This window comes from Pedobacter ginsenosidimutans (genome assembly GCF_001442625.1).
In the GTDB taxonomy this organism is placed as follows: domain Bacteria; phylum Bacteroidota; class Bacteroidia; order Sphingobacteriales; family Sphingobacteriaceae; genus Pedobacter; species Pedobacter ginsenosidimutans.
This window is the reverse complement of record NZ_LMZQ01000043.1, coordinates 1-56,706: the sequence shown is the minus strand read 5'-3', so window position 1 is coordinate 56,706 and position 56,706 is coordinate 1. Positions and strand designations below refer to the sequence as shown.

Genomic DNA, 56,706 nt, shown 5'->3' with positions numbered 1-56,706 from the left:
GAATGACAATTGTAGGTTTTACCCCAGGCTCGGTCTTGCCTCGGCTCGCCGCCGCCGAAGGGGCTCTTACCTTTTTCTTGATAAAAAGGTAACCAAAAATCAAGGCTTGCATCTTTTCTTGTAAAAACCTACGGAAATCTTTATCGCGACAGTATCTAGGCTCTTACCCTGGCTTATCCCTACGCACCCGCTTGATCCTGCCTTAGGCTGTGGGGTAATGATGAGGAGTGCACAGATTTCCGTGCTTTTTCCAGCGAAAATCTGCCAGGCCGGATGAGCAGGGAGCAGATAGCATAGTGGAGCGGATTTATCGCGATCAATTCATCCTCCTTGTATTTTTCTCCGGTTTTTTGTCATCCTGAGCGTAGTCGAAGGATCTCCTTCCATCATTTCCTAGGCCGGATAGCAGGGTGCAGATAGCGAGGGGCATCTTGCAGGGTGCGGTAATTTGTTTTTTAGCCCTTTCCCTTTCAGGGGAAAGGTGCCAATAGGCGGATAGGGGTTTAAGGCGCTCGCTATAGTACGGTCGTCATCCGATAGCTATCGGATCTAGCGCATGCGGGGACCTTAATGCGGTTGCTATTTTCTTGCCCTTCGCGCAGTCTTGCCTCGGTTGGCCACCGAATGGCTCTTACTTTTGGCTTGATCCAAAAGTAACAAACCTGAGCGCAGCGAAAGCATGCCTGCCGTTGAAAACAACAAACACTAAGGCATAACTGAAAGGCTTGGATCTGATGTCGGATAAATTCGTCAAAGCTTTTTTGGTCGCCAGCACAAGCCCCGATGAAGGATCGGGGAGGGCGTGCTGCCTCTGGGTAGTGTTAGGTTGAAAGGAAGTGCAAAAGCTTTAACGTCCTGAGCGTAGTCGAAGGGTCTCCTTCCATCATTTCCTAGGCCGGATAGCAGGGAGCAGATACAGGCATGAGTAGATTGATTCCTCTGGAGATTTGAGGGGGGCGTTGTATCGTCATTGCGAGGAGGAACGACGAAGCAATCTATCATGCTAGTGATCCTTGCTATATAGATTGCTTCGTCGGCTGAAAAAGCCTTCTCGCAATGACGAAATTTTTATACGAGACTTCTTATCGGTATTAACCTGCTCTGAACGACACCAAAATGAATTCGAGATAGATTTCAGTCATTTTCACTTCGCGTTCTTTGCGGTTAAATATTAGCTTAATCTTTACAACGAATCTAAAAAATCTAAATACAAAGGGACACTTTGTTCTACCCATTTTTCCGACGTGTTATACTCCATTCCATAATAAGCAAACAGGGGTTGGTAATCGGCTTTTACATATTCAAAAGAAAGTTCGAACGGACGGGTTAATTCTGCTAATGTATATTTATACTTTTCTGATGGGCGCAGTTCATGTTCTTCAACGCCTAATGAAATGGCCAGGGCGATTTTTTTGCCAGACAATTTATAACCGCTTTTGCTCCCATAGGCCCATCCATGAGTGAGTACTTCATCCATCCATTTTTTTAAAAGTGAGGGACAATTGAACCAATAATAGGGAAACTGGAATACAATTTTATCATGTAGTTCAACCAGCTTTTGTTCTGCTGTTACATCAATTTTTTCATCTGGATAGGCCTCATACAGTTGATGAACTACATATTTCTCGGGGTATTTATTTAATTCTTCAATCCACCGTTTGTTGATTACGGAGCTTTTAATATCGGGATGGGTTACAACGACTAATGTTTTCATTTTTACGGATTTTGATGATTATAAAGCGCAAAAATAGATGCATAACCGCTTATTTTGTAAATTAGCGACCAATTGTAAGGTACTATAAAAAATGTAAGTATGTCTAAGATCAAGGAAACCTCAACCAACTATGCTAACAAACAAGCTTTAGCTGATGAGTGTTTAGAGGTTTATTCTGCAAACATTATCGGCGGGCAATGGGCTTTAGTGATCTGTTCGTGGCTAATGAACGGTAAACTCAGATTCGGAGAGTTAAAACAACGTTTGCCAAATATTACCGAGCGAATGTTAACCTTACAGCTACGTAAATTAGAAGCGGATAAAATTGTTAAGCGAACCATCTACGCCGAAGTTCCGCTAAGGGTGGAATATGAACTAACCGCAATTGGTCTCGAATTGAGGCCAATTATTAATGAACTCGAAAGGTGGGGCGTAAAACATAAAAATCTGTTAGGGGAATAGTTTACCTGGTTGATTTAGACGCTCGCTATAATACGGTCGTCATCCGATAGCTATCGGATCCCGCGCAGGCGGGAAGCGGTATTGTTGCCTTTGAGGACTTTGCATCGTTGGGTTTTAAAGCTATGGGTGGGAACTCCCCTCCTTCAGGAGGGGTTGGGGGAGGTTTTGCCCTTCGCGCAGTCTTGCCTCGGCTACCGATGAAAAATCGGTACAGGTCTACCGTCGCCGAAGGGGCTCTTACTTTTGGCTTGGCCCAAAAGTAACAAAAACCCAAGGCTTGGAACTGATGTCGGATAAGCTAGTCGAAACTTTATTTGCAACAGCGGCTAGGAACGAAGAAAAATCGTTCTTGCCTCTGTTTTGGTTCTTTGGGTTAGGGAAAGATTGTGCACAAGTTTCAACTGCTTCTCCTTCCATCAGTTCCGAGGCCGGATAGCATGGTGCAGATAGCATGGAGCATACTGCAGGGTGCGTTGATTTGTTTTTTAGCCCTTTCCCTTTCAGGGGAAAGGTGCCGATAGGCGGATAGGGGCTCTACGCCCCTCTGTGTTTTACTTTGTGTCCTCTGTGGTTAATTCTTGAGTTTTAACCGATTTCAAAAACACAAAACCCACCACACCCGATAAAACTGATGCGGTTAAAATTGCAAACTTCGCTTCCGAAACATGTAGCACCTCGCTAAAAGAAAGCAGCGCAATAAAGATCGACATGGTAAAACCGATCCCGGCGAGCATGCCCAAACCTAAGATGTGTTTCCAACCTGCTCCGGTGGGTAAATCGGCCCATTTTAATTTCACGGCGAGCCAACTGAAAAAGGTAACACCAATGGTTTTACCCACGAATAAACCTACAATAATGCCGAGGCCTAAGGGAGAAACCAAGCCGGCCAGCATTTCTTTCTGGAAAGTGATATTGGTATTCGCCAAAGCAAAAATGGGCATAATGATGTAGTTGACTGGGGTGGTTAAAAAATGCTCCAGTTTTTCTAGTGGCGATTCTTCATCCGTTTCATTGGTCGGGATGGTAAAAGCCAGCAGTACCCCTGCAATGGTGGCATGTATGCCTGAGTGGTGGATGAAATACCACAGGAATATGCCTGGGATGAGGTAAAACACGAGTTTCTTTACGCCGAAATAATTCATCAGTCCTAAAAGAACAAGGATGCCCCCAGCCATGGCCAGGTATTCGAAATGAATCTGGTGGGTATAAAAAATCGCGATCACGAGAATGGCGCCGAGATCATCTACTATGGCTAAAGCAGCCAGGAATATTTTTAAACTAGTGGGTACGCTTTTACCGAGCATAGCGATAATGGCGAGGGCAAAGGCAATGTCGGTTGCCATGGGGATACCCCAGCCGCCGGCAGTTTCTGTGTCTTTATTAAACAGGCTATAAATTAAAGCGGGCACGAGCATGCCGCCTAAAGCTGCAATTACGGGTAGGGCTGCACTTTTAAGCGAGGAGAGTTCGCCTTCTACGAGTTCGCGTTTGATTTCGAGTCCTACGAGCAGAAAAAATATAGCCATTAAAGCATCGTTTATCCAGGCTAAAATGCTGTAGTTTACCGGGCCGAAGCCCAGTTTAATTTCGAGGAAACTGATGAAAGTATCTTTAGCAGATGAGTTGGCAATAATTAGGGAAATGGCAACGCAGATCAATAATATAAATCCGCCGATCTGTTCTGAGCGGAAAAATCTTTTAAAAGTATCCAGGTTGATGAGTTTGGCCATGAAGGTAAAAGTAGTGAAATGAAGGGGGAAAGGGGAAGTTTTTGTGAGGAAATGTAAGGTGCTAATGCAGTCGTCATTCTACTACAACAATAAATCCGTCATTGCGATGAGGCTTTTTCAGCCGATAGCCTGTCCCGAACTTTCGGGAAAGCAATCTTACTACTATGGGTTATCTGCGATTGATACGGCAGTGACTCCATCGTTTTTGCTTCTAACAATTTTCTGTCATCCTGAGGCACGAAGGATCTTTTACTGAAAGATTCTTCACTGCGTTCAGAATGACAATTGTAGGTTTTACCCCAGGCTCGGTCTTGCCTCGGCTCGCCGCCGCCGAAGGGGCTCTTACCTTTTTCTTGATAAAAAGGTAACCAAAAATCAAGGCTTGCATCTTTTCTTGTAAAAACCTACGGAAATCTTAATCGCGGCAGTATCGAGGCTCTTACCCCTTGCTTATCCCCTCGCACCCGCTTGATCCTGCCTTGGGCTGTGGGGTAATGATGGGGAGTGCACAGATTTCCGTGCTTTTTCCTGCGAAAATCTGCCAGGCCGATAGTAGGGTGCAGATAGCATGGAGCATATTGCAGGGTGCAGTAATTTGTTTTTTAGCCCTTTCCCTTTCAGGGGGAAGGTGGCGATAGGCGGATAGGGGTTTAAGGAAAGTAAGCAAAAAACACAGTTTAAAGATTTCTCCATTCCGCTGCGCTCCAGTCGAAATGACGATAATGCTTCTAAGATAAAAAAAGCCGCAGGTCCTTCGATCTGCGGCTTTTGTGTTGTTGCATTAAGATCCCCGCCTGCGCGGGATCCGATAGCTATCGGATGACGACCCTTCTTTTAAAATAAAAACTAAGGCTTCTTACCAATATTCACCCTGATATTTACTTCAAAATCACCATCGGTGTAACCACTAATGGCCGAGGTTGCCGTGTTGTAATAAGCCATAAAATATAAGGTCGATTTGTAATTCATGCCAAAACCAAACGTAGCGTTTTGTGTATTGTGGTACATGGCCATTACATATAATTTATCGTTGGCAAAATTTGCATTTAAACCGGCATCCCATAGGTTATCGTAATTTTTAATGCCCCTAAAAACACCTTTGGGTTCGAGGCTGATTCCGTTAATGCCTGATCCCAACATGAATTTATAACTCACCGCCGAATAAAACGTGGGTTTGTCGGCAAAGTTTAAATCATCTTTTCTGAAAACGGAACGCATATTCGGTACGGCACCTTCAACGGTTAATCCTTTCGAAGTATAAGAGATCCCGAAATCGCCATCTACATAATAACCCCTGTCGTTAAAACGGGCGATGGATGGGTCGTTAATGTCGCTGTTTCTTACACTGCTTAAATCCAGTTTATCCTGACTTGCGCCAAAAGAGATCCCGAAGTTTAATTTCTGATCGTCGCTGTTTAGCGGAAGGTGGTAGGCAAAGGTTCCAACGGCTTTGGTGCGTTGGATACCGCCCGATTTCTCGTTGTACACATTCACACCCCAGCCTACTTTGTTCACCTGCTGATCTAAGGTTACGCTTTGTGTAATAGGTGCACCTGGAATGTTCGACCATTGTTTGCGGAAACTTCCGTTGATGTTAAAACCTTCGTTAATACCCGCCATTGAGGGATTAACCAGGTAACGGTTCTGAAAATATTGCGCATTTAACGGAAGGATCTGTGCTTTAACCGAACCTAAAAATAATGTGCCTGCAGCAAATAGAAACGTTACGCGACGCATTTGCTTTATGTTTTTTGTAATTGCTCTCATGTCTGTAATTAGTCTCTAATGATGTTGATAAAACCTTTGAATGTACCGATGCCGCTACCTAAATCGATGATGTAATAATAGGTTCCTTCATTCAGCGGACTACCGTTTATGGTTCCGTCCCAATCGTTGGCATAGGTATGTTTGGTGTATAAAATCCGCCCGGCCTTATCGAATATTTTTAAGGTGTTGTTTGGATAATAATCGATGTTTTTTACGATGAATTTATCGTTATAACCATCGCCATTAGGTGTAACCACAGTGCTGGCTTCGAGTTTATAATCTTCTACTACGGTAATGGCAATGCTTTGATCGCTCACACAACCACTTGCATTGGTTACGGTAGCACGGTAAGTACCGCTCTGTTTCGGTCGGATGGTTAAGGCAGCAGTACTTTGTCCGCTAACGATATCCGAGCCTGTCCAGCTGTATTGTGTGCCGCCGGTAGCCGTTAAAATGATGGCATCGCCTTTAGAAATCGATAAACCTTTATTGCTGCTGATGGAAACCACTGGCAGGGCATTTACCGTTACCGTAGCTAATCCGGTTTGCGTTTGGGTAGCATAAACATCGGTCACGCTTACTAAATTGTAGGTAAATGTACCTGTTAAATTGGTTGGTACGCTAACTGTTGCAGTGGTTGAGCTTGTGCTTACCGTACGGTTGCTACCTCCATTAATGCTGTAAGTAAAGGTATAAGGTGCTGTACCAACCGAGCCTGTGAAAGTAATGTTTGGTGATGAACCGAAATTACATACGGATGTATTACCTGCAATGGTGGCTACCGGTAAAGGACGAACCGTTACCGTGGTTGAAACATTTTGTGCTTGTGCACTAAAAGCATCGGCAATGTTGGTGACGGTGTAAACGAATGTGCCCACCACATTGGTTGGTGCCGTTACTGTTGCGGTATTGCTTGTTGCCTTTAACGTTTGGCTGCTGCCGCCATTGATGTTATAAGTAAATGTAAACGGTGCTGTACCTGCGGTTGCCCTAAAAGTAATTACCGGAGCAGTGGCGTTTTGTGGAACAGCAACACTGGCACTTAGTGCGGCAACCGGTTTGGCGTTAATATGAAGATTGGCAGAATTGTAGTTGATGGTGTAATTACTACTCAAAGCCAGCGTTCCCTGCTGAATGGCGTAATCGCCTGCGGTTTCGCCCGTCACACGGCTTAATGCGCCTGTAAAAGCATCGGTACCAATTAATGCAGGACTGGAAACGTAGGTGAATGCGGGATCAGCTGTTCCTTCTAGCTTGGTTTTGGCATCTGCCATTACCGTAATGGCTTTAGGGGCAATGGTTAATACCTGTTGTTTGGCAACTGCCGGGTTAAAGAAAGTATCGCCCGGTTGATTGGCCGTAATGGTTACGGTACCTGCTTTTACAATGTGGATATCGTTATTGCTGATGGTGGCAATATTGGTATCGCTACTGGTATAAGTAATGTTGATGGCGGTATTATCACTCGTGGCCCCTGCAACTAAATCAGGATCGCCGTAAGTAGCCGTTCTTGTAGGCGCAAAGGTAATATTCTGGTCTTTTTTAACGGTAGCATCATCCCTGGTATACCAGATGGGAGAGGTAATGATCCGGCTTCCGTCGGCTTCCACAATATCAGCATAATAATAGCCTGTTGCCAGGTTGGCCAGGGCATTATCGGTATAGGTTAAACTTGCGGTTGGGCTGGTGGTTAATTCTACCGGGTTGGTACCGCTGCCTGGTGTTCCGTATAAAATTTTAATGCTGGTTACCGGACTTGTGGTAATCGAACTTACCGAGATTTGTGGCGCACCGGCTGTTTTAAATACACTGCCTACCGGTTGTTTGTTGATGGTGAAAACCACTTTGGCTGCCGAATCTTGTGATGCATAAAAACGCATCTTTTTAATGGCATCCAATAAATCGTTCTCGGTAAGGGCAGGAGCCAATACCACTAACCTGGCACGGGTGTGCTTACCAAAGGTTAAATTGTGGTTATCATGATCAATACTTGCACCAAGGTGATAACCCTTAGCCAGCATGCGGTTATAATAGCTCAAATAACTCATTGAGCTGGCGGGATCGGAATAGGTAACATTGGTTGAAAACGCAGGACCACTTTCTAAGGCCGAGCCTACAATGGCACTATCTGCACTTAAATCGTAAGTGGCCGAGATGTTGTTAAAATCGGTTGTATTAGGGTGAGCCAAAGTAGCTACGGCATTTAAACCATGGCGGTTAATAATCCTGAATAAACCCGCTGGCCCGGTATAAGTGCTTTTAGGTACATAAATCTGGTTTTCGCCGGGCTCCCAGCCGATCAGTGAATCGATCCCGTACACAATTACGTGTCCGCCGCCACTGATTACACCCCATTCCATACCGTGCAGCGCAACAAAAGTAGAAGTGGTTGCATTTTTGGCTGCAATGATACCTGGTTGCCAGTTGGCCAATGACATGCCTGCCTGGGTATGGTTATGCTCTGATATCCCAAGGAAATCGAGGTTCATCGCTGTTTTAGCAAAAGCATAATCATCTTCTGGTTTTTTAGTTAAATCGTCTTTATTTCCGTCAGAATAACTGCTGTGACTGTGTAAGTTACCGTAATAGAAGTTGAGTTTGTTTACATCAAGGATACCGGTTTTAAAGTTTCCTAAAAGCGGCTGTGCGGTTAAATATAAAGGGCCACCGCTGCAGGCACTGTTTACCGCATAGGTGAAAAAGTAATAATTGGTGTTCTGGGTTAAACCATTTCTGATAAATGAAGTGCCCGTTCCTCTTTTCACCACAATACCACCACCTAAAGCATCGCCTACATTATAAACCGTTTGGTTTACCGGTGCTGCGGTTAAGGTACTGCTGGTACTCATCACTACCAGGTATTCATCAGCTGCACTGGCGGCGGTGAAAGAAGCCTGGATAAAGTTATAGTTAGCAGAAGTAATGGTAAAACCTGTGGGCTGCGCCGTTGGAGTGGCACAAGGCAATAAGGTTTTAGTGCTTTGTGCTGCGGTTAAAATATTGGTGGTTAAATATTTCGGTCCGCCGGTACAAGAAAGGTTGTTTAACGGAACAATAAAATAGTTGTAAGTAGTAGAACTGTTTAAATTGTTATCGGTAAAGGTATTGTTTACAATTTTGTTAATTACCGTACCCCCACCAAAAGAAGAACCAATGGCATAAGCAGTACCATCAACCGGAAGCGCACTCAAAGTGGCATTTAAACTTCTGATGATCAGGTATTCGTTGGCATCGGCCGATTTAGTGAAAGCAGCGGTGATGCTGCCTGTAGTTACGGCACTGAAGGTTAATGCTGTTGCCGGACTGGTTGGCGCGGCGCAGGCAGGTAAGTTAGGTGGGAAATGTACGCCCAATCTATTGGCATCGTCATCGTCAATGGCATTTTGAACGGTAGCCAGTGGTGTTCTGGTCCAATCGTCGTCTACGTAAGTAGGACTAGGTGCGGTTACATTCAAACTTCTTACATAAGAAACATCTTTGGCGTTAACACCCTGCCCGAAAGCATCGATAATATTGTTATTGGCATCTAAAAGGGCTACACCATCGTTACCGTTAAAGTTGATTACGGTATTGCTGTTTAATACGGCACTGGCAGGACTTAGGTAGGGTACTTCGGTATTGCTGTTGCCCGTATTGCCCAAAAGTACGGAGCCATGGGCCGGAATGGTAAAGTTTAAGTTTACCGTTTGCGAAGGTGTACCAGTGATATTAATGTTACCCGCATCGCCCGAAATATTGTATAAAGCTAATTTTAACTGTGGTGATGCAGTATTGATCGGTGCATTGCTCAGGTTGGTTAACTCGATCCATTTGTTTACAGAAGTGCCCTCGTAATATTGACTGATGATTACCGGGGCGCTTACCAAAGGAGGATTAGCAGTGGTAGCATCTACCGGGGCAACTGTAGTTTGTAAATTGCCTGCTGCATCCTGTGCCACAACATATAAGGTATAACCGGTACCGATTGTTAAACCGGTGATGGATGCACTGGCATCGGTGTTGGCGGTGTTGGCAAATGATCCCGATTTTAAAGCTGCAGCACCCGTTCCATCCTGTGCGGCTTTCACCTGTGCAGGTGTTGGGGCAGTACCGCCAGTAAGGGCTAGCACATAATAAGTGGTACCTGCTTCGTTAATGTTGTTCACAAAATCGACTGAGGTAGTGGTAACCGTTGTTGTTTTGGGATAGGTTGCTGCCGTTACCGGTGGGGTAACATCTGCCAAACCCAATGTTGTTACATTTAAGAATGTAACTGAAGTTTGTAAATTAGGCGTGCTGGCACCATCTTCTGCCACCACATACACGGCATAATTTGTAGTTGCAGTTAATCCGGTAATGGATGTACTAACATCTGTATTGGCTGCATTGATCAAAGTGCCAGATTTAATTGCTGCAGTACCACTTCCGTTTAATCCAGCCTTTACCTGTGCAGGTGTTGGAGCTTGACTGCCTGATGCGGTAACAACATAATAAGTTTTACCCGGCTCATCGATATTATGGGTAAGGTTAAAAGAGGTTGAGGTAATATTTGATGTTTTTGGGTATAAGGCCGTATTTACAGGCGGGGTATTGTCTGTACCAGAAACTGAAGATCCGGAAATAACTACATCATCTATACTAAACGTACCTCCGGCAGCTTCGGCATTGTAACCATAAAAACGGAAGGTAGTTGCTGTAGAAATGCTGGTAAAGCCTGTTAAGGTAATGGTACTGCCAACCTCAGCAGTTGTTGCTGCATCCAGTACCTGAAATATGTTTCCCGTTACAACCTGAAGATCTGTATTGGCGGGCGATACTGTGGCTGGTAAGTTAGCTGCATAGCTGTCTTTACTCGATCGTACACTGTATTGCCTGATCCCGGTTCCTGAACGTTGCAGGGTGAATTTAATCCCTGTAATGTTTAGGGTGTAACCTGCAACAGGTGTAATGGTTACTTCGTAATACTTGGTTAAATCTATTGTGCCGGTAAAAACATCACTGGCATTGGTTGCCCCTGTAGGCTGACTGGTGAAAGAAAACCTTCCGCCTGCGTTAGGGTTTGCAGAAACAGCGCCATTAGCTGTAAAAGAACCAAAAGTAACTCCGGTTGCAGTTGGAGCCGGGGTAGGGTCCGTTTTACCTGTAGTGGTAGAAACGCTACCGAAACTGTAGGTTCCGTTAAAACTTTGGGCAAACAACGAAGTTGCCAAAAGCATTGTAGAACATAATAGTAAAAGTTTTTTCATATAAGTTTTTTAGGGATATGAAACGATGATTAATCTTTTTGAATAAGTTAGCGAAGTGGATTAAGCGTAATTGCTTTATTTTTCGGGAACGGCCCCGCGAGGATTTGAATGATTAGATAAACGTTTTGCCATACAGAATAATAAGGATTGTAATTAGAAGATTTTTGATCATTCAGCGCAAACCATCGTCACTACAGGGAAATATCTATAGCAATTGTGCGAAAATCATTGCCTGACAACGATTTTTTTTAGCTGGAAAGTTTTATTGGAGTAATTGTAGCGCCATATAGAATGATTAGGTTACGAAAATAAGCGTAGAATATTAATTCAGTATTAGAATGAGGTTAATTTTAGTTGTTTGTTTTGTTAAAAGCTTGTGGAGTACGGTATTAAAATATAAATTTATATATTTCTTTGGTATTTAGGTTGGATGTTGATAAATTTTAGGCTCCTATGCTGCTGGGAATTTAGTCTTTTCCCTTTCAGGGGAAAGGTTCGGATAGGGGTTTAAGGCGCTCGCTATAATACGGTCGTCATCCGATAGCTATCGGATCCCGCGCAGGCGGGAAGCGGTATTGTTGTCTTTGAGGAACTTTGTATCGTTGGGTTTTAGAGCTATGGGTGGGAACTCCCCTCCTTTAGGAGGGGTTGGGGGAGGTTTTGCTTTAGGCTCGGTCTTGCCTCGGCTACCGATGAAAAATCGGTACAGGTCTACCGCCGCCGAGGGGGCTCTTACTTTTTTCAGTTGTGCATATGTTTTTATAGGCCTTCAAGCTTGCTTTGCAGGTTGGCTTGGCCCAAAAGTAACAAAAACCCAAGGCTTGGAACTGATGTCGGATAAGCTAGTCGAAACTTTATTTGCAACAGCGGCTAGGAACGAAGAAAAATCGTTCTTGCCTCTGTTTTGGTTCTTTGGGTTAGGGAAAGATTGTGCACAAGTTTCAACTGCTTCTCCTTCCATCATTTCCTAGGCCGATAGCAGGGGGCAGATAAACATGGAGCGTATTGCAGGGTGCAGTAATTTGTTGCTTTAACCCTTTCCCTTTCAGGGGAAAGGTGCCGATAGGCGGATAGGGGTTTATGGGGTATGTTCTAGGTATCCCTAGATTGATCCTTTTGAAACTGTGAGGGAAACTCCCCTCCTTTAGGAGGGGCTGGGGGAGGTTTTGACCGATCGCTACAAATACTCTTCTATATTTCCTTTACCCTCACGGATCACTTCAAACTCGCCCGTAGTACAATCGATTACGGTGGAGGCATCATTATCGCCGTAGCCGCCATCAATTACCAGGTCAACCAGGTCTTCGTATTTTTCGTGGATCAATTCCGGGTCGGTGGAATATTCGATTACATCATCATCATCCTTTATCGAAGTAGATAGGATAGGGTTACCCAGTTCTTTTACAATACAACGGGCAATGTTGTTATCGGGCACACGGATACCCACCGTTTTTTTATTGGAACTTAATAGCTTAGGTACGTTGTTGTTCGCATTAAAAATAAAGGTAAATGGTCCTGGTAAAGCTTTTTTTAACACCCTGAACGTGGTATTATCAATCGGTTTAATGTAATCGGAAATATGTTTTAAATCGTGACAGATGAAAGAGAAATTGGCCTTTTCGGGCTTTATGCCACGTATTCTGCAGATTTTTTCGATCGCTTTTGGATTGGTAATATCGCAGCCCAAACCATAAATGGTATCGGTTGGATAGATGATCAAACCACCTTTCTTCAACACTTCAACAACTTGTTCAATGGCTCTTTCATTCGGGTTTTCTGGATATATCTTAATAAGCATAGCGTAAAAATAACAAATTAATGGTGTCAGTTGTTTAATAATCCTAATCTTTGTACCAACAAAACATACGCTAATCTATTATTATGAGAAAAGCTTTCGTCGCAATTGCCGCATTTTTAATTGCCCTAACCATTATGCTGGGCCTTTACCATCCTTTTTTGTGGTGGACATTCATCTTCACCGGTCCTTTTGTAATTCTTGGTATTTACGATTTATATCAGCCCAAGCATAGTATTGTAAGAAATTATCCGGTTTTTGGCCGTTTAAGGTATTTTATGGAAGAATTGAGGCCGAAAGTTTACCAGTATTTTGTAGAGAGCGATACGAACGGTACGCCTTACAGCAGGTTAAACCGCTCATTAATCTATCAACGCGCTAAAAAAGATAACGATACCATTCCATTCGGAACGCAGTTAAATGTTTACGATAATGGCTACGAATGGTTAAGCCACAGTATTGCGGCCATTTCTCACCACGAATTAAACTTAGATCCACGTGTTACTGTCGGTGGCCCAGATTGCAAAAAACCTTACTCTGCGAGTATTTATAATATATCGGCCATGAGCTTTGGCTCATTAAGTCAGAATGCAATTCTGGCTTTAAACGGCGGTGCTAAAATGGGCAACTTTGCACACAATACGGGCGAAGGTGGAATCAGCGATTATCACCGTCAGCCCGGAGGCGATTTGATCTGGCAGATTGGTACCGGTTATTTCGGTTGCCGAAATGCCGATGGTACCTTTAATTACGATGCTTACGCCGAAAGGGCAAAAACCGACCAGGTAAAAATGATCGAGATTAAACTTTCACAAGGCGCTAAACCTGGTCACGGTGGTATGCTGCCTGCCAAAAAGGTAACGCCAGAGGTAGCCAGGATCCGTTTAGTACCCGAAGGTAAAGATGTATTATCGCCACCTGCACACTCGGCATTTAATACGCCTATCGGTTTGTTGGAGTTTGTGAAGAAACTCCGCGATTTATCGGAAGGTAAACCAGTAGGATTTAAACTTTGTATCGGTCGTAAAAGCGAATTTTATGCCATTTGTAAAGCCATGGTAGAAACCGGAATTTATCCTGATTTTATTACTGTTGATGGTGGCGAAGGCGGAACAGGTGCTGCCCCACAGGAATTTTCGAATTCGGTAGGTATGCCTTTGCGCGAAGGTGTGGCTTTTGTATACGATGTTTTGAATGGTTTTGATCTGAAAAAACACATTAAAATTATCGCCTCGGGTAAAGTGGCAACAGGTTTCGATCTGGTTAAAAATATTGCCCTTGGTGCCGATATGTGTAATGCTGCCCGCGGAATGATGTTCGCTTTAGGCTGTATTCAGGCTTTAGAATGTAACAGCAATACCTGCCCAACAGGCGTGGCTACTCAAGATCAGAGTTTAATGAAAGGCCTTGTGGTAGAAGATAAAACCGTTCGGGTTAAAAACTTCCATAACTTAACTGTGGCCAGTGCTGTAGAATTATTGGGGGCTGCGGGTTTAAGAGAAACGCATCAGCTAAGCAGGGCATATATCAATAGGCGGGTTAGTCCGAGTGTAATGCAGAGTTATTTAGAGAGTTTTCCATATATCCCGGCAGGTAGCTTATTAAAAACACCTTACCCAACGCGTTACGAACTGGGTATGGCGCTGAGCACTTCGGCCAGTTTTGCTCCAACCGATTATAAGGTTTCGGCGGTAGATTATGCACATGCCAATCCGTATGGAGATAGCATGCATGATGATGGACGATAAATTTGCGGATGACTTTGCGAAGTTTAAAAAGAAGTTAAGCGTAGGCAGAACTTCGGAAGTCTAGCATATGGCAACTCATTAGTTTTTTTGGAAAGCAGGGGCAGTGGTGTTTAGGTTTATTCAGTCCTGCTTTTTGCTTCTGCCGATGAAAAATCGGCATCCGCGTCAATCAGGTTTAAGTGGACAGTAATGAAGAGGTATTAATGGATTAATCAGCAAATGTCCGTACGGAACGATTCCTGATTTTAAACCAATTTTAATCCCCTTGGACAATGTTATATCATTAATTAAACTTAAACAGTGTCAGTCTGAGCTTGTCGAAGACCCTTACCTGTTTCAACTCTAATAGTAATATTGCTAAACCATATAATTGTTATTTTAAATCATTTCCAATCCCGTCTGGAAACGGCCGGGAGAAAAAAAATAATATATTGTTTTCGATTAATCAGTTAAAATGAAAATTGAGCATTTAAAGCCTTTTGATGGACAACATTGCGAAACCACTGCAACGGGAACCTTGTTGCTGCAACTGGGGATTGAACTTTCCGAACCCATGCTTTTTGGACTTGGTGAAGGGCTTGGTTTTATCTATTGGAATATGAAAACAATGGATTTTCCATTTATAGGAGGAAGAATAAAAACCGATCTGTTGACACAAAACATTGCTAAAAATTTAAATCTAGAATTAACTGTTGAGGAAACTTCTTCAAAACAAAAAGCCTGGGATAATGTAAAGCAGCTTCTCGATAAAGGACAGGCTGTAGGACTGAAATTAGACTGTTACCATTTGGAATATTTTTCGAACCCTTTTCATTTTGCAGGCCACTATGCTGCAATTTATGGCTATGACCATGAAAATGCTTTTTTAGTGGATACAAAACAGCAAGGCGGGGAGGTAAAAACTTCTTTAGAAAGTTTAACATTGGCGAGGGCTGAAAAAGGACCTATGGCTTCGAAAAATCTGTATTATACACTTAAACAGACTAGCAAAAGGAATAATCAAGATCTAAAAGAGATCATACCGATAGCGATTAAAAATAACGCCATCGAATACCTGAACCCACCCATTACGAATATTGCCTACAAAGGGATTTTGAAAACAAGTGCTGAAATTGTGAAATGGTTTAATGCGGGTAACAACATAGCGCATGAGTTTAAACTATCTGCTATGATTATGGAAAAAGCAGGTACAGGTGGCGCATTGTTCAGGAATTTGTATCGTGATTTCTTAAAAGAAAGTTATGAATTGCTGAAGCTTGATGAGCTAAAGACAGGATGGGAGGCATTTTCAGAAATTGCAACACTCTGGACAACTGTATCACAGCTATTCGAAAAGGTAAGTGAAACAAAAGATTTTAAATACATCGAACAAGCATCCAATATCTTAAAAACTATTTCGGAAAAAGAAAAAAAGACAATGGAGGTGTTGGCCACCATATAGTTAAGCAGCTAACAACAGATTAAATACACCAAGCAATAAATCTCAAACTTTAATGTAGAAATTTTAGGCAAAAAAAGGAGTCAAGTTTTAAAAAAACTTGACTCCTTTGATAATTGGTTTTCCCTAAACCCTAAACCCTTCCTAAAATTCTGCGTTTTTCGGGAACCTTGGGAAAGCAATTACATCGCGGATGTTGGTCATTCCGGTTACAAACAATACCAAACGTTCGAAACCTAAGCCAAAACCCGAGTGCGGAGCTGATCCAAAGCGGCGGGTATCTAAATACCACCAAAGTTCTTCCTGCGGAATGTTTAAATCTTCCATGCGTTTGGTTAAACGGTCTAAACGTTCCTCACGTTGTGATCCGCCAATCATTTCGCCAATACCAGGGAATAAGATGTCCATCGCTGCAACAGTTTGTCTGCCTTCAGCATCTGGCTCATTCTGGCGCATGTAGAACGATTTAATATCGGCAGGATAATCCGTTAAGATTACCGGTTTTTTAAAGTGTTTTTCTACCAGGTAACGTTCGTGCTCACTTTGTAAATCGGCACCCCACTCATCAATCAGGTATTTAAATTGTTTCTTCTGGTTTGGTTTAGAAGATTTTAAAATCCTGATTGCCTCCGTATAGGTTAAACGTTCAAACTCGTTGGCTAAACAGAAATCGAGTTTTTCTAACAAGCTAAATTCGCTGCGCTCGTTCTGCGGTTTTTGTTTGTCCTCTTCGGCTAAACGGGTATTTAAAAATTCTAATTCATCCTTGCAGTTATCTAAAGCATATTTAATCACATACTTCATCATATCTTCTGCAAGCTGCATATTGTCTTCTAAATCGGCAAAAGCTACTTCTGGCTCAATCATCCAGAACTCGGCAAGGTGGCGTGTTGTATTTGAGTTTTCTGCCCTAAAAGTAGGTCCGAAAGTATAAATCTGTCCGAAAGCCATTGCCGCTAACTCACCTTCCAATTGACCCGATACGGTTAAGTTGGTTGCGCGGGCAAAGAAATCCTGCGAGAAATCTACCTTACCGTCATCTGTACGTGGTGTATTGTCGAAATCTAAAGTAGTTACCTTAAACATCTCACCAGCACCTTCTGCATCACTTGCGGTAATTACAGGCGTGTGCATGTACACAAAACCACGTTCGTTGTAGAATTGGTGAATGGCAAAAGCCAAAGCATGACGTACTTTAAAAACGGCATTAAAAGTATTGGTACGGAAACGCAGGTGTGCGATTTCACGTAAAAACTCTAAGCTGTGTTTTTTTGGTTGCAATGGGAATTTTTCAGGATCGCTATCACCCAAAATTTCTACAGTCGTTGCCTTAATCTCAACGGTTTGCCCTTTACCAAGCGATTCGATCAATTTACCTGTTGCAGAAATGGCCGCACCAGTTGTTATTCTTTTTAACAGCTCATCGGGTAAATTATTAAAATCGATCACCACCTGGATATTGCTCATGCAAGACCCGTCATTTAATGCAATAAACTGATTATTACGGAAAGTTCTAACCCATCCCATAACCGTTACCTCTGTGTCAAATGCTGTCGACTTTAATAAATCTTTAATTTGCTGTCTCTTAATCATATTGTTATTTGTAAAAGGCGCAAATTTAGAAAAAAAAGTTTATCAGTTGGCAGTTTGCGGGTTTCGGTTGGCAGTTTTTTTAGCATTAGGCAAAATCAGACTGTTAATTGCCAATTGAAAACGACTAACTCTCATGGTAAATTCTTATCTTGAAAAGATTTATAGATAAAAACAATTTTAGGATATCCATCTACAGCGCCTCATGAATAAGTTTGATATAGATAAACAAACCTTAGCTGATTTAAACATATTTGAGGCTTATGGTTTAAATAAAAGTGTGTTTTCACTATTCAATTTTACTTCAACGATTAAGGGCAGGGATAAACTAATCGATATTTTTAGAACACCATCTACAGATATTCAGGTCATTAACGAACGGCAGCATGTAATAAAATATCTTTCAGGTTATTCAGGTAATTTAAATTTTGACCGCACCAATATCGATTTTGTTGAAAGCTATCTGATGCAATTTGCTAAAATCAAGTCTTATTCCAGGATATCAGCATTAACGAAGTCTGTCAATTATTTCTTTTATCCAAACCAGGGCTATTATTTAAAAGAGAAAGGCATAAAAGAAATAATTTTTTTGCTTAAAAAGCTGGGCGAAGTTTTTGCCGGATTGAATGATAAAGATAAACCTGAACTGGCTAAAGAATTTGATGATGTTGTGTTCTCCTTATTTAAGCAGGTATTAGTTAAAAACATAGTTGAACGTAAAGAAAAGAAGATCAGCATATTCGAATTAGAGGAACTTGATTTTATTTTTAAGAAAACTGAAATGAAAACGATCAAGAAGTTTTTAGATATCATCTATCAGGTAGATGCTTATTTTTCTATTGTTCAGGCTGCCAGAAAGTTTAATTTAACCCTGCCAAATGTAAATCTAAAAGCGCGCCATTTTCGTATCAATGGCGTTTTTCATCCTTTTTTAAGTAACCCTGTTGCTAATGACATTGAATTCGAAACGGAGAAGAATGTCTGCTTTCTTACTGGGAGTAATATGGCTGGAAAATCTACTTTTTTAAAGTCTGTTGGTATATCTGTTTATTTAGCGCATTTAGGGCTTCCAGTTCCTGCAAAATACATGGAAACGGGTATTTGGCAAGGGCTAATATCGACTATAAATTTACCCGATAATTTAAATCAAGGCTATAGCCATTTTTACAATGAGGTTTTAAGGGTAAAACATGTTGCTGAGAAGATTAAAATCGCTAAAAATATTTTCGTGATTTTTGATGAGTTGTTTAGGGGTACAAATGTAAAAGACGCTTTTGATGGGTCTTTATCTGTAATTAAATCATTTTCTAAAATAGAAGATTGTTGTTTCATGATTTCGACTCATATTATTGAGGTTGCCGAAATACTGAAAGATAATAAAAACATCATGTTCAAATATCTTTTTACTAAAATGAAAGATAACAAACCTACATTTACTTATAACCTGATGGATGGGATTACCGATGAACGGATAGGGATGTGGATTATTGAAAATGAGAAGATCGATGAAATTTTAAACAGCAGAGATTTGAAATAGATCTCCACTGCTTTTATTCCTGATGATGTTGAAACTGCCAGCTGCAAATTGCAAACTGAAAACTGCCTACTGTTGTTGCTGTTGCTGCATCGCTTCCATATATTGTTGATAACTGTTTTGTGTTCTTGCGGTGGTTATTGTTCCGGATGGCTTAGTGTAATTCACTTCTTTTGGCTGAAAATAAGTTTCGTTATCATTAAAGTCTTCATCGTTATAACCTACTGATACGTTAACTTCCATAATATGTTCGAAACCACCTTTGTAAACACCTTTTACTGGTGAGCAATCGGCAAAATTTCGGCCCACTGCCAGGCGCACATGGTTTTCGTTGGCAATACAGTTATTGGTGGGGTCTAAGCCCAGCCAACCATATTCTGGTAAATATGCCTCGGCCCAGGCATGGGTGGCGCCTTCACCCCGCATACCATCTCTATTGGGGCAGATGTAACCGCTCACATATCTGGCAGGGATACCTGTTAAACGCAACATAGCGGTTAGTACATGGGCAAAATCCTGACAAACACCTGCTCTAAGTTTTAAAATTTCATCTATGGTGGTGTCAACCGCGGTTACACCTTTAATGTATTCGAAATTATTGAAAACATCGGCACAGTATTTTATTGCGGTTTGATAGGGTGTATCTTCCGCATCTTTAATCTTCAGCGCTGTTTCTTTCAGTTGGCTAATGCCCTCGAAACTTTCTTGGCGCAAGTAATCGATATACGGCACTTCGAATTTTAAGGCGCTTAAACTGTTCCACTGCTCGCTGCTAAACATATCGTCTTGCGGCAATGGCTTCGGGAAGGTTTCTACACTTACTTTGGAAAAAATTTTCAGCTGGGTATGAGGCTCATTTTGGGTAAATGTGCCTACTTCATTGCCATAATAATCAATAAAGATTTCAATTTCCGGGCTTCCGGAGATATTCAGGTCGTGTTTAACCACTTTTTGAAAATCATCCTTAATCGGAAATAAAATAATCTGATTTGCGCTATCGCGAACAGGCAATTCATATTTGTAATTGGTGATATGTTTGATTTTGAAAATTGGCATATTGGCTTTTATTATTATAGGTTACCACAGCTATAAAGGATAAACACAGATGAAAAATGAATAAAGGAAATAGTAACTGTGTTAATCATATCTATCTATGGTTAAAAATTATGAATTTGCGAAATAATATTCATTTAGCTGGTTTCCGATGCCGAAAAGTTCAGCTCTGATCTCTGTAAGGTAATGATGCAACTGCTCTTCGTTCATGGTATTTACCGAGCTATAGGTAATCATACTTTTTAAACGCCCTATTTTAAAAGATAAGTTGTTGTAATGTTCGATATTGCTTTCGCTCTTTAGCCGGTTAAAATATCTTTCAATATTGTTCATGGCGTACAGTACCGACCGTGGAAAATCATTGTTGAGCATCACTAATTCGATGATGTTTTTTGCATCGAAACCTTGCCTGTAAGTTTTTAGGTAAAGTTCATAGCCACCTAATGATAGCAATAAATGTTTCCAGTAGGATATATCCGTCAGCAGATCCGGATTACTGCTTATCGAGCTGAATTTAATGTCGAGAATATCGACTGACTGTATGCTTCTCTCCAGGTGTTTGCCAATATTCATAAAACTTCTGCTTTCCCCGCGTTCCATCGCACTGTCGGCAGTTCCGTTATATAACATGACCTGTTTAATCAAAACATCCAGGGCTGTAACAGGATCATCCTTCTGTACGTGCCACAATAATTTTTCGTCTTTTACCGCATGGTAATATTCGTTTAAACTCTGCCATAAATCTTTAGGTATATGTTCCTGAACACTCCGAGCATTTTCCCGGGCCAGGGTAACGATGTTTAAAATAGAATTTTGATTCTCGCGGTTTAACAAGAGGTATTCTATCACGGCACGGCTATCGTGCTGGATATTCAATAGTTCATTTTCGTCATCTGATGAAAAAATCCTGATTACGGGCTTCCAGGTAAATTCCTGTATGGTATCTTGTGAGGAAGCATAATTTGTTTTTAACATGCGCAGCATACCATCGCTGCGCTCAACATATCTGCTTAGCCAATATAAGCTTGATGCAACTCTACTTAACATATTCTGTATTCTAAGAAGTTAAAACCCATGTATCTTTACTGCCGCCACCTTGCGAGCTGTTTACGACCAGCGAACCTTCTTTTAAGGCTACCCTGGTTAAGCCACCTGGCACAATTGAAATGCCATCTGGTCCGTTTAAAGCGAAAGGACGAAGATCGATTCTGCGTGGAGCCAGTTTTCCGTTAATAAAACACGGGGCAGAAGAAAGGCTTATGGTAGGTTGGGCAATAAAATTGCGTGGATCTTTCAATACTTCGATTTTGTATTCTTCGGTTTCCTGCTCGCTGGCCGCGTGTCCCATTAACATGCCATATCCGCCACTTCCATTGGTTTTTTTTATGACCATCGTATTGATGTTTGCAAAAACATAATCGAGCTCATCTTTATTGCTGAGCTGGTAGGTAGGTACATTCTTTAGTATGGGTTCTTCGTTCAGGTAGTACCTGATCATATCTGGTACATAAGTATAAACGGCTTTGTCGTCGGCTACACCATTGCCTATTGCATTAATAATGGCTACATTACCTTTGCGATAGGCGCCCATTAGGCCTGCAACGCCCAGTACGCTGTTCGGATTAAAAACCAGTGGATCAAGATAGTCGTCATCTACACGGCGATAAATCACATCAACCTGTTGCAGGCCAGTGGTGGTTTTCATAAATACCTTTTGGTTTTTAACCACCAGATCACGTCCTTCTACCAGTTCTACCCCCATTAGGCGGGCCAGGGTGGTATGTTCGTAATATGCAGAATTATACATGCCGGGACTTAACAGTACAATTGTTGGGTTTGAAACGGCCCTGGGAGAGAGGCTCATTAAATTTTTATATAATATGGCAGGGTATTCGGTTACACTTCTTACGCCGCATTGCGGAATAAGGTCGGGGAATAATCTTTTGGTGATTTCTCTATTCTCGAGCATATAGCTTACGCCCGAAGGTGTGCGCAGGTTGTCTTCTAATACATAAAATGTTCCGTCATGATCTCTTATCAGGTCTATCCCGGCAATATGGATATAGATATCGTGTAATACATTTACATTGTGCATCTCTCTTAAAAAATGCGGACAAGAATAAATTACATTTATAGGTACAATCTGATCTTTTAAGATAAATTGATTGCTATAAATGTCTTTTAAGAAAAGATTCAGCGCTTTTAGGCGTTGTTTTATTCCTTTTTCTATAAAACTCCACTCTGTTGACGTAATAATTCTCGGGATAATATCAAAAGGAAAGATTTTTTCGATCCCTTCGCCGCTATCGTATACCGTAAAGGTAATACCCTGGCTCATGAACAGCTTTTTAGCCAATTCTTCCTTTTTGTTCAGGTTCTCGAGCGATTCTTTAGAGAAATTGTTGATGAAGTTTGAATAATGATCTCTGTAATGATCGCCATTTAGGAACATTTCATCATAAATTTTAGGATGATTAAAGTAATTTTTTATAAAATCTTCTATCATTTTGCTTAAATATTTCCTTAAATTATGATTTTGTAAGTAAAAAACTAATGTTTTTGTATAAAAAATTAATTTTTATATGATTTATATCTATTTAGTTTATTTTTTGTATCTGTATTTTAGTGTTTTATATGTTTTTTATTAAAATATTTAAATTTTTTAATAAAAATACTTGCTAATATGAATAAAGTTTGTACTTTTGTAATGCTCGTTAATTATTATTATATATTTGGTTTAAAAAAAGCGCTGGTAACGGCGCTTTTTTTACAAAAACATCAAGACTTATTCATAATCAACATAAACCAAACATCCTAAACCAAGAAAGCTCCAGTTTTACTGGAGCTTTTCTTTTTATTATCGGTTGTTATCTGAAACTTAACTGGTTGGAATCCATCAGTATAAATTAGATGGAGTTCTATTAATAATCTTCGATGCGTCACCCTGAATTTATTTCAGGGGCTATTTTGTCAGAAAGATGCTGACCACGTAGTAGCTACAAGGCAATTGAAAACACTATTCTACTTGTAAAATAAATTCAGCATGACGATCGCTTGAGATAAAGGGTTGCCAATAGATTCTTGACTATGCGCCACTGCAATTGAAAAGAACAATGTCTTATCAAAAAAACTGGATATAAAAAAAGCTATCCTGATTTTGATCGGGATAGCTTTCAATATATGTTTTGTTGTTGTTATTCTTCTGAATAAGTGATTTTGTTCACGTGTTTATCAATTTCCCATCTTCCTGTGCCTTCTTCGCCAATTACCTCGAATAATTCTAATGCCCTGCGTGCTTTGTATTCTTCTTCGCGTTGCTCTTTCAAGAACCAGTTTAAGAATTCCATGGTTACAAAATCCTGTTCTTTATGGCATTTAGAAGCCAGGTTTTTAAAGCTTTGGGTAATGGCGATCTCCGCTTCTAAAGCATCTTCGAAAACCTCTCTAAATCCGGCAAATTCGGTTTTGATGCCTGAAACTTCCGGAGATATTGCGTTTCCACCCATATCCAAAACATATTTGAACAATTTAAGCTGGTGTACTCTTTCTTCTTCAGATTGCTTTAAGAAATAATCTGCTGAAAAGTCGAATCCGTTTTGGTCACACCAAGATGACATTGATAAATATAGTGATGAAGAGTGGGCTTCTTTTTTGATCTGCTGATTTAATAATGTTTCGATATCCTGTGATATTAAACATTTGATGCGCATTAAGTCTTTCATAATTTTCTTTGCTTAACTAATGATACAAAGGTAACATCAAATTAACCATATTGTGTGATTTATTTGCTATATGAAATTAGTCTAAATTGCTGATAATTAGTTATTTGTAATCAGTTTAAATAAGGGGCGGGGATGGGAATGGATAGCAGAATAACGCGAAACGGATAGTGCTTGAGGATCAGAAGGATAAAGGTCAGTTTTCGGCTGGCAATTTTCAGTTAACAGTTTTCAGCTGGCAATTTTCGAGGACGAAGTATTTTATTAGTCCTAGCCGGACAGGCTTCTTTTTTTTTGGCGTCAAAAAGAAACAAAAAACACCGGCTGAAAATTTTTCTTTTGAAGCTAGTGGATTGGCTTGGGCAGTGCGGACCGAAAAATTTGTTAGGCCGGATTTAAGTAGAACGGGGGATACGGTGCTACGGCCTAGTTGGGCTGAAATACAAAATCGGCATAAACCGTTCATATTTAAATGATTTATAAAATAAAGTCAATGGTAGTTTATCCCAGGATCTTTCCAAATATAATAGATACTGAAGCCAGTTCAGTATGACGCACCGAATGGAATGAAAAATGGATGTAATTAATACAGTACAATTTTCAGTTGGCAATTAACAGTTGACAGTTTCATGTAAGCAGCTATCCATTATAGACAATTAACCGATTAACCAATTTATACAGTTAAGCTATTAACCAGTTTGAACTTACCAATAAACTAATGAACCACTGAACTAACGACTAATAAACCAATCTATACAGGCAGTCGCTGATGAGGTGATTTAGTTTGAACATGGTAAAAGTACCGTGTAACAGATCTTTTAAAGCGATAATTTCTAAAGCACTTAATAAATAGATGTGTTCACAGCCATTAAAGGTAACCAGTTCGAAATCAGCTTTGTGGGTGTTTAAAAGGAGTGCTTCAATATCAATATCTTCTACAACCTTTTTTAATTTTTGAAGCGACAGGCAATTAAAGCGCGCAAATTTGCCGCCAAAATCTACATAAAAGCAGTTTAATTTATCTGATTGATAAATAGAACCATGGGTATTTGAGAATACGTTAACCAGTTCATTAATATCGATACACGCTTTTTCCATCGGGTACAAAAATTGGCATTATTTAGATTAAATACAAATAAAAACGAAAATAAATTTGAGAAGCGTGCTGGGCGTGGAGCGTTTAGCGGCGCAAAAGCTATGTGGGGGAGGGTATTATTTGAGCTTAAAGACCATGTGGTGATACAAGCCACCCATAAATTGTTTTTCATTTTGAATAACAAAGCCCATATTCTGGTAAAGCTTTAATGCCCGGTCGTTGTTTTCTTCTACCAATAAGCCGACGTGATGGTGGCCAAGTTGTTTAGCCCAATCAATCCCTGCTTTAATGAGCTGTTTTCCTATTCCCTTTCCCTGGGCCAGTGGATTAACACTAATGGTATCGAGGTAAAATTCCCCGCTTTGGGTCTCGGTGCCTTGATCGGTGTGATTGGCCTGGTAATGCTCAGTCAGGTATGCTAAAAAGGGCTGGCGAAGCTTTAGGAGTTTTCCGCCATCATAGGCATTTAAAGATCCCAGGATTTTGCCCTCATCTTCAAAAAGCAAGGTGTTTTCGTAACTGTATTGGTTGTCCTTTTGTTGAAAGAAGTGTTTAAAGATCTGATTAATTATTTCATCATCTTCAACGTTGGTTAATTTCTTAGCCAGCTTGCCCATCGCCTGAATAATCAGTGGTACAACTTCTCCTGTATCTGCGGGGCTGGCTGGTCTGATCATTTAAATATCGCTTAGGTTAAAGGTTTCGGCAACGCGGATTCCTTTTTCTGTTCTTTGTAAAGTGCAGCATTCGTTAACCGGATCGTGCTCAAGATATAAAATGTAGTTGTTGTTTACGGCTTCTTCTAAAAATGCCTGTTTCTCGGTCAAGGTTTTTAACGGGAACATATCATAAGCCATTACATAAGGTAGGGGAAGGTGCCCAACTGAAGGTAAAAGATCGGCCATATACACAATGGTTCTGCCTTTGTAACTGATTTTAGGTAACATCATGGCATCAGTATGGCCGTAAGCGAAACTGATATTGATATTTTTCTGCCATTCGATATTTTCTTTTTCATCAATAAAATTAAGCTGTCCGCTTTCCTGGATCGGCAGAATGTTTTCTTTTAAGAAAGAAGCTTTTTCCCTCGCATTTGGCTCGACCGCCCATTGCCAATGTTTTTCATTACTCCAATAATGTGCATTTTTAAAGGCTGGTATCAGTTTCCCGTTTTCTCTTATTATTGCCCCGCCAACATGATCAAAATGAAGGTGTGTGAGGAAAACATCAGTAATATCTGCCATACTGAAGCCCAATTGCGCCAGCGATTTTTCCATCGAGTCGTCCCCATGCAGGTAATAATGACTGAAAAACTTTTCGTCCTGTTTGTTCCCAATTCCGGTATCCACTAAAATCAATTGATTAGCTTCTTCAATTAAAAGGCAACGCATGGCCCAGGTGCAAAGGTTGTTTGCGTCAGCTGGGTTTGTCTTTTGCCAGATGGCCTTGGGTACAACGCCGAACATAGCGCCACCATCTAATTTAAATAAGCCTGTGTTTATGGTATGGAGTTTCATTTTTATAGTATCGAGTAATTAGTGCCAAATAATTAGTATCAAGTAGTTAGTATCGGGTATCAAGATTAGAATTGGTTAAAAATACAAAAACCCTTCAGCTTTAACTAAAGGGTTTTTGTAAATGATATTGGTTTTACTTATCGATGTGGCACCTTATGCCTTCCACCTTCAAACCTTCTACCTTATAAGTGTATTACTTCTCCGTATGCATCAGCTGCAGCTTCCATAATGGCTTCGCTCATGGTAGGGTGAGGGTGAACAGATTTAATCATTTCGTGGCCAGTGGTTTCTAATTTACGGGCAACTACGATTTCAGCGATCATTTCGGTAACGTTGGCACCGATCATGTGTGCGCCTAATAATTCGCCGTATTTAGCATCGAAAATTAATTTTACAAAACCATCTTTAGCACCGGCAGCACTTGCTTTACCTGAAGCAGAGAATGGGAACTTACCGATTTTCAATTCATAACCAGCTGCTTTAGCTGCTTTTTCGGTGTAACCTACTGAAGCAATTTCTGGCGTGCAATAAGTACATCCCGGGATGTTGTTGTAATCTAATGGTTCGGCGTGCTGACCAGCAATTTTTTCTACGCAGATAATGCCTTCTGCAGAAGCCACGTGGGCAAGTGCCTGACCGCCTACTACATCGCCAATTGCATAATAACCTTTAACTGAAGTATTGTAGAATTCGTCGGTAACGATTTTGCCTTTCTCCGTTTTGATACCGGTTTCTTCTAAACCAATGTTTTCGATGTTGGCTACAATACCAGCTGCCGAAAGCACGATGTCGGCCTCGATAGTCTGCATGCCTGATGCTGTTTTAACCGAAACTTTGCAGCCTGCACCGCTGGTATCAACAGATTCTACGCTTGCTGATGTCATGATATCGATACCTACTTTTTTCAGGCTGCGTAACAATTGTTTAGAAACGTCTTCGTCTTCAACCGGAACAACGTTATCCATAAATTCTACGATAGTTACTTTTGTGCCCATGGTAGCATAGAAATAAGCAAACTCTACACCAATAGCACCAGAACCTACTACTACCATGCTTTTTGGTAGTTCAGGAAGTACCATTGCCTGGCGGTAGCCAATAATTTTTTTGCCATCTTGTTTCAGGTTAGGCAATTCTCTTGAACGGGCACCTGTAGCAATGATGATATTTTTAGCACTTAGCTCTTGTTGAGAACCATCTGCACCTTTAACTTCTAATTTGTTTCCTGGTTTTACTTTACCAGTTCCCATAATGACGTCAATTTTATTTTTTTTCATTAAAAATTGAACGCCTTTACTCATGCCATCGGCTACACCACGGCTGCGTTTTACCACAGCAGCAAAATCTGCGGTTGCACCGGCAGTAGTAATTCCGTAATCAGCAGCATGATTAATATATTCGAAAACCTGAGCACTTTTTAAAAGTGCTTTAGTAGGGATACAGCCCCAGTTTAAACAAATACCACCTAATGATTCACGCTCAACAATTGCAACTTTTAGTCCCAATTGAGAAGCTCTGATTGCAGCTACGTAACCACCTGGGCCGCTGCCTAAAACAATAACGTCGTAATTCATCTGTTTTTAATCTATTTTAAAGAGATTTGTTTTTAATTGTTTTGTATTATCTGTATTCGTCTGGCTTCATCCCATAATCGTGGTTGCCTACATCCGGATTACAAAAAGTTAAAGGATCTTCATCCTGCAACAATCGCTCAAAACTAAAAAAAAAATGTCAATTGGCTAGATCAATGTTGAGATAACAGTTAAAATTTACAATGATTGAATATTGTTTTAAGCATTCTGTTTAAAAATGACAACTACAATGAGGTGGATTTGCCGAATAATATATGGATAAGCTAGCAAAAAGTTAAATAACAGCGATGTTTAGGGTTTAAAAAATGTTGTTAACATGTATTATTTGAAAAATACCAATGTTAACTTAGGTTTACTGCCTAAATTATAATCAACTGTTGATTTCGTTATTAAAAATTTAGTTTTATAAACAATGTATTGATAAACTGAAAGTTATAATCACTTCAATATGTGTTAAATGTTGAAAAGTTTTGCCTGACTTAATAATTATTTAACATTGGATGTTAAAATGTGTTAAATTTTATTGGGTACATTTGCGGCATAATATCCCTATTAGATTTATTATTCAACAACAAAAAACATTTAAAAAACAAAGTATGAAGAAATCTTTACTTTTAAGATTAGTACTGGTTATTGTTGCATTCGTTGGTATTACTTATAGTGCAATTGCACAGGTAACCACGTCATCAATGACAGGTTCTGTAAAGGATGCCAAAGGCATTCTCCCAGGTGCAACTGTTAAAGCAACACACACACCATCTGGAACAACCTATACTGTTTCTACAAACAATGATGGCCGCTTCGCAATAAACAATATGCGTGTAGGAGGTCCTTATTCTGTTGAAATAAGTTACATCGGATTTAAACCGGGAAAAGCTAATGACATTTTTTTAAAACTAGGTGAAGCTTATAATTTAGATTATAAGTTAGATGATTCTGGAAATACCTTAGGTGAAGTAACGGTTCAAGCAGCTAAAAAAGTTACAGCTCAAAAAACTGGGGCGAGTACCAATATTTCTAGTAGAGATTTGGCTAGTTTACCTACAATAACTAGAAGTATAACTGATTTTACAAGATTGACCCCACAGGCAAGTGGGAATAGTTTTGGAGGTCGTGATGCCCGTTACAATAATATCCAAGTGGATGGTGCAAACTTAAATAATAATTTTGGACTAAGTAACGATCCACTGCCTGGTGGTGGATCTCAGCCAATTTCTTTAGATTCTTACGATCAAATTTCAGTAAATATTGCACCTTACGATGTTAGACAAGCTGGCTTTACCGGGGCAAATATTAGTGCGGTAACAAAAAGCGGGACTAACACTTTTCATGGTTCAGCTTACGGGTTTTACAGAGATCAAAGTTTTTTAGGGAAACATGTGGGTGATAACGATATTAGCTCAACAATTGTTAGCTCAAAATCTCAAACTTATGGTTTTACTTTGGGCGGTCCAATTATTAAGAATAAATTATTCTTCTTTGTTAATGCAGAAAAGGAAGAAAATACTAAACCAGGTATCAACTATTACGCTGCCGGATCTGGTGGCTCAGGTTTACCATCATCAACTAGTGTTACAGACTTAAAATCCGTTTCAGATTACTTAAAAACGAAATTTGGCTATGATCCCGGATCTTATACAGATTTCCCTTCATTTGCAACTGATAACCATAAAATCCTTGCAAAATTAGATTGGAACATTAATAATAGTAATAAATTAACATTAAAATTTAGTGATTTTAAAGGTAATGACGATCAGCAGTTAAATTTGACAAGTACGCCAAACGGTGCCGGTTTCAGAGTAACATCTGGTACAAATCCTACTACTGGTGCGCCGATATTATCTACTATATCAAGAGCTCCTAACAATCGTTTTGGACCAAAATCGTTCGCTTTTTCTAATTCTAATTATGCTTTTGAAAACACGACTAGAACAGGTACTCTTGAGCTAAATAGTAAATTAAGTAATAAAGCTTCAAATCAATTATTACTTGCTTTAACTAAAAATCAGGCTACTAGAACTTATAACGGAGGCATTTTTCCAACTATAGATATATATGATGGGAACGGTGGTAACTTCATTACCGCTGGAATGGACCCATATACATTAAATAACGATGTTATCAATGATGTATATAGTGTGACTGATAACTTTACTTATTATGCAGGAAAACATACATTAACTGCTGGATTAACCTATGAGTATCAGAAAACAGGTAACATGTTCATGGCTCCTGCAAATAGTTATTATGCATACAACTCATTGAGTGATTTTTTAACTGACAAGGCTCCAGTATATTATGCTTATACCTATTCATTAATCCCAGGTCAAAGCTCAATATATTCAGCTGAATTAAAAATTGGACAAGCAGGAGCATATATTCAAGACGAATATAATGTGAACGATAACTGGAAATTAACACTAGGTTTACGTGCTGATATGCCTATTTATCACGAAGATCCATTAAATAACCCGGCAACTTCTGCTTTGAATTTTTACTCAAGCGATAATACTACATTAAGGCATTATTATACTGATAAGTGGGCTAAGAGTAGAGTGCTATTGTCTCCAAGAGTTGGAATTAGATATACTTCTGATGATAAATCATTGGTATTCCGTGGAGGTTTAGGTGTATTTACTGGTAAAATTCCTTTTGTTTTCTTAACGAATATTCCAACTAACACCGGTATGTACCAGTTTGGTGGAGCTATTAGTAATGCAACTACTGCTGGAGCAGCACAATTGGCAAACATTAAATTTAGCAGCAATCCTGCGGCATATGCAAATTTATTTCCAACTGCTGCGGGAACATCTAGTCCTCCTGCTGTTGTTTTTATGGATGATGATTTTAAGTTTCCAAAAGTTTTAAGAGCTAATTTAGGAATTGATAAAAACCTAGGTAGTGGTTATATGTTTACTTTTGACGGACTATATACTAAAGACATCAATGCAGTTCGCATGCGTAATGCAAACTTGCCTAATGCTAACGGTATCATTAATGAAGGCGGACTTACACGTCCACGTATTATTGGTAGTAATCGTTTAAACGCTGGAACAACCTCTGCTATTGTTCTTGAAAATACAATTAAAGGTTTTGCATCTTCATTGACAGCTCAATTGAGCAAATCGTATTCTAATGGTTTCTCTGGATCGATTGCTTATACTTATTCTATCGCTAAAGAAGTTACTGCTAACCCAGGAAGTACAGCAAGTTCTGTATGGAATTCAAATCCTAATGTTGGTACGTCAAATAATCAAGAACTAGGTAATTCAGCTTATGCTGTTCCTCATCGTGTAGTTGGTAATTTGTCTTACCGTTTAGAATATGCTAACCATTTTGCTACAACTATCTCTCTATTCTATCAAGGAATGACTCAGGGCGTTTATAGCTATGTAGTAAATGGAGATTTAAATGGTGATGGAAATAGTAGTGCAGATTTAATGTATATTCCTCGTGCTGGTGAAACGAACTTTGCAGCTTATACTGTGGGCACAGGTGCAACGGCAGTGACTTATTCGGTTGCTCAACAAACTGCAGCTTTCGAAGAGTTTATAAATAATTCTAAATATTTAAGTAAACATAGAGGTGAATACGCTAAAAGAAATGCAGCGACATTACCTTGGTTTAACAAATTTGATGTTAGATTCTTACAGGATATCTTCGTGAAGACTGGAAAAAGTGGTAGACAAACTTTACAGTTTAGTGCAGATATTATCAACTTTAGTAATTTGTTAAATAAAAAGTGGGGTACTTACCAGAGATATGTGATCAATAACCCATTAACTTTTAGAAGTATTGGTACAAACAACCAACCAGTTTATAACCTTCAAAATGTTGCAGGTAAACTAATTACTGATCCATTGCAAGATGATATTAGTGTTAATAGTACTTATAGCATTCAGTTAGGTTTAAGATATTCTTTTTAATTAAACGGATTCAGCTTTATAACAAAAAATCCCCGATCATTCGATCGGGGATTTTTTATTTATATCAACTTCTGAAGTGTTTATTAATTCAGATTGCTTAATCTATTGTTTTCTTAACCTTTGCAGGTACACCCGCAACCATCACATGCGGCGGAACATCTTTTGTTACACAAGCTCCTGCGGCTATATAGGCTCCCTCTCCAATCGTTATGCCTGGGATTATTGTTGCGCCAGATCCGATAAAAACACCTTCATTAACTTGCACATTTCCGGCAATGGTTACGCCCGGAGAAATGGTCACATAGTTTTCTAGTATGCAATCGTGACTGATATTGCAGTTTGAATTAACAATACAATGGTTCCCGATATGCACATTTGCATTGATTACACAGCCTGGGGCAATACAGTTGCCATAACCAATTTTAATAGCAGGACTGATGTAATTGTGTTGATGGATGATATTGATGAATTGATAGCCTTTGTTTTCTAATAGCTCAATGATCGATTTTCTTTCATAAGTGCCTATTGCACCAATTAATGCAATATCTAAAGCAATAGGATGTTTTTCTAAAAAGGATGGTAAAGAAATAACAGGCTTGGCTATATTTGGATGATTAATGGCATTATCCAAGTTTATTACATATCCTGCTAACTGATATTCGTTATTGCCGTTTAAATATTCGCTAAGCTCTGTAGCATGTTTGCCTGCACCAAGAAGGTATACATTGATCATAACGTTATTCCTATTTGGAGTAATTCATTTAAATCCAATATACATTTATATCAGCAAAATTAAATGATGTATCGATAAAACTTAAAAATGTATCGATAAAGATATAATAGGGTTTTGTGAAAATATTGCAATAAAAAAGCCGTGAAGAGAATCTCAACACAGCTTTTTGTTACTTTTTATTTCTTAATTATAAACGAAAGTTCCTTTTTCGCTTTCGATAGTCACCTGTTTCTGATCGCCTTTTTCTACGCGACCGATAATCTGCGCATCGATATTAAAGCTTTTTGATATTTCGATAATACTTTCGGCAATTTCCTGAGGAACATATAATTCCATGCGGTGCCCCATGTTAAATACCTTGTACATTTCTTTCCAATCGGTGCCCGATTGTTCCTGAATCAATTTAAATAGGGTAGGGATGGGAAATAAGTTATTTTTGATGACGTGGATATCATCATTGATGAAGTGTAATACCTTGGTTTGTGCACCACCGCTGCAATGTACAATACCATTAATCTGACTGCGATAGCTTTCTAAAATCTTTTTAATTACAGGTGCATAGGTACGCGTAGGAGATAATACCAATTTACCTACCGTAGTTTTGCCAAATCCTTCAATATCTATTTCTTCTGTTAGTTGTTTCTTTCCGGAGAAAACCAGATCGAATGGAACAGCCGGATCGAAACTTTCAGGGTAATTATTGGCTACTGTTTTATCAAAAACGTCGTGACGGGCAGAGGTTAATCCATTCGATCCCATACCACCATTGTATTCGGTTTCGTATGTGGCCTGTCCGGATGATGCTAGTGCCACAATTACGTCGCCTGGCTGAATGTTATCGTTGCTGATGATATGTTCGCGCTTTAAGCGGCAGGTTACGGTAGAATCGACGATAATGGTCCTCACTAAGTCGCCAACATCAGCAGTTTCGCCGCCGGTAGAATAAATCGAGATGCCTTGTTCGCGCAAATCAGCTAAAATTTCTTCTGTACCGTTAATTACAGCAGCAATCACTTCGCCAGGGATCAGGTTTTTGTTCCTTCCAATGGTTGAGGATAACAAAATGTTATCGGTAGCACCAACACAGATTAAATCGTCGATATTCATGATGATGGCATCTTGTGCAATACCTTTCCACACTGAAATATCTCCGGTTTCTTTCCAGTATACGTAAGCTAAAGAAGATTTGGTACCTGCGCCGTCTGCATGCATGATATTGCAATATTCCTCATCACCACCTAAAATATCGGGGATGATTTTGCAGAATGCTTTAGGGAAAATTCCTTTATCGATGTTTTTGATGGCATTGTGCACATCTTCTTTTGAGGCAGAAACGCCACGTTGATTGTACCTGTTATCACTCATGTTGGCGCAAAGATAAGGTTTTAAGGGGAAAGACTAAAGCTAAATACTTAAGGTTTTTTATGGCTAAATGGCAAGGCTTTTTTACCAGGTAGGGCACCTAAGTTTGTTTATCACGAAGGCACAAAGCGCACAGAGGTTTAAGGTTGTAAATGGTAGCGTTTTGTTTTTTAAAAGTGAAGGTTGGTTTTTCATGCGGCTTGCAGCCCCGCTTTTCCTCTCCCGACTTTACGTCGGGATCGTACAATCGGGCTTAGGATCCTGAGGGTTGTTCTTTGTGGCTGGTTTTCCCTGCATAGGCCTGTCTTAAATAAACCTGATTGCATGGATGCTGTAAACAATGGATTTAAAAAATGGAGGAGACTTTACAGCAGGAAGGAAAGCAGGACTGGATTAACCGATGAGCAGTGGTATTGCTTTCCAAAAAAAAGTCTTTGACAGGGTAAACCACTTTTTGAATAGATCCTGAATCAAGTTCAGGAGGACGGCGAGCAGGGGGATTAAAGTAATTAATTTCAACAATTAAATGATTAACTAGTTTGCAATTTTCAGTTGGCAGATTGCTAAACCAATGAACCAATTACTAATGAACCAACAAAAAAGGGCGTAAAGTTAAACCTTACGCCCTATACCTTAAACCTTACGGCTTAAAATCTATTTCATGAATAATAATTCTCTGAATTTTGGTAAAGGCCAAACGCTATCGTCAACAATTTGCTCTAATTTATCAGCATGGTAACGGATGATATCGAAGTAAGATTTAACTTTCTCATCGTAAGCAATCGCTTTCTCGCGGGTATCTTCGATTTTGTTGGTTAATTTACGTTCTTCTAACATCGCATCGATATTGGTTTTAACAATTTCTAAATGCTCTGATAATTTTTTAACGATATCGATAGAAACTTTGCTATCTACACCAATTGCTTTTAATCCCTGTACGTTTTCGATTAAAGAGTTTTGGTAAGCAATTGCAGCTGGGATAATGGCAGTGTTAGCCACTTCGCCCATTACGCGTGCTTCGATCTGTAGTTTTTTATAGAAGTTTTCTAACATGATTTCATGACGGGCATGAATCTCACGTGCGCTATAAATACCTGTTGTTGCAAATAACTCAGCAGATTTTTCAGTTAAATAAGCATCTAAAGCTTTTGGTGTAGTTTTGATGTTTGATAAACCGCGTGTTGCAGCTTCATCTTCCCACTCCTGGCTGTAACCATTACCTTCGAAACGGATACCTTTAGATTCTTTGATGTATTTTTTGATCACTGTTAATAAAGCGATGTCTTTTTTATCACCTTTTTTGATCAATTTATCAACTTCAACTTTAAATTTAACCAATTGCTCAGCCATAATCGCGTTTAAGATCGTCATTGGAGCAGAAGAGTTTGCTGAAGATCCAACAGCTCTAAGCTCAAATTTGTTACCTGTAAATGCGAAAGGAGAAGTACGGTTACGGTCGGTATTATCTAATAAAATCTGAGGGATTTTAGGGATACCTAACCAAAGTGCGTTATCTTCTTTGATTTTTTTGCTGATACGTGAGTGCTCAATCTCATCTAATACATCGTTCAATTGAGAACCTAAGAAGATAGAGATAATTGCAGGTGGCGCTTCGTTAGCACCTAAACGGTGATCGTTGCTCACTGATGCAATACTTGCACGTAATAAATCGGCATGCTCGCTAACGGCTTTAATTGTGTTTACAAAGAAAGCAAGGAACATTAAGTTGTTTTTAGGTGTTTTACCTGGTGCCAATAAGTTTTTACCGGTATCGGTAATTAACGACCAGTTGTTGTGTTTACCTGATCCGTTGATACCTGCGTATGGTTTTTCGTGTAATAATACACGGAAATGGTGACGACGGGCAACTTTTTCCATCAAATCCATCAATAATTGATTGTGATCGATAGCCAGGTTGATTTCTTCATAAATCGGTGCACACTCAAACTGAGATGGAGCAACCTCATTGTGACGGGTTTTTAAAGGAATACCTAATTTTAAAGCTTCGTTTTCGAAATCTACCATGTAGCTGAATACGCGCTCAGGGATAGAACCGAAATAATGATCCTCTAATTGTTGGCCTTTAGCAGACATGTGTCCGAATAAAGCACGGCCTGTTAATAATAAATCGGGACGAGCATTGAACAATGACTCATCAACCAGGAAATATTCTTGTTCGATACCTAAAGATGCATTTACTTTAGTAATGCTTTTATCGAAATATTGGCAAACATCAACAGCAGCTTTATCAAGCGCAGCTAATGCTTTTAATAAAGGTGCTTTATAATCCAAGGCTTCTCCGGTATAAGATACGAATACTGTAGGGATACATAGTGTTTTACCTGCTTTGCTTTCCATGATAAAAGCTGGAGAAGAAGGATCCCAAGCAGTATAACCACGAGCTTCGAAAGTATTACGGATACCACCGTTAGGGAAACTAGAAGCATCTGGCTCTTGTTGAACTAAAGCACTACCTGCAAATTTCTCGATAGCTCCATCGCCACTTGGCTCAAAAAATGAATCATGTTTCTCAGCAGTTGTACCAGTTAATGGCTGGAACCAGTGCGTATAATGCGTTGCGCCAGCACTCATTGCCCACGCTTTCATAGCGGTTGCAATTTGGTTGGCATCGTCAGAATTAATTAACTCACCCTGGTTGATAGATGATATTAATTTTTCATATACGTCCTTAGATAAGAAATCTCTCATTTTTCTCTTATCAAATACATTAGCGCCAAAAAAGTCAGAAATTTTTGCCGCTGGTGCTTTAACTTCTGGTGAAATTCTGTTTTGAGCCTCTTTTAATGCGATGGTTCTTAAGCTTTTCATTAATTTGTTATGTTTTTTGTCAAAAATAGTATATTTTATTAATTCTCGTAAAAGAATCGTATTATTTTTATCAATTTTATTGAAAATGAAATAAAAAAATGTTTTTCAGATGAAAAATTTCATTTTTTGTAAAGAAAATAGATTTTTTAAATGTTTTATGGAATTGCCGATTTTGCCGCATCATGCTATAAAACTAAAAGCTATGTTCAACTCTTTAATTAACGTATACAAAACCGAGTGGCTCGATCTTGTATTTGCAGACCGCAACAAAAACTATGGTGCTTATGAATTAAGGTCTAAATCTTCATCGATTATGACAAGAGCACTTTTCGTATCTGGAAGCCTTTTTATCCTCTTGTGTTTTTCTCCTTTGATTTATGCGAAACTGTTTCCAAAAGAAGAGGTACTTGTAGAAATTGCAAGGCCTGTTGATTTAACTAAAGTAATCCACGAGATGAAACCAAAGATCCCTGAACCAGAGAAAAAGGTTGAGCCTGCTAAAGCTGATCCGGTAAAGGTTAAAACAATAGCGCTTCCTTCTCAGGTGGTGGTGGTTAATAAAGTGGATATTGCTGATCCGCCAACGATTAAAGAAATACAGAATGCAGTGATCAGTGATAAAACACAAGATGGTGTTGTTGCTCCTAATGCAGTTTCAACTGATAATAAGGGTAGTGGGGATGGAAATGGGACAGCTGAGGAAGGTACAGAAAATGGTGATCCGAACGCTATTTTAACTATTGGTGGAGTAGATGAATATCCTGAGTTTAACGGTGGGGCAAAAGCATGGTCTAAATATATGGAACGTAATTTAAGGTATCCATCAAGAGCTCAGGAGGAAGGCGCTGCGGGAAAGGTATTTGTGAGTTTTGTAGTGGAGAAAGATGGTTCGATTACCGATGTATCCGTAATTAAAGGGATTGGGTTTGGCTGCGATGAAGAAGCGATTAAAGTTATTAAAAAATCGCCGCTATGGAAGCCAGGGAAAAATAAAGGGGTTCCGGTGCGTGTAAGGTATAATATGGCGATTAACTTTCAGATTTCTAATTAAACTAAAATAGTTAAGATGAAAAAGCTCGTTCCAATATTTATCTTTCTCTGTTTTGCAGCTGTACAATTAAATGCTAAGGCTAAAATAGTAGTAGATAGTGCGAAAGTGTACAGCATTAAGCTGGCTAATGCCGACTTAAAGAGGGGGCGCGTGAAGTTTCTGCTTCGCGGTGGTATCGTATCTACTTATGTTAAAGGACAGGAATTATTTGAAAAGAAATATGGTATTGCTTATTCTGAATTTGGCTGTGTAATGCCCGTAAATATTTCCATTAATGATTATAATAAAGTTGTAGCTTCTTTTATGGACCGTAAATATGGAAAGGATTGGCGTAAAGAGGTTAGGGGAGATATTCAGGGGATTTAGGAAGATAAAACCGTCACCCTGAACTTGTTTCAGGGTCTATCGAAAGGAAAGATGCTGAATCAAGTTCAGCATGACGACAACACCTCGGTGAAAATGCCTAAATGATTTTTCTATTAATGCTCTTGTAGAAAATTGTGAGGTTGGGTAAATTGAAACGGTTTGGGCGGTGCCCAGGCCGTTTTTTTTGTGCTAGTGAACTGTTAGCCTGTCCCGGTTTTTAATCAATAACGAAACGGGAATATATCTATAAAGCTGCTTCTACGGGTAAATATTTATTGTTGACTTTTTGGAAAGCAAGACCAGAACTTTTTTGTCATTACAGTCCCGCCCTTCGTTTCAAATCCTCGCCCTCGTACCTCAGACTGCGGGTTTTCCACTTCGGTCGGGTTTAGGTGGCAAGGCTGGTGGTGCTATTAAAGGTTTAATCTGGGGGCAGAAACAAGTCTTATGCCGAAGGGTAGGCTTTTGTTCAATAAACCCGACAGAGCGGTTAGCCCGCAGTGAAGTGCAGCGGAATGAGGACTATAAGCGATGGCGGGTGTACAGTAGCTATGAAAGGCGGAACGCTCATTTCATGATAAAATAAATCATTTAGAATAATACAAGAAAACCGTCATTTCGATCCGATAGCTATCGGATCGAAATGACGGTTTAAGCATCTGTTGTTATCTATCATGGTATGCTTGCTTCACAGGTTTCATCGGTAGTGAAATGGAGAGATCTATCTCCACAGATTTAGCTTCGCTGGGCCTTCGGGTTCTCGACTCCGTTGCACCCGATAGCTATCGGGGCCGCTCGAGATGACGAATGTGTTTAAACAAAAAATGGATGATGGTTTTTAATTCCGTCATCCATTTTACACCAGTTTCTTATCCTTTATTCTCAATCCACTTGCGTGCATTTACGAAGGCTTCCATCCATGGCGAAACTTCGTCTTTACGGCCTTGTGGGTAATTTGCCCAGTGCCATTGGAACAATGAACGCTCAATGTGTGGCATCATGACCAGATGGCGGCCAGTTTCATCACATAACATTGCGGTGTTGTAATCTGATCCATTCGGACTAGCCGGATAAGTTTCGTAAGCATATTTGGCCACGATTTTATATTTATCTTCTGCATATGGCAACGAGAATCTTCCTTCGCCATGCGATACCCAAACGCCTAAAGTGTTTCCGGCAAGTGTAGATAACATGACAGAATTGTTTTCTTGTAAGGTTAACGATGTGAAAATACTTTCGTGCTTGCCACTTTTGTTGTGGAGCATTTTAGGTTTTTCTTCATGATCTTTGTTAATTAAGCCCAGCTCTACAAATAACTGACAACCATTACAAACACCAACAGATAAAGTGTCAGGACGGGCAAAGAATTTCTCTAAGGCAACTCTTGCTTTTTCGTTGTATAAAAATGCACCTGCCCAACCTTTGGCCGATCCTAAAACATCAGAGTTAGAGAAACCACCCACTGCGCCGATAAACTGGATATCTTCTAAAGTTTCTCTTCCGGTAATTAAATCGGTCATGTGTACATCTTTTACATCAAAACCTGCCAAATACATGGCATTGGCCAGTTCGCGCTCAGAGTTACTGCCTTTTTCGCGGATAATGGCTGCTTTTGGTCGTGGTTTAGTTGGATCGATTACAGGTTTCTTTCCATCAAATTGTGATGGGAAAGTGTAATTTAATACATGGTTTTTATAATTGTCGTAACGTTCTTTTGCCAATCCATTGCCAGTTTGTTTGCTATCTAACAGATATGAAGTTTTAAACCAAACATCACGTAAATGGTCGATATCAAAGCTGAAGCTATCAGCAGCATTTTTAACTTCCAATTTAGCCGATTGGGTAACCTCACCAATTTTGTGGAAAGCAACGCCAGCCTGTGCAAAAGTATCTTCAACCGAAGCATCAGCCTGGAAAACGATACCAATGTTTTCTGCAAATAATACTTTAATGCTATCTGCTTCTGCTAGTGAAGACAAATCGATCGAGGCGCCTAAATCGCGGTCGGCAAAACACATTTCCAATAAAGTTGTGATTAAACCACCGCTACCAATATCGTGACCTGCCTGGATTTTATCAGCTTTGATTAATTGCTGAAGCATATTAAAAGCCGTTTTAAATTGATCAGCACCTTTAATATCAGGTGTTTCTGTACCGATTTTGTTTAAAATCTGTGCAAAAGACGAACCGCCTAATTTATAGGTATCGTTAGAAAGGTTGATGTAATAAATTGATCCACCGTTTTTTTGAAGTACCGGCTCAACAACTTTAGTAATGTCGTCGCAATTTGCGCCGGCAGAAATAATCACCGTGCCCGGTGCAATTACATCACCATCTTTGTATTTCTGTTTCATCGATAACGAATCTTTTCCGGTTGGGATATTGATTCCTAAATCGATGGCAAAATCAGAACAGGCTTTTACCGCTGCATATAAACGGGCATCTTCGCCTTCGTTTTTACAGGCCCACATCCAGTTGGCAGAAAGTGAAACACTTTTTAAGCCATCTTTTAGCGGTGCCCAAACGATATTCGAAAGTGATTCTGCAATCGCATTGCGGCTACCCGCTGCAGGATCAATCAGGGCCGAAAGTGGTGCATGGCCAACTGAAGTGGCAATGCCTTCTTTTCCCTGAAAATCTAAAGCCATTACACCACAGTTATTCAATGGTAATTGTAGGGGACCTGCACATTGTTGTTTGGCTACGCGGCCACCCACGCAACGGTCTACTTTATTGGTTAACCAATCTTTAGCCGCAACCGCTTCTAATTGAAGCACCTGTTCTAAATAGGTATTTAATTCATTGTTATTATAGGTTACAGCTTCGTACTTACGATCGATAGTTTGATCGTCCATTACGATTTTTGGTGAACTGCCAAACATGGCAGCCAATTCAAAATCCATAGGTTTTAAACCTGTTGTTGCAGATTTAAAGGTAAAACGGTGATCGCCGGTTACTTTACCTACGGTATACATAGGTGAGCGCTCGCGGTCGGCTATTTTTTGTAAGGTTTCGATATGATCATTACCGATCACCAATCCCATTCTTTCCTGCGATTCGTTGCCGATAATTTCTTTGGCTGAAAGGGTAGGGTCGCCCACCGGCAGTTTATCAAGGTCTATTAAACCACCTGTTTCTTCAACCAGCTCTGATAAACAGTTTAAGTGACCACCTGCACCGTGATCGTGAATAGAGATAATCGAATTGTGATCGCTTTCTACCATACCACGCACCGCATTTGCGGCACGTTTTTGCATTTCAGGGTTCGATCGCTGGATGGCGTTCAATTCAATTCCGCTTCCGTGCTGACCAGTATCTGCAGATGAAACGGCTGCACCCCCCATTCCGATCCTATAATTTTCTCCACCCAGAATAACGATGTTATCGCCTTCTTTTGGTTTAAGTTTTTGTGCCTGGCTGGCTTTACCGTATCCGATACCGCCCGCAAGCATAATTACTTTATCGAAACCTAATTTTCTGCTGTTTTCTTCATGTTCGAAAGTTAAAACAGAACCAGTAATCAGTGGTTGCCCGAATTTATTTCCAAAATCTGTAGCACCATTTGATGCTTTGATCAGGATATCCATCGGGGTTTGGTATAACCATGCTCTTTCTTCAACGCCTTGTTCCCAAGGGCGGTTATTTTCTAAACGCGAAAGGGCGGTCATGTAAACGGCAGTTCCTGCTAAAGGCAATGAACCTTGTCCACCTGCTAAACGGTCTCTGATTTCACCTCCCGAACCTGTTGCTGCACCATTAAAAGGCTCAACTGTAGTAGGAAAATTATGGGTTTCTGCTTTTAAGGAGATTACCGATTCGAAATCGCTTGTGGTATAATAATCAGGCTCATCGGCACGTTTAGGTGCAAATTGCTGCACTTTCGGGCCTTTGATAAAAGCTACATTATCTTTATAAGCGGAAACAATATCGTTAGGGTTTTCTTCTGATGTTTTGCGGATCAGCTTAAATAAAGAAGTAGGTTGTTCTACGCCATCGATTACAAATTTGCCATTGAAAATTTTATGGCGACAGTGCTCCGAATTCACCTGAGAGAAACCAAAAACTTCAGAGTCGGTTAATGGTCTTTCTAGTTTTTGCGCTAAAGTATTTAAATATTCAACTTCTTCATCACTTAAAGAAAGTCCTTCCTGTTTATTGTAGGCTGCAATATCGGTGATTTCTAAAATCGGCTCAGGCTTGATGTTGATGGTATAAACCTCCTGATCTAGCTTGTTGTATTTTTGAGAAAGCATCGGGTCGTAATCAGCAAAGTTTTCGTCAACCTGCTTAAATTCTTCAATCCTGATGATTCCCTGCATGTCCATGTTTTGGGTAATCTCTACGGCGTTGGTACTCCATGGAGTAATCATTGCTGCTCTTGGTCCAACGAAAAAGCCTGTTAGTGCTTTTTCTTGCGAGATTTTGGCACCGCCAAATAACCATTCAAGTTTAGTAATATCAGTGGTAGAAAGCGCTTTGTCTGTTTGTAAAACAAAAATCGCCTGCGATTGACTAAGGAAGAAATGAATCATGCTTTTTTTTTGAAGTTGCAAAAATAGTGTTAAAATTTTAAAAAGCTCATTGTAGCGTACAATATAATTGTCGTTTTATTACTTTTGACGTTAATGTAGCTTGCAGATCGTCATTTCGAGCGGACCCGATAGCTATCGGGTGCAACGCAGTCGAGAAATCTGTCAAGATAGATCTCTCCTCCGAAGGAGTTCCCTTGGAACACTTCGCGATGCTTCGGTCGAGATGACGACTTTATTTAGAGAAACCTTATGGAGGTTGACGCTGCAAATGTATTTTTTATTAAAATTTAAATTTATGTTCAATAAAATACACCACATTGCCATTATCTGTTCAGATTACGAAAAATCTAAAGATTTTTATGTGAATAAATTGGGTTTTACCGTTTTGGCAGAGGTTTACCGGGCGGAAAGGAAGTCGTATAAATTAGATCTTGCAGTAAATGGTGTATATCAGATCGAGCTGTTTTCTTTCGAAAACCCTCCTGCAAGGCCATCGCGACCAGAAGCGCAGGGTTTGCGCCATCTGGCTTTTGAGGTTGATGATATTGAAAAAGAGATTTCGCGTTTAAATGATCATGGCATTATTACCGAGCCTATCCGTATTGATGAATTTACCGATAAGCGATTTACTTTTTTTGCTGATCCTGATGGTTTGCCCTTAGAGTTGTACGAAATTTAGGATGAGTATTTTCAAGTTCAAACAGTTTGAAGTTGACCAAAGGGGTTGTGCCATGAGGATTAACACCGATGGCGTTTTAATTGCGGCGATGGCAAATCACAAAAAACCTAAAAATATATTGGATATTGGAACAGGTACCGGCGTGATTGCTATGATGTTGGCGCAGCGATTTCCTGAAGCAAATATACATGCGGTAGAAATTGACGCACAGGCTGCGGAAACCGCTGAAAAAAATTTTCAGCTATCACCGTTCAGTAATCGCTTAACCATTAACCATACATCAATTGAACAATATGAGTATGCTCAGCAATTCGATCTGATTGTTTCTAACCCACCTTTTTTTGTGAACGATTTAAAAAGTGAGGAACTTAGAAAAGGAATAGCCCGGCATGCAAATGAAGACTTTTTTAGCATGCTCATTAAAAAATCGAGTGGGTTACTGGCAAATGAGGGTATGATCTGGTTAATCCTTCCGGTAAAACAAGCCGATGAGGTTATTGGTATTGCTGCGCATTATAATTTATCGCTTGCAGAGCGGATCCATATCCATTCTGATGAAAGTAAGCCAACTTTCAGGCAGATTATCTGTTTGAAAAAAGGTGAAGTGGTTTTGAAGGAAGATGATTTTTATATTTATGAATCTTTAAAACAGCATACAGCAGCTTATAAAGAATTGCTGAAGGATTTTTTTCTGGCTTATTAGATATTTTAATAAAATTAGGTTGATTTTTATACCGCTTCTGATATAATTTCCAATAATCTGATTATCATTTGTAATTTAGGGGGCATAAATTTCGCCTAAATTAAAATGAAACGTATCCTAAATGTGTTTTTGCTGTGCTTCATGGCACTATCTTCTCTTGCTCAATCAAAAAAACAAAAAACTGGCGATCCTTTGACCGGGATTGATACCTTATTAAATAGGATATTAAAAGATCAGCAGGTGGCTGGTTTTGCGGTAGCTGTGGTAAAGGGCGATCAGGTAATCTACAGTAAGGGTTTCGGTTATCGTGATGTGGAAAATAAAAAACCGGTAACCCCAAATACGCTTTTTGCCATCGGTTCGAGTACAAAAGCCTTTACGTCCGGTCTTGTTGGTTTGTTGCAAAAAGAAGGAAAGCTTTCTTATGATGGTATTGCAACCTCTTATTTGCCTCAATTAAAGTTTTATAATGATAATATGAACAATCAGATTACTGTGCGCGATATGATGTGCCACCGCACAGGTTTATCGCGTTATGATCTGTCGTGGTTTATATTTAATACTTCCAACCGCGATAGCATTATACAAAGGGTGCGATATATGGAGCCGACTGCTGCTGTGCGCGAAAAATGGCAGTATAATAACTTTATGTTTTTGGCGCAGGGTATGATTGTTGAAAAACTGACCGGAAAAACATGGGAGCAGAATATTAAAGAAAAGTTTTTTGATCCCCTTGAGATGAACCGTTCCAATACCAATATTTTTGAATTCGAAAAGGATAATGATGCTTCTTTACCCTACACTATAAATGATAAAGGCGCTATTGAAAAGATCGATTATTTTAATATAGACGGAATGGGGCCGGCCGGAAGTATCAACAGCAGTATAAACGATATGACGCATTGGTTAAAAGTGTGGATTAACGGCGGTACTTACCAAGGAAAAGAAATTTTACCCACCTCTTATATAAGAGAGGCTGCGAGCTCTCAAATGGTGAGGGGCGGAGGTCTACCTGCAAAAGATAATGATATTTATCTGTCTACTTATGGTTTTGGCTGGATGATCAACTCTTACCGTGGTCATTATATGGTAGAGCATGGTGGTAATATCAATGGCTTTTCGGCTAGCGTATCCTTTTTTCCGACCGATAATTTGGGTATTGTGGTGTTAACCAATCAAAACACCTCAAGTGTTCCAGAAATCGTATACAGCAGTATTGCCGACAGGGTGTTAGGGTTGAAAAATATCGACTGGAATGGTAGGGCCCGTAAAGCAAAAGCAGAAGAGAAAGAAAAGGAAAAGGCAGCAAAAAAAACAGCTGAAAATACCCGCGTTTTAAACACCAAACCTTCACATCCTTTAAAAGATTATGATGGTCTGTTTGATAATCCTGCTTATGGTGTGATCAATGTATCGTTTAAAAACGATTCGCTTTTTGCCATGATGGGAAAAGAGAAAATTTTGCTTAGGCACTATCATTATGATGTGTTCAGCATCAGCGGTATCGATAAAAAAGGAAAGATTGATACGGCAGAAAGTGATCTGCGTTTTAATTTTATCAGCGGACAGGACGGCAAACTTGAAGGGATTAGTATTCCGCTTGAACGGGGAATGAAACCAGCCATTTTTACATGCAAACCAAGAACCGTTGAGTTGAGTGCTGCAGCCTTAGAAAGTTATACCGGTAGTTACGGTGAAAAGGGGATGGCCAAGGTATATTTAAAAGGCAAAACTTTATTTGTCTCAGTACCTGGTCAGCCAGAGTATGAAACCATTTCGGTAGGAAACGATACTTTTAATTTTAAAAATCTAAAAGGCTTTAGTTTAAAATTCGAGAAGAAAGAGGATATATCAAAAGCTTTGTCTGTTTCGTTTATACAACCTAACGGGACATTTAAACAGGTAAGGCAAAACTAGAAGAACAACCCGGTCATCGGGCTTAATTAGGATTTATGCCGATGATAATATCCTATAAATAAAAAACGATGATTTATTGAATTTTGCTTAACGTTTAAGTTAAAAAACATCTTTTTTATGGCTGTTTTAAAAGGGCGAAAAATAATTTGCCAGTAATTAAAGTTGTAAAACGCAATGGGTATTAACTTTACAAAATGAAAAAAATAGGATTAATTTCTGATACCCATGGTTTTTTAGATGATGCGGTTTTTAAACACTTCGATGGTGTAGATGAAATTTGGCATGCCGGCGATTTTGGACCTGATGTTGCCGAACCTTTGGCAGCATTTAAACCTTTGCGCGGGGTATTCGGAAATATAGATGATGCAACTATCAGATCTGAATTCCCTGAACAAAATCGATTTAGCTGCGAAAGGGTTGATGTTTGGATGACGCATATAGGTGGATATCCAGGGAGATACTCGTCTTATGTTAAGCCTGAAATATACACTAACCCTCCGAAATTATTCATCACCGGGCACTCGCATATTCTGAAAGTGATGTTCGACGAAAAAATAAAATGTTTGCATATAAACCCCGGTGCTGCAGGAAAACACGGTTGGCACAAAGTGAGAACCCTCATTCGTTTTTGCATAACTGATGAAAATATTCATACCTTAGAGGTTATAGAGTTATCGGGTAGATAATGTAAAATTTACACTAAGTATGGTTTGTGGCGTTAAAACACTAGGACAATTTATTATAGAAAAACAGGCAGATTTTCCATATGCTAAAGGTGAACTTTCGAGGTTATTGAGGGATATTGGTATTGCTGCAAAAATTGTAAACCGCGAAATTAATAAAGCGGGTTTGGTTGATATTTTGGGTGATATGGGAACCATGAATATTCAAGGCGAGGAACAAAAAAAACTTGATGTTTATGCTGATGAGCAGTTTATTGCTGCACTAACCAGTGGTGGCGAATGCTGTATTGTAGCTACCGAAGAAGAAGATGAAATTATCCATATCGAATCACCGGTTTCTCAAAATGCCAAATATATTGTTTGTATCGATCCTTTAGATGGTTCATCTAATACGGATGTAAATGTTGCTGTAGGGACAATTTTCTCTATTTATCGCAGAAAATCGGTTGATGGCAGAGCCAGTATAACGGATGTGTTGCAAAAAGGTACGGAGCAGGTAGCTGCCGGTTACATTATTTATGGTTCATCTACCATGTTGGTTTATACCACAGGAAAGGGCGTTAATGGTTTTACATTAGACCCATCAATTGGTGAGTTCTGTCTTTCACACCCCCAGATGAAAATACCCGAAACAGGTTATATGTATTCGGTAAATGAAGGCAATTATGTCCATTTTCCTGATGGCGTTAAGAAATATATCAAATATTGCCAGGTAGAGGATGAGGCCACTAAACGCCCATATACATCGCGTTATATTGGTTCGATGGTTGGCGATATTCACCGGAATTTAATTAAAGGCGGGATTTATATTTACCCAACCACTTCGCGCTCGCCTAATGGAAAATTGAGGTTGTTATATGAATGTAACCCAATGTCTTTCATTATTGAGCAGGCTGGGGGCAAAGCCAGCACAGGTTTTGATCGTATACTCGAAATTGAACCTACAGAATTGCATCAGCGGGTTCCGATTTTTATCGGATCAAAACATATGGTAGAAAAGGCTGAAGAAATGATGATGTTGTATACAGCAAAATCAATCTCGATTGATGCCAATGTAGAAACGAAACTAGAGAATTTAAATGTAGTTGGCGGGATTGATTAATATTGGCTAAATCTTACTTCTCTCTGCTTCAAAAAAAGTATCTATAGCCAGGTTTTGTTTGTCTTGTGAAGCAAAAACAGCTAAACGGTCGCAACGCTCATTCTCCGGATGATCGTTGTGACCTTTAATCCAGATGAATTTCACTTTGTGAAGTTTATATAGTTCCAGGAATCTCAACCACAGGTCTTTGTTTTTTTTATCCTTAAAATTTTTGGTTACCCAGCCGAAAACCCATTTCTTCTCCACAGCATCTACTACATATTTCGAATCAGAGTAAACGGTTACCTGTTGATTTAAGCTTTTTAATGCTTCTAATCCTTTTATTACAGCCAATAGCTCCATGCGGTTATTCGTGGTCATTCTAAAGCCGCCACTTAATTCCTTATAATGCTGTCCTGCCCTTAAAATTGTACCCCAACCACCTGGTCCTGGGTTTCCGCTAGCTGCTCCGTCTGTATAAATTTCGATCATAAACGCCGTAAAGTTATGTTTTTAGGTTCAAAATAGCTTGTTTTATCTGCTTCTGAAATTTTTTTTCAATTTCAAATAATTGAATGTTAAGGAATTAAAAATTAGTTGTAAAAACTTTGAAAAAAATATTTGCAAGAAATATTAAAAGTCGTACTTTTGTGACACTAAAAAATACGGTGGCTGTAGCTCAGTTGGTTAGAGTATTGGTTTGTGGTGCCGAGGGTCGTGGGTTCGAGCCCCATCAGCCACCCGTAGCTGGGGAAAAGAGTCTTTTAAAGATACTTTTCCCCTTTTTTTTGCTCCTAATTCTTTGTTTTTCAGGAAGATACGCTCGGCTATTTCGTTGATCAAAAGTGTTCGATATCGGTCTCCATCAAAAAATAGCTGCTCATTATAACCGGTTGTGCAGGGATATTTATGCTTTGAGCCTCCCTTTATCAGTAGAAAGCCGTCGGGATTTTTAATGGGCGATTCATACCCAACTTTCAGCTGTACTTAGGTAAATACTGAATCGGCAGGCATAATGTTGCAATTGTTCCCTTACCATCGTCGCCTGCACGGATATTGAAATTTGCCAGATTCGTTTGATTTTGAAGATTGATGATTTCGATCCGCTCCAGAATGGAGTCGATGCCCATTGATTTTTCCTTGATCCCCATTTTTACGTTTTTTTGCTGTCCGGGATGATAGCCCTTGCCGTTATCTTCTACCGTAATGCAAATCTTCCCCTCGCCCTGCTTCAAACTTACTTTAAGTTTGGCATCGGGCCGATTGTCTATAATGAGGCCATGCAAAATTGCATTTTCTATTAAAGGCTGAATAAGCATTGGCGGCAACAATAGTTTTTTGAGTTCAATATGCTCATCAAGGTCAAAATCGTAAGTGAATGCATGGTTATAGCGCATGGCCTCCAATTCGGTATAGAGTTCTATGGCCTTCCACTCCCGGTCTGCCGTAACCAGGCTTTTTGTTGAATTTTCGAGTATCAACCGGCTTAGCCCGGCAAATTTTTGAATAAGCCGGGATGCCATTTTTTTGTCGTTTTCCATAATGTACGACTCTATTGAATTGAGCACATTGAAAATGAAATGCGGGTTCATTTGTGCACGGACAGCCTTTAACTCGCTCTCTGACAGGCGCTGTTTAAAACTGAACTGTCTACGGATATAGGCAATGCGTCTCCGCCATAAAAAAAGAATAAGCGCCATTATGGCGATAATACATAAAACAGTAAACAGATTTGTTTCATACCAATAGGGCAAAACGGTAATAAAAAGACTTTCTTCCAAGCTGAACACCTCGTCGTTATTGCAGCCTTTTATATAGAGTTCATACCTACCGTTGGCCATGCTTCCCAGAGCAATATCGCCATTTTTTACCTGCTGCCAGTGCGCATTTTTGCCTATCTTATAAAAATACCTGTTCTCTTGAGGTGCTGTAAAATTAGTAGTGGCAAAGTGGATATTAACGATTTTGGTTCCTGCCTCAAGTGTGATGTGCTTTTCTTTATCGCTTACCTGCACCGTCTTTTCACGGCCATCAGCACTGATATCCATAAAAATAACCCGTGGAATGGCCGTATTTGTTTTGACATGATAAGGATTAAAGCGGGTTACAAAACCACTGAAGCTCAACAGGAAATTGCCTGTTCTGTCGATCTCAAAAAAACCATGGCCTTCGTATTGGAAAGGAAGTCCGTTATTGATGTTAAAAAAGGTAAATGTCTTCTTCCTATCGTATTTAATGATGCCCTGTTGTGAGGGGATCCATAAATTGCCAAGCGTATCTATCAATATTCTTTTGAGGTAATTTTCCGGCAGCCCCGATCTGTTGTCGATCAGCAATCCGGTTCCACTTGTTTTGTTGATCTTGATCAGGCCAGCATCCGATACGGCCCATATCGTTTTTTCTCTGTCTTCTGTAATGTCGGTTACCCAACTGATCTCACATTCTTTTCCATCTATACCTTTAACGGCAATTTTACTAAAAGCATCTTTTGAAGGAACATAACGGCTGATGCCCTTGGTAGCACCTATCCAAAAATCACCTTCCTTATCCATTAGGCAAGAATATACTGCACCGTCTATGCTCTTACCATCCGGTTTGTACTGTTTAACGAATGTTCCCTTCATCGGGTTAAAGAGGTAAATGCCATTCTGCCTGGCCCTTATCCAAAACTGGCCGTCTTTCCTTTTATAGATTTTTGATACGGCAAGGTTATCTTTATTGCTCAGGTCTACCGGTGGGAAATAGAGCTTGTACCGAGATCCCGTTTTTTTAACCAGACCTGAATCTGTGCTGAACCAAAAATTCTTTTTATTGTCCTGGTAAATACTGTTTATTGACTTGCTGAGCGCACTTTTGGCATTTTCGGGTATTTGCAAAATATGCGACAAAAAATGCCAGTTTTTATCAAATACATAAATACCTTTTGCATAGTAGCCTGTGATATAAAAACGGTCTTTGGTTTCGAGCATGTTATTGGGCAGCCCGAAAAGTTTGGGATTGTTTAATTTTAGCTGCTGGTACAAAGGGATGTTTTCAAAATTCTGAAGGTTGGGGTCGATAATACTGATTCCGTTATCTGTTGATAGCCACAACCGGTTTTGCCTGTCTTTTGCAATATGATAGATGTTAAATGCGTTTAGGGAAGCGGGATTTAAAATATCGGACACGTACTCTTTTAGCCTGTTGTTTTTTAAATCCTTTAGTACAAAACCTCCACTGGCTGCAATACAGAGCCAGTTGTTCTGGTGGTTATCCGTCCACTCAATTATATCGTTTACCTTGGTATTGGGTTTGTTGAAAAAGGTCGAAACCACAGGTTCAAGCATATGGTGTTTCGGATCAAAACTTTTAAGGCCGCCATCTCCCTGCCCCAGATAGATTGTGCCATTTGTAGCCTGAAGTAAGGTAATGTTATAGTCCTTTTGATGATAAGGGATCAATTTTTGATTTTTTTCATCAATCAGGTACAGGCCATAGGCTCCCAGCGCCCATAATCGATGTTCCCGGTCTTCTTTAATCAGGTTAAATGAATTGTAGTCTTCTTTTGCGCCGTTTATTGTTGGCGGGAGATAGGTCGTGAAAATATTTTTTTTATAATCAAACAACTGCACGCCGGCACTGGTCGCAATCCATAACCTATTCTTGCTATCAAAAAAAGGTATGCAGTTCCAATTGCTGGCCAAACTGTTTTTGTTATTGGCGTCATGAAAAAAGTTAACGGCTTTTCCGGTCCGTGGATTAAACCGCGATAGTCCCCTTATCGTACCTAACCATAAATGCTGTTCCGGATCACTGGCTATGTAAACCACCGCATCGCTGCAGATAGAGGTGCTGTCACTAACCAAATGCCTGAACTCTTTTATCCCTGTGCCATCATAGCGGTTTAATCCTTTGCTGGTTGCTATCCAAATAATCCCGTTTTTATCTTCATAGGTGCATTTTACGGCATTGGTACTCAATCCTTCCCTTACTGTGAGCTGGTTAAATTTTAGGTTGGGAAAAGACTGTCCGCTAACTCCCAAGCTACATAAGATTAAAATAAGATATAGGCCAGTTAGAATTTTCATTTAATCGTATTAAGTGGCGTATTGTAAGCGTTAATTGGGTTAGGCAGCCAGGTAATAATTTGGCAGACAAAGCATTGCAACGGTTCCCTTTCCGGCTTCCCCCGGATGGATCAAAAAATTGGCAGTACCGTTTTGATTCTGCAAGTTAATCATTTCTATTCTTTCGCGGATGGACTGTATACCTATCGATTTTTCCTTGATCCCCATCTTATCTTGAGGGTTGCTTTGGGGATAGAATCCCTTACCATTGTCTTTAACCATAACGCAGATGCCCGTTTCAATCTTTTTGATACTGACTTCCAAATGGGCGTCTGGTTGGTTATCGACAATAAGACCGTGTAATATTGCATTTTCAATCAGGGGCTGAATCAACATGGGCGGAAGCATCAGCGCTTTAAGATCGATAGATTCATCCAATTTAAAACTGTAGCTAAACGAATTGTTATAGCGCATGGCCTCAAGTTCGGTATACAGTTTTAGCGCTTTCCATTCGCGGTCGGCCGTAACCAGGCTCCTGGTCGAATTTTCGAGGATCAGTCTGCTCAGTGCCGCGAATTTCTGGATCAATCTGGATGCTGTTCTTTTATTATTATCCATGATGTAAGATTCTATGGAGTTGAGCACATTAAAAATAAAATGCGGGTTCATTTGTGAACGGATGGCCTTTAGTTCGCTCTCCGAAAGCTGATTCTGATAACTTAGCTCCCTATTCAGTTGTTCCGTCTGTTGTTGCTTTAAAGCACTCTTGAGCTGCAGCTGTCTGATCCTGTACCTGTTGTATAAAAATAATAAAACCGAACTTAAAACCACCACCACCAAAATACCATAAAGCCAGAGCTGTTTAAATTCAAGTTTGTTTAACTGCAGCTCTTTGTCGCGAATGGCGATTTCTCTTTCGCTATCCAGTGATGCAATCTTGTTTTTGATCTCCTGTGAATAGATCGAATCCTGAAGTTTAATGTGTTTCTTTAAGTTGTACAGGGCCAATTTATAGTTCTTTTTATACTCGCTTAGTTGGGAGTAAGGCAATGTAAGCTGAAAGACGAGGTCGGTTATTCCTGCCTGTTCACTCAATGAAATGCTTTTTGCAAAATAGTTTTCCGCATCTGCAACCATCTTTTCCCGATCGAGGTTTAGTTTTTTTTCTACAAGTCCCAATTTTCTGGCATCTTTCAGTATTTCCAGGTAAACAAAGCCAAAATTACCAAGATTGGCAATGGCGTTTAAGTTGTTGGGCGCAATCCGGTCCCAGATATTTTTGGCCTTATTAAGGTAATCGATCTGTTTAATTGGATCATCGCTATAAAGATCGACCATTTGGGTATAAATAACGGCTTTTCCAAGTTCGTCGCCCGTTTCCAGGTAAAGTTTAAGCGCTTTTTGATAATATGGCTTAGCCTGTTCTTTCTTTCCATCAAAAGCATAACTGTTGCCCAGCATTTCAAGGTTTTTAGCTTCATACGCTTTAAAGTCCAGCTGTTTAAAAAGCCTATCTGCCCTAAGGGCATAGTACCTTGCTTTTTCGAAATTGCGCTGTTGAATGAACAAAGTCGCAATATTGGTTTCAGATAAGGCAATGAGCCTGTTATCGTTTTCTTTTTCTGCCCTTTTTAAAGCCTTAAAAAAATAAGTCGCCGCCTCAGTGTATCTGCTCATCCGTTGATAAACTGCGCCGATATTCATGAAACTTACTATAGTAATCTGCCTGTCCTTTAATTCCTGTGCTAAAGCCAGCGCTTTTTTTTGATTTTTTATGGCTTCGCCGTTTTTGCCGATGTCTAATTGTATGGTGGCAATATCATTGATGCATAACATCATTCCGTGTTTATACCCGATTTTAGAGGCTAGTTCAAAGCCCTGTCTCGCGTATTCCATTGCCTTTTCCGGATTGTTTGCGGCCAGGGCCGAATTGAGCTTAAAAAGAAGATCAACCCTGTCGGTGTCTGCCATTGGAGTGTCTAGCTTCTTAGTAAGGATCTCTATTTTAGCCTTTATTTTTTCTTGGGCAAGACCTTTTTCCGTTGCGGAAAAAAGAAAAAAGAAACAAAGAATAAATTTTACCGACCTGTCCATCACCGTTATTATATCAGTTCAAAATAACTGATAATGGCACATATTTCTTTTATCGTTCGCTAAATGAAAAGACCTGTTCGCTCATTTAAAAGCCCTGTTCGCATAACACGGGTTTAAAAGCGCCCTTTATCGGGCATTCCTTTCATATACATCAGCTTTTGAACCAACTTGATCTGTGAGACACCTGGGCTCCCTCATCATAAAATATGTCCCGCTCATTAAGAGTTGTCCTCCAATCATTCCCGAAAAATAGCACTGTAGGTTCTTTTAATATTGTACCGGCAAAACGATAATCTACTTATATCTATAAAAAATTAAAACCATGAAAAAAATCAGTTTAATGATAGCCTGTTTCCTCCTGATTGTTTTCTCCTGTAAAAAGGATAAAACCACTGAAGAAAGCGAAGTAGTTAAAGGCAACCTGAAAGAGGTGGTAGAAACAGTCAATGGCATTACCTATAAAATTTTTACAGACAAAAATGCTACAACCTTTAAAGGTATTTTGGTAATGGGTAGTGGCAATGATGAGAACAATCCCACGGAAGGAGGCTTAACCGGAGCGGCTGAAACTGAAATCTGCGAAAAAGCCGCCGCCAATGGATATGCTGCCGCAATAGTAAAATACCGTAAAGTACCTGGCACTACCGATTGGAACAATAGCGCCAAAATGGTTGGCGAAGATTTCGATAAATGTATTGTGGCCATAGCAGGTAAATATAATATAGACAAAAATAAATCGGTTGTGGGAGGCTACTCTTTTGCAAGTTTTATGCTGCTTACCAATAGTGCCTATTATAATTCGATACCGTATTGTAAAGGGATATTGGCTGCCTGTGGCGCAACAGGATCTGACCAGGCAAGCAAGTTAAAGAATCCAGTTTTTAGTATTACCTGTAAAGGTAACAATGAAGGCGATTATTCGGGCAAGGCCCTTTATGATCAGATTCCTGTTAACTCAGTAATCAAAGCCAAGAGCGAAGGCATCACTGATAACAGTTGTAACACGCATTGTGGGGGCAACTGGACCGATCAGATGTATGCCAAAATGGTAGCCTGGCTGAAATAATCCCCAATGATAAATATTAATGCTTAAAACGATGAAAACATTACAATCACTCACATTGGTTTTATCTACGCTTACATGATCTGCCTGTGTGCAGTTGCAATAAACATGACAGAGCAATAAGGCCGTTAATGCCATTGATAATATCAATGCGTTGCCAACAGGTACGGTATTAAGCACAGATTATTTTGAACCTGTTGGTGAAGGGGGAGCGCCAGGCTGCCAGTCATAAAACACAGTTCCGGTACTAACATCAGTTACCTTTTTTTAAAAATAATACTATGAAAAATTTAAAAAACAATTCAACAAAAATGCTCATGCTAATCGTTTTATTCGTTTTCGCTTCTTGTAAAAAAAACAGAGAGAATAATGAAGATGGAGCAAAAGCAGGAAGTTATACCTATCAGGGGAAAACAGTAAATATTACAGGGGCCGATTATAGGGATGTTGGAGAAGACGGGCCATGGATATTTTTTAACGGACCATCATATAGCGATGCCGTTCAGCTCCGTTTCCCAAGAGCAGGTGCGGATATTCCAACCGGCGATTTCGTATACAATGGTGCGGTTTATACCAATGGCGGTTATAAACCCCTCACCAATTTTAATGGTGGTATGGTTACTACAGAGGCTAGCATTCTTGGAGACGCCATTAAGGGAGGTAGTGTAAAAATTAAAAAAGAAGGTGATGGGTTTGCGATTTCTTTTGACGTAACCACGGCTAATGGCCCGTTAAAAGGGAGTTTTACAGGTACGCTTGCAAAAAAATAACTTGTTACCGCCCTGATATCCGTGCCGGATAAAGTTGGATATCAGGGTTAAAAAAAACTATTTAGCCAATACAGCCCATTCACTGGTTTCCGAAACAGAAGGATCTATTGAGGTTGTTCATTTGATTAATGGTTATAAAAAAATAACATCATGAAAAGTTTAAAAAACACATTGAAATTGATGCCCGTAATGTTATTACTGGTATTGGCAGGTTGTAAAAAAAAAGATAGTATGCCAACACCCGATGGTGAAAATCCAGACGGCAATAAGGGTATTTCGGCAAGCGAACTGGTAGATTATTATATTGTTGCAGAACATAAAACCGGTGGCAATAAATTACTGGTAGTTTATTTTTCTCAAGAGGGAAATACAGTAAAGGCAAATGCACACCTGCAGGGTTCTTTACGGATTAACGAGGTAAAGATAGGCAGCTCTAAATTTAGTATCGACTATAATGCCGACGGAAAATCGGTATATACCTTTACAGTAGCAAAAGATGCCGACGGAAAATTAAAGTTGAATGCATACGATTTCATCTATAATGGGGCAGGAGATCAGCTTTCCTATGCCACACTGGTCAAAAAAACAGAAGCGGTTGCATTTGCCAACTCATCTTTTAAAACGGGCGATATTCTTTTTAAATTTACCGGAACGGATCTACAATGGGATGTTAGGTTAAGGAAAAGTGGCGAAATACAGATTCCAGGAGGGCAGCCCATTGTAAAGTACGATACCCTGCCGGAAGTAACCCTGCCTTATTATGGCATCACCAATATTGCCTTTAAAACAAATGCAGATGAGTTTATGGGCGTTACAGTTCCGGGCTGGAAGAACATAAATACGCCTGTAATGCTGGTGGAAAGATCCGATGCCGTGTTTGTTGCCACCAGGCAA

36 protein-coding genes and 1 tRNA gene are annotated in these 56,706 nt (G+C 39.8%); 16 read left to right on the top strand and 21 right to left on the bottom strand.

Annotation, left to right across the window (positions count from 1 at the left end):
• Positions 1-1,183 precede the first annotated feature (1,183 nt).
• Positions 1,184-1,714 carry an NAD(P)H-dependent oxidoreductase gene (locus ASU31_RS24540; RefSeq protein WP_057934885.1) on the bottom strand — a complete coding sequence of 177 codons (531 nt, stop codon included), beginning with the start codon at positions 1,712-1,714 and terminating at the stop codon, positions 1,184-1,186.
• 99 nt (positions 1,715-1,813) lie between these two features.
• Between ASU31_RS24540 and ASU31_RS24535 the strand changes: the two genes are divergently transcribed.
• Positions 1,814-2,176, top strand: coding sequence for a winged helix-turn-helix transcriptional regulator (locus ASU31_RS24535; protein ID WP_057934884.1), 363 nt, complete (start codon positions 1,814-1,816; stop codon positions 2,174-2,176).
• A 551-nt stretch (positions 2,177-2,727) separates the two neighbouring features.
• On the opposite strand, the gene nhaA is transcribed toward ASU31_RS24535, so the two are convergent.
• The 4 genes from nhaA to ASU31_RS24510 form a co-directional block, all read right to left on the bottom strand.
• Positions 2,728-3,906, bottom strand: a complete 1,179-nt coding sequence (gene nhaA, locus ASU31_RS24530) for a Na+/H+ antiporter NhaA (protein ID WP_057934883.1) — start codon at positions 3,904-3,906, stop codon at positions 2,728-2,730.
• Between the two features lie 846 nt (positions 3,907-4,752).
• Positions 4,753-5,673: a PorP/SprF family type IX secretion system membrane protein gene (locus tag ASU31_RS24525; protein ID WP_057934882.1), complete on the bottom strand. Its 921-nt coding sequence runs from the start codon at positions 5,671-5,673 to the stop codon at positions 4,753-4,755.
• An 8-nt stretch (positions 5,674-5,681) separates the two neighbouring features.
• On the bottom strand, positions 5,682-10,898 hold the full coding sequence (locus tag ASU31_RS24520; RefSeq protein WP_083505521.1) for a CehA/McbA family metallohydrolase: 5,217 nt from the start codon (positions 10,896-10,898) through the stop codon (positions 5,682-5,684).
• Between the two features lie 1,177 nt (positions 10,899-12,075).
• Positions 12,076-12,696: an L-threonylcarbamoyladenylate synthase gene (locus ASU31_RS24510; RefSeq protein ID WP_029275823.1), complete on the bottom strand. Its 621-nt coding sequence runs from the start codon at positions 12,694-12,696 to the stop codon at positions 12,076-12,078.
• Positions 12,697-12,779: 83 nt separating this feature from the next.
• Between ASU31_RS24510 and ASU31_RS24505 the strand changes: the two genes are divergently transcribed.
• Both ASU31_RS24505 and ASU31_RS24500 read left to right on the top strand, forming a co-directional pair.
• Positions 12,780-14,441, top strand: a complete 1,662-nt coding sequence (locus ASU31_RS24505; RefSeq protein ID WP_057934879.1) for an FMN-binding glutamate synthase family protein — start codon at positions 12,780-12,782, stop codon at positions 14,439-14,441.
• A 454-nt stretch (positions 14,442-14,895) separates the two neighbouring features.
• On the top strand, positions 14,896-15,882 hold the full coding sequence (locus tag ASU31_RS24500) for a BtrH N-terminal domain-containing protein (RefSeq protein ID WP_057934878.1): 987 nt from the start codon (positions 14,896-14,898) through the stop codon (positions 15,880-15,882).
• Positions 15,883-16,023: 141 nt separating this feature from the next.
• Here the strand turns inward: ASU31_RS24500 and asnS are convergent, their stop codons facing one another.
• Positions 16,024-17,472, bottom strand: a complete 1,449-nt coding sequence (gene asnS, locus ASU31_RS24495; RefSeq protein ID WP_029275819.1) for an asparagine--tRNA ligase — start codon at positions 17,470-17,472, stop codon at positions 16,024-16,026.
• A 202-nt stretch (positions 17,473-17,674) separates the two neighbouring features.
• Here asnS and ASU31_RS24490 point away from each other — a divergent pair, with 202 nt between their 5' ends.
• Positions 17,675-19,006: a MutS-related protein gene (locus ASU31_RS24490; RefSeq protein WP_057934877.1), complete on the top strand. Its 1,332-nt coding sequence runs from the start codon at positions 17,675-17,677 to the stop codon at positions 19,004-19,006.
• Positions 19,007-19,072: 66 nt separating this feature from the next.
• Here the strand turns inward: ASU31_RS24490 and ASU31_RS24485 are convergent, their stop codons facing one another.
• The 8 genes from ASU31_RS24485 to lpdA all read right to left on the bottom strand — a co-directional run bounded on the left by ASU31_RS24485 (position 19,073) and on the right by lpdA (position 27,959).
• Entirely contained in the window at positions 19,073-20,059 is a 987-nt protein-coding gene (locus ASU31_RS24485) for a transglutaminase family protein (RefSeq protein WP_057934876.1), read from the bottom strand.
• Between the two features lie 108 nt (positions 20,060-20,167).
• Entirely contained in the window at positions 20,168-21,103 is a 936-nt protein-coding gene (locus ASU31_RS24480; RefSeq protein ID WP_057934875.1) for an alpha-E domain-containing protein, read from the bottom strand.
• A gap of 10 nt (positions 21,104-21,113) precedes the next feature.
• Positions 21,114-22,562 (bottom strand): circularly permuted type 2 ATP-grasp protein, encoded by a 1,449-nt coding sequence (locus ASU31_RS24475; protein WP_057934874.1) that lies wholly within the window; start codon positions 22,560-22,562, stop codon positions 21,114-21,116.
• Between the two features lie 688 nt (positions 22,563-23,250).
• Positions 23,251-23,778, bottom strand: a complete 528-nt coding sequence (locus ASU31_RS24470; RefSeq protein WP_057934873.1) for a ferritin — start codon at positions 23,776-23,778, stop codon at positions 23,251-23,253.
• 735 nt (positions 23,779-24,513) lie between these two features.
• Positions 24,514-24,873, bottom strand: a complete 360-nt coding sequence (locus ASU31_RS24460) for a hypothetical protein (protein WP_057934871.1) — start codon at positions 24,871-24,873, stop codon at positions 24,514-24,516.
• A gap of 114 nt (positions 24,874-24,987) precedes the next feature.
• Complete coding sequence (locus tag ASU31_RS24455) at positions 24,988-25,548, bottom strand: GNAT family N-acetyltransferase (RefSeq protein ID WP_057934870.1); 561 nt, start codon at positions 25,546-25,548, stop codon at positions 24,988-24,990.
• Positions 25,549-26,388 (bottom strand): MBL fold metallo-hydrolase, encoded by an 840-nt coding sequence (locus tag ASU31_RS24450; protein ID WP_057934869.1) that lies wholly within the window; start codon positions 26,386-26,388, stop codon positions 25,549-25,551. It abuts the gene before it with no gap.
• Between the two features lie 182 nt (positions 26,389-26,570).
• The gene (gene lpdA / locus ASU31_RS24445) at positions 26,571-27,959 is read right to left on the bottom strand and encodes a dihydrolipoyl dehydrogenase (RefSeq protein WP_057934868.1); all 1,389 of its coding nucleotides are present in this window, start codon (positions 27,957-27,959) and stop codon (positions 26,571-26,573) included.
• Between the two features lie 614 nt (positions 27,960-28,573).
• On the opposite strand from lpdA, the gene ASU31_RS24440 reads away from it, so the two are divergent.
• On the top strand, positions 28,574-31,903 hold the full coding sequence (locus ASU31_RS24440; RefSeq protein ID WP_167346241.1) for a TonB-dependent receptor: 3,330 nt from the start codon (positions 28,574-28,576) through the stop codon (positions 31,901-31,903).
• Between the two features lie 97 nt (positions 31,904-32,000).
• Here ASU31_RS24440 and ASU31_RS24435 read toward each other — a convergent pair whose 3' ends face one another.
• From ASU31_RS24435 to ASU31_RS24425, 3 genes are all read right to left on the bottom strand, one after another.
• The gene (locus ASU31_RS24435; RefSeq protein ID WP_057934866.1) at positions 32,001-32,636 is read right to left on the bottom strand and encodes an acetyltransferase; all 636 of its coding nucleotides are present in this window, start codon (positions 32,634-32,636) and stop codon (positions 32,001-32,003) included.
• Between the two features lie 183 nt (positions 32,637-32,819).
• A complete protein-coding gene (locus tag ASU31_RS24430) occupies positions 32,820-34,001 on the bottom strand; it encodes an AIR synthase related protein (protein ID WP_057934865.1) in 1,182 nt (393 codons plus the stop codon).
• A gap of 651 nt (positions 34,002-34,652) precedes the next feature.
• Positions 34,653-36,827 (bottom strand): glutamine synthetase III family protein, encoded by a 2,175-nt coding sequence (locus ASU31_RS24425; RefSeq protein WP_057934864.1) that lies wholly within the window; start codon positions 36,825-36,827, stop codon positions 34,653-34,655.
• 202 nt (positions 36,828-37,029) lie between these two features.
• Here ASU31_RS24425 and ASU31_RS24420 point away from each other — a divergent pair, with 202 nt between their 5' ends.
• Both ASU31_RS24420 and ASU31_RS24415 read left to right on the top strand, forming a co-directional pair.
• A complete protein-coding gene (locus ASU31_RS24420) occupies positions 37,030-37,878 on the top strand; it encodes an energy transducer TonB (protein ID WP_167346240.1) in 849 nt (282 codons plus the stop codon).
• Between the two features lie 15 nt (positions 37,879-37,893).
• Positions 37,894-38,244 (top strand): FEKKY domain-containing protein, encoded by a 351-nt coding sequence (locus tag ASU31_RS24415; RefSeq protein ID WP_057934862.1) that lies wholly within the window; start codon positions 37,894-37,896, stop codon positions 38,242-38,244.
• A gap of 869 nt (positions 38,245-39,113) precedes the next feature.
• On the opposite strand, the gene purL is transcribed toward ASU31_RS24415, so the two are convergent.
• A complete protein-coding gene (gene purL / locus ASU31_RS24410; protein WP_280739892.1) occupies positions 39,114-42,812 on the bottom strand; it encodes a phosphoribosylformylglycinamidine synthase in 3,699 nt (1,232 codons plus the stop codon).
• Positions 42,813-43,071: 259 nt separating this feature from the next.
• Here purL and gloA2 point away from each other — a divergent pair, with 259 nt between their 5' ends.
• The 5 genes from gloA2 to fbp all read left to right on the top strand — a co-directional run bounded on the left by gloA2 (position 43,072) and on the right by fbp (position 47,860).
• Positions 43,072-43,455 carry an SMU1112c/YaeR family gloxylase I-like metalloprotein gene (gloA2, locus tag ASU31_RS24405; protein WP_057934886.1) on the top strand — a complete coding sequence of 128 codons (384 nt, stop codon included), beginning with the start codon at positions 43,072-43,074 and terminating at the stop codon, positions 43,453-43,455.
• A gap of 1 nt (position 43,456) precedes the next feature.
• A complete protein-coding gene (locus ASU31_RS24400) occupies positions 43,457-44,158 on the top strand; it encodes a tRNA1(Val) (adenine(37)-N6)-methyltransferase (protein ID WP_057934860.1) in 702 nt (233 codons plus the stop codon).
• A gap of 105 nt (positions 44,159-44,263) precedes the next feature.
• Positions 44,264-46,075 (top strand): serine hydrolase, encoded by a 1,812-nt coding sequence (locus tag ASU31_RS24395; RefSeq protein WP_083505520.1) that lies wholly within the window; start codon positions 44,264-44,266, stop codon positions 46,073-46,075.
• A gap of 194 nt (positions 46,076-46,269) precedes the next feature.
• On the top strand, positions 46,270-46,761 hold the full coding sequence (locus tag ASU31_RS24390) for a metallophosphoesterase family protein (protein WP_057934858.1): 492 nt from the start codon (positions 46,270-46,272) through the stop codon (positions 46,759-46,761).
• 19 nt (positions 46,762-46,780) lie between these two features.
• Positions 46,781-47,860, top strand: a complete 1,080-nt coding sequence (gene fbp / locus ASU31_RS24385) for a class 1 fructose-bisphosphatase (RefSeq protein ID WP_057934857.1) — start codon at positions 46,781-46,783, stop codon at positions 47,858-47,860.
• A 6-nt stretch (positions 47,861-47,866) separates the two neighbouring features.
• On the opposite strand, the gene rnhA is transcribed toward fbp, so the two are convergent.
• Positions 47,867-48,331 carry a ribonuclease HI gene (gene rnhA, locus ASU31_RS24380; RefSeq protein ID WP_057934856.1) on the bottom strand — a complete coding sequence of 155 codons (465 nt, stop codon included), beginning with the start codon at positions 48,329-48,331 and terminating at the stop codon, positions 47,867-47,869.
• Between the two features lie 176 nt (positions 48,332-48,507).
• Here rnhA and ASU31_RS24375 point away from each other — a divergent pair.
• A tRNA-His gene (locus ASU31_RS24375) sits at positions 48,508-48,581 on the top strand.
• Positions 48,582-48,816: 235 nt separating this feature from the next.
• On the opposite strand, the gene ASU31_RS24370 is transcribed toward ASU31_RS24375, so the two are convergent.
• Positions 48,817-51,906, bottom strand: coding sequence for a ligand-binding sensor domain-containing protein (locus tag ASU31_RS24370; RefSeq protein WP_057934855.1), 3,090 nt, complete (start codon positions 51,904-51,906; stop codon positions 48,817-48,819).
• Between the two features lie 39 nt (positions 51,907-51,945).
• The gene (locus tag ASU31_RS24365; protein ID WP_167346239.1) at positions 51,946-53,856 is read right to left on the bottom strand and encodes a tetratricopeptide repeat-containing sensor histidine kinase; all 1,911 of its coding nucleotides are present in this window, start codon (positions 53,854-53,856) and stop codon (positions 51,946-51,948) included.
• A 445-nt stretch (positions 53,857-54,301) separates the two neighbouring features.
• Between ASU31_RS24365 and ASU31_RS24360 the strand changes: the two genes are divergently transcribed.
• From ASU31_RS24360 to ASU31_RS24350, 3 genes are all read left to right on the top strand, one after another.
• Entirely contained in the window at positions 54,302-55,045 is a 744-nt protein-coding gene (locus tag ASU31_RS24360) for a hypothetical protein (protein ID WP_057934853.1), read from the top strand.
• Positions 55,046-55,323: 278 nt separating this feature from the next.
• Positions 55,324-55,812, top strand: coding sequence for a hypothetical protein (locus ASU31_RS24355; RefSeq protein ID WP_057934852.1), 489 nt, complete (start codon positions 55,324-55,326; stop codon positions 55,810-55,812).
• Positions 55,813-55,962: 150 nt separating this feature from the next.
• On the top strand, positions 55,963-56,706 hold a 744-nt coding region (locus tag ASU31_RS24350; RefSeq protein ID WP_157258283.1), incomplete at its 3' end, for a hypothetical protein.

Coding starts and splice junctions, on each gene's coding strand:
- ASU31_RS24485 (WP_057934876.1), bottom strand. CDS start 20,059: ATGCCAATTTTCAAAATCAAACATATCACCAATTACAAATATGAATTG.
- ASU31_RS24540 (WP_057934885.1), bottom strand. CDS start 1,714: ATGAAAACATTAGTCGTTGTAACCCATCCCGATATTAAAAGCTCCGTA.
- ASU31_RS24395 (WP_083505520.1), top strand. CDS start 44,264: ATGAAACGTATCCTAAATGTGTTTTTGCTGTGCTTCATGGCACTATCT.
- ASU31_RS24490 (WP_057934877.1), top strand. CDS start 17,675: ATGAATAAGTTTGATATAGATAAACAAACCTTAGCTGATTTAAACATA.
- ASU31_RS24535 (WP_057934884.1), top strand. CDS start 1,814: ATGTCTAAGATCAAGGAAACCTCAACCAACTATGCTAACAAACAAGCT.
- ASU31_RS24390 (WP_057934858.1), top strand. CDS start 46,270: ATGAAAAAAATAGGATTAATTTCTGATACCCATGGTTTTTTAGATGAT.
- ASU31_RS24425 (WP_057934864.1), bottom strand. CDS start 36,827: ATGAAAAGCTTAAGAACCATCGCATTAAAAGAGGCTCAAAACAGAATT.
- fbp (WP_057934857.1), top strand. CDS start 46,781: ATGGTTTGTGGCGTTAAAACACTAGGACAATTTATTATAGAAAAACAG.
- ASU31_RS24470 (WP_057934873.1), bottom strand. CDS start 23,778: ATGAAAGACTTAATGCGCATCAAATGTTTAATATCACAGGATATCGAA.
- ASU31_RS24355 (WP_057934852.1), top strand. CDS start 55,324: ATGAAAAATTTAAAAAACAATTCAACAAAAATGCTCATGCTAATCGTT.
- gloA2 (WP_057934886.1), top strand. CDS start 43,072: ATGTTCAATAAAATACACCACATTGCCATTATCTGTTCAGATTACGAA.
- ASU31_RS24450 (WP_057934869.1), bottom strand. CDS start 26,388: ATGAAACTCCATACCATAAACACAGGCTTATTTAAATTAGATGGTGGC.
- ASU31_RS24460 (WP_057934871.1), bottom strand. CDS start 24,873: ATGGAAAAAGCGTGTATCGATATTAATGAACTGGTTAACGTATTCTCA.
- ASU31_RS24430 (WP_057934865.1), bottom strand. CDS start 34,001: ATGAGTGATAACAGGTACAATCAACGTGGCGTTTCTGCCTCAAAAGAA.
- lpdA (WP_057934868.1), bottom strand. CDS start 27,959: ATGAATTACGACGTTATTGTTTTAGGCAGCGGCCCAGGTGGTTACGTA.
- nhaA (WP_057934883.1), bottom strand. CDS start 3,906: ATGGCCAAACTCATCAACCTGGATACTTTTAAAAGATTTTTCCGCTCA.
- ASU31_RS24400 (WP_057934860.1), top strand. CDS start 43,457: ATGAGTATTTTCAAGTTCAAACAGTTTGAAGTTGACCAAAGGGGTTGT.
- ASU31_RS24435 (WP_057934866.1), bottom strand. CDS start 32,636: ATGATCAATGTATACCTTCTTGGTGCAGGCAAACATGCTACAGAGCTT.
- ASU31_RS24505 (WP_057934879.1), top strand. CDS start 12,780: ATGAGAAAAGCTTTCGTCGCAATTGCCGCATTTTTAATTGCCCTAACC.
- ASU31_RS24480 (WP_057934875.1), bottom strand. CDS start 21,103: ATGTTAAGTAGAGTTGCATCAAGCTTATATTGGCTAAGCAGATATGTT.
- ASU31_RS24370 (WP_057934855.1), bottom strand. CDS start 51,906: ATGAAAATTCTAACTGGCCTATATCTTATTTTAATCTTATGTAGCTTG.
- ASU31_RS24365 (WP_167346239.1), bottom strand. CDS start 53,856: ATGGCAGACACCGACAGGGTTGATCTTCTTTTTAAGCTCAATTCGGCC.
- ASU31_RS24455 (WP_057934870.1), bottom strand. CDS start 25,548: ATGATCAGACCAGCCAGCCCCGCAGATACAGGAGAAGTTGTACCACTG.
- ASU31_RS24475 (WP_057934874.1), bottom strand. CDS start 22,562: ATGATAGAAGATTTTATAAAAAATTACTTTAATCATCCTAAAATTTAT.
- ASU31_RS24420 (WP_167346240.1), top strand. CDS start 37,030: ATGTTCAACTCTTTAATTAACGTATACAAAACCGAGTGGCTCGATCTT.
- ASU31_RS24360 (WP_057934853.1), top strand. CDS start 54,302: ATGAAAAAAATCAGTTTAATGATAGCCTGTTTCCTCCTGATTGTTTTC.
- asnS (WP_029275819.1), bottom strand. CDS start 17,472: ATGATTAAGAGACAGCAAATTAAAGATTTATTAAAGTCGACAGCATTT.
- ASU31_RS24525 (WP_057934882.1), bottom strand. CDS start 5,673: ATGAGAGCAATTACAAAAAACATAAAGCAAATGCGTCGCGTAACGTTT.
- ASU31_RS24415 (WP_057934862.1), top strand. CDS start 37,894: ATGAAAAAGCTCGTTCCAATATTTATCTTTCTCTGTTTTGCAGCTGTA.
- ASU31_RS24520 (WP_083505521.1), bottom strand. CDS start 10,898: ATGAAAAAACTTTTACTATTATGTTCTACAATGCTTTTGGCAACTTCG.
- ASU31_RS24500 (WP_057934878.1), top strand. CDS start 14,896: ATGAAAATTGAGCATTTAAAGCCTTTTGATGGACAACATTGCGAAACC.
- ASU31_RS24440 (WP_167346241.1), top strand. CDS start 28,574: ATGAAGAAATCTTTACTTTTAAGATTAGTACTGGTTATTGTTGCATTC.
- ASU31_RS24510 (WP_029275823.1), bottom strand. CDS start 12,696: ATGCTTATTAAGATATATCCAGAAAACCCGAATGAAAGAGCCATTGAA.
- rnhA (WP_057934856.1), bottom strand. CDS start 48,331: ATGATCGAAATTTATACAGACGGAGCAGCTAGCGGAAACCCAGGACCA.